This window comes from Flavobacterium xylosi, assembly GCF_042787345.1.
Classification (GTDB): domain Bacteria; phylum Bacteroidota; class Bacteroidia; order Flavobacteriales; family Flavobacteriaceae; genus Flavobacterium; species Flavobacterium xylosi.
The window spans coordinates 1-57,671 of sequence record NZ_JBHZPZ010000018.1 but is presented as its reverse complement, the minus strand read 5'-3'; the positions used below and the strand labels follow the sequence as shown (position 1 = coordinate 57,671).

48 protein-coding genes and 1 pseudogene are annotated in these 57,671 nt (G+C 33.7%); 28 read left to right on the top strand and 21 right to left on the bottom strand.

All coding sequences use genetic code 11. The features are described from left to right. Positions 1-147 precede the first annotated feature (147 nt). Together ACFX5E_RS13805 and ACFX5E_RS13800 are read left to right on the top strand one after the other, a co-directional pair. Positions 148-504, top strand: coding sequence for a hypothetical protein (locus tag ACFX5E_RS13805; protein WP_379855746.1), 357 nt, complete (start codon positions 148-150; stop codon positions 502-504). Positions 505-679: 175 nt separating this feature from the next. Next, positions 680-1,081 (top strand): excinuclease ABC subunit B, encoded by a 402-nt coding sequence (locus tag ACFX5E_RS13800; protein WP_379855745.1) that lies wholly within the window; start codon positions 680-682, stop codon positions 1,079-1,081. On the opposite strand, the gene uvrB is transcribed toward ACFX5E_RS13800, so the two are convergent. The 5 genes from uvrB to ACFX5E_RS13775 form a co-directional block, all read right to left on the bottom strand. Beyond that, a complete protein-coding gene (gene uvrB, locus ACFX5E_RS13795; RefSeq protein ID WP_379855744.1) occupies positions 1,078-3,069 on the bottom strand; it encodes an excinuclease ABC subunit UvrB in 1,992 nt (663 codons plus the stop codon). The two genes, ACFX5E_RS13800 and uvrB, sit on opposite strands and share 4 nt — an antisense overlap. A 127-nt stretch (positions 3,070-3,196) precedes the next feature. Further along, positions 3,197-6,595, bottom strand: coding sequence for a TonB-dependent receptor domain-containing protein (locus tag ACFX5E_RS13790; protein WP_379855743.1), 3,399 nt, complete (start codon positions 6,593-6,595; stop codon positions 3,197-3,199). Positions 6,596-6,798: 203 nt separating this feature from the next. Beyond that, positions 6,799-7,908, bottom strand: a complete 1,110-nt coding sequence (locus tag ACFX5E_RS13785) for a FecR family protein (protein WP_379855742.1) — start codon at positions 7,906-7,908, stop codon at positions 6,799-6,801. Between the two features lie 87 nt (positions 7,909-7,995). Further along, entirely contained in the window at positions 7,996-8,607 is a 612-nt protein-coding gene (locus tag ACFX5E_RS13780) for an RNA polymerase sigma factor (RefSeq protein WP_379855741.1), read from the bottom strand. Between the two features lie 314 nt (positions 8,608-8,921). Continuing rightward, the gene (locus ACFX5E_RS13775; protein ID WP_379855756.1) at positions 8,922-9,206 is read right to left on the bottom strand and encodes a GNAT family N-acetyltransferase; all 285 of its coding nucleotides are present in this window, start codon (positions 9,204-9,206) and stop codon (positions 8,922-8,924) included. Between the two features lie 541 nt (positions 9,207-9,747). Here ACFX5E_RS13775 and ACFX5E_RS13770 point away from each other — a divergent pair. Then, positions 9,748-10,410: an alpha/beta hydrolase gene (locus ACFX5E_RS13770; protein WP_379855740.1), complete on the top strand. Its 663-nt coding sequence runs from the start codon at positions 9,748-9,750 to the stop codon at positions 10,408-10,410. Between the two features lie 47 nt (positions 10,411-10,457). After that, a complete protein-coding gene (locus ACFX5E_RS13765) occupies positions 10,458-11,351 on the top strand; it encodes a lytic transglycosylase domain-containing protein (RefSeq protein ID WP_379855739.1) in 894 nt (297 codons plus the stop codon). Between the two features lie 201 nt (positions 11,352-11,552). On the opposite strand, the gene ACFX5E_RS13760 is transcribed toward ACFX5E_RS13765, so the two are convergent. After that, complete coding sequence (locus ACFX5E_RS13760; protein WP_379855738.1) at positions 11,553-12,269, bottom strand: 3-ketoacyl-ACP reductase; 717 nt, start codon at positions 12,267-12,269, stop codon at positions 11,553-11,555. Positions 12,270-12,398: 129 nt separating this feature from the next. Continuing rightward, positions 12,399-13,235, bottom strand: a complete 837-nt coding sequence (locus tag ACFX5E_RS13755; RefSeq protein WP_379855737.1) for a DUF6929 family protein — start codon at positions 13,233-13,235, stop codon at positions 12,399-12,401. Between the two features lie 147 nt (positions 13,236-13,382). On the opposite strand from ACFX5E_RS13755, the gene ACFX5E_RS13750 reads away from it, so the two are divergent. Continuing rightward, on the top strand, positions 13,383-14,264 hold the full coding sequence (locus tag ACFX5E_RS13750; RefSeq protein ID WP_379855736.1) for a PPK2 family polyphosphate kinase: 882 nt from the start codon (positions 13,383-13,385) through the stop codon (positions 14,262-14,264). A gap of 112 nt (positions 14,265-14,376) precedes the next feature. Here ACFX5E_RS13750 and ACFX5E_RS13745 read toward each other — a convergent pair whose 3' ends face one another. Continuing rightward, positions 14,377-14,958 carry a hypothetical protein gene (locus ACFX5E_RS13745; RefSeq protein ID WP_379855735.1) on the bottom strand — a complete coding sequence of 194 codons (582 nt, stop codon included), beginning with the start codon at positions 14,956-14,958 and terminating at the stop codon, positions 14,377-14,379. Between the two features lie 232 nt (positions 14,959-15,190). On the opposite strand from ACFX5E_RS13745, the gene ACFX5E_RS13740 reads away from it, so the two are divergent. The 3 genes from ACFX5E_RS13740 (at position 15,191) to ACFX5E_RS13730 (ending at position 17,860) form a co-directional block, all read left to right on the top strand. After that, a complete protein-coding gene (locus ACFX5E_RS13740; RefSeq protein WP_379855734.1) occupies positions 15,191-16,570 on the top strand; it encodes an MATE family efflux transporter in 1,380 nt (459 codons plus the stop codon). Positions 16,571-16,644: 74 nt separating this feature from the next. Then, the gene (locus tag ACFX5E_RS13735) at positions 16,645-17,553 is read left to right on the top strand and encodes a prohibitin family protein (protein ID WP_379855733.1); all 909 of its coding nucleotides are present in this window, start codon (positions 16,645-16,647) and stop codon (positions 17,551-17,553) included. 76 nt (positions 17,554-17,629) lie between these two features. Continuing rightward, positions 17,630-17,860, top strand: a complete 231-nt coding sequence (locus ACFX5E_RS13730) for a hypothetical protein (protein WP_379855732.1) — start codon at positions 17,630-17,632, stop codon at positions 17,858-17,860. 2 nt (positions 17,861-17,862) lie between these two features. On the opposite strand, the gene meaB is transcribed toward ACFX5E_RS13730, so the two are convergent. Beyond that, positions 17,863-18,951 (bottom strand): methylmalonyl Co-A mutase-associated GTPase MeaB, encoded by a 1,089-nt coding sequence (gene meaB / locus ACFX5E_RS13725; protein ID WP_379855731.1) that lies wholly within the window; start codon positions 18,949-18,951, stop codon positions 17,863-17,865. A 204-nt stretch (positions 18,952-19,155) separates the two neighbouring features. Here meaB and ACFX5E_RS13720 point away from each other — a divergent pair, with 204 nt between their 5' ends. From ACFX5E_RS13720 to ACFX5E_RS13710, 3 genes are all read left to right on the top strand, one after another. After that, positions 19,156-20,067 carry an AEC family transporter gene (locus tag ACFX5E_RS13720; protein ID WP_379855730.1) on the top strand — a complete coding sequence of 304 codons (912 nt, stop codon included), beginning with the start codon at positions 19,156-19,158 and terminating at the stop codon, positions 20,065-20,067. A gap of 53 nt (positions 20,068-20,120) precedes the next feature. Continuing rightward, positions 20,121-21,338 carry an MFS transporter gene (locus ACFX5E_RS13715; protein WP_379855729.1) on the top strand — a complete coding sequence of 406 codons (1,218 nt, stop codon included), beginning with the start codon at positions 20,121-20,123 and terminating at the stop codon, positions 21,336-21,338. A gap of 254 nt (positions 21,339-21,592) precedes the next feature. After that, complete coding sequence (locus tag ACFX5E_RS13710; protein ID WP_379855728.1) at positions 21,593-22,231, top strand: peroxiredoxin; 639 nt, start codon at positions 21,593-21,595, stop codon at positions 22,229-22,231. A gap of 71 nt (positions 22,232-22,302) precedes the next feature. On the opposite strand, the gene ACFX5E_RS13705 is transcribed toward ACFX5E_RS13710, so the two are convergent. From ACFX5E_RS13705 to ACFX5E_RS13675, 7 genes are all read right to left on the bottom strand, one after another. Next, positions 22,303-23,184, bottom strand: a complete 882-nt coding sequence (locus ACFX5E_RS13705) for a DMT family transporter (protein ID WP_379855727.1) — start codon at positions 23,182-23,184, stop codon at positions 22,303-22,305. 3 nt (positions 23,185-23,187) lie between these two features. After that, positions 23,188-23,769: a GDP-mannose pyrophosphatase NudK gene (nudK, locus tag ACFX5E_RS13700; RefSeq protein ID WP_379855726.1), complete on the bottom strand. Its 582-nt coding sequence runs from the start codon at positions 23,767-23,769 to the stop codon at positions 23,188-23,190. 64 nt (positions 23,770-23,833) lie between these two features. Next, positions 23,834-25,105 (bottom strand): adenylosuccinate synthase, encoded by a 1,272-nt coding sequence (locus ACFX5E_RS13695; protein WP_379855725.1) that lies wholly within the window; start codon positions 25,103-25,105, stop codon positions 23,834-23,836. Between the two features lie 45 nt (positions 25,106-25,150). Continuing rightward, positions 25,151-25,621, bottom strand: a complete 471-nt coding sequence (locus ACFX5E_RS13690; protein WP_379855724.1) for a Fur family transcriptional regulator — start codon at positions 25,619-25,621, stop codon at positions 25,151-25,153. Between the two features lie 80 nt (positions 25,622-25,701). Continuing rightward, positions 25,702-27,927, bottom strand: coding sequence for a RelA/SpoT family protein (locus ACFX5E_RS13685; RefSeq protein WP_379855723.1), 2,226 nt, complete (start codon positions 27,925-27,927; stop codon positions 25,702-25,704). 112 nt (positions 27,928-28,039) lie between these two features. Then, the gene (locus tag ACFX5E_RS13680) at positions 28,040-29,584 is read right to left on the bottom strand and encodes a serine hydrolase (RefSeq protein ID WP_379855722.1); all 1,545 of its coding nucleotides are present in this window, start codon (positions 29,582-29,584) and stop codon (positions 28,040-28,042) included. Positions 29,585-29,628: 44 nt separating this feature from the next. Next, a complete protein-coding gene (locus ACFX5E_RS13675) occupies positions 29,629-30,414 on the bottom strand; it encodes a TrmH family RNA methyltransferase (RefSeq protein ID WP_379855721.1) in 786 nt (261 codons plus the stop codon). Positions 30,415-30,745: 331 nt separating this feature from the next. On the opposite strand from ACFX5E_RS13675, the gene ACFX5E_RS13670 reads away from it, so the two are divergent. Genes ACFX5E_RS13670 through ACFX5E_RS13645 form a run of 6 tightly spaced genes read left to right on the top strand, consistent with a single transcriptional unit; the run spans position 30,746 to position 35,453 of the window. Beyond that, positions 30,746-31,348, top strand: a complete 603-nt coding sequence (locus ACFX5E_RS13670; protein ID WP_379855720.1) for a trimeric intracellular cation channel family protein — start codon at positions 30,746-30,748, stop codon at positions 31,346-31,348. 37 nt (positions 31,349-31,385) lie between these two features. Then, positions 31,386-32,336 (top strand): FemAB family protein, encoded by a 951-nt coding sequence (locus tag ACFX5E_RS13665; RefSeq protein ID WP_379855719.1) that lies wholly within the window; start codon positions 31,386-31,388, stop codon positions 32,334-32,336. Continuing rightward, entirely contained in the window at positions 32,333-33,463 is a 1,131-nt protein-coding gene (locus ACFX5E_RS13660) for a DegT/DnrJ/EryC1/StrS family aminotransferase (RefSeq protein WP_379855718.1), read from the top strand. The genes ACFX5E_RS13665 and ACFX5E_RS13660 overlap by 4 nt, the downstream gene beginning before the upstream one ends. 52 nt (positions 33,464-33,515) lie before the next feature. Continuing rightward, positions 33,516-34,739 (top strand): O-antigen translocase, encoded by a 1,224-nt coding sequence (locus ACFX5E_RS13655; protein WP_379855717.1) that lies wholly within the window; start codon positions 33,516-33,518, stop codon positions 34,737-34,739. A 53-nt stretch (positions 34,740-34,792) separates the two neighbouring features. Beyond that, complete coding sequence (locus ACFX5E_RS13650) at positions 34,793-34,975, top strand: hypothetical protein (RefSeq protein WP_379855716.1); 183 nt, start codon at positions 34,793-34,795, stop codon at positions 34,973-34,975. Between the two features lies 1 nt (position 34,976). Continuing rightward, positions 34,977-35,453 (top strand): nucleotidyl transferase AbiEii/AbiGii toxin family protein, encoded by a 477-nt coding sequence (locus ACFX5E_RS13645; RefSeq protein WP_379855715.1) that lies wholly within the window; start codon positions 34,977-34,979, stop codon positions 35,451-35,453. On the opposite strand, the gene ACFX5E_RS13640 is transcribed toward ACFX5E_RS13645, so the two are convergent. Further along, on the bottom strand, positions 35,440-36,588 hold the full coding sequence (locus ACFX5E_RS13640) for a glycosyltransferase (RefSeq protein WP_379855714.1): 1,149 nt from the start codon (positions 36,586-36,588) through the stop codon (positions 35,440-35,442). The two genes, ACFX5E_RS13645 and ACFX5E_RS13640, sit on opposite strands and share 14 nt — an antisense overlap. A 41-nt stretch (positions 36,589-36,629) precedes the next feature. Between ACFX5E_RS13640 and ACFX5E_RS13635 the strand changes: the two genes are divergently transcribed. Next, complete coding sequence (locus tag ACFX5E_RS13635) at positions 36,630-37,706, top strand: glycosyltransferase (RefSeq protein WP_379855713.1); 1,077 nt, start codon at positions 36,630-36,632, stop codon at positions 37,704-37,706. Positions 37,707-37,711: 5 nt separating this feature from the next. After that, on the top strand, positions 37,712-38,116 hold the full coding sequence (locus tag ACFX5E_RS13630) for a sugar 3,4-ketoisomerase (protein WP_379855712.1): 405 nt from the start codon (positions 37,712-37,714) through the stop codon (positions 38,114-38,116). Here ACFX5E_RS13630 and ACFX5E_RS13625 read toward each other — a convergent pair. From ACFX5E_RS13625 to ACFX5E_RS13615, 3 genes are read right to left on the bottom strand one after another with little or no spacing between them, the layout of a single operon-like run. Beyond that, positions 38,102-39,028 (bottom strand): glycosyltransferase family 2 protein, encoded by a 927-nt coding sequence (locus ACFX5E_RS13625; protein WP_379855711.1) that lies wholly within the window; start codon positions 39,026-39,028, stop codon positions 38,102-38,104. The genes ACFX5E_RS13630 and ACFX5E_RS13625 overlap by 15 nt on opposite strands. Further along, positions 39,029-39,919, bottom strand: a complete 891-nt coding sequence (locus ACFX5E_RS13620) for a glycosyltransferase family 2 protein (RefSeq protein WP_379855710.1) — start codon at positions 39,917-39,919, stop codon at positions 39,029-39,031. It abuts the gene before it with no gap. Further along, positions 39,919-40,602 (bottom strand): cell division ATP-binding protein FtsE, encoded by a 684-nt coding sequence (locus tag ACFX5E_RS13615; protein ID WP_379855709.1) that lies wholly within the window; start codon positions 40,600-40,602, stop codon positions 39,919-39,921. The genes ACFX5E_RS13620 and ACFX5E_RS13615 overlap by 1 nt, the downstream gene beginning before the upstream one ends. 239 nt (positions 40,603-40,841) lie before the next feature. Here ACFX5E_RS13615 and ACFX5E_RS13610 point away from each other — a divergent pair, with 239 nt between their 5' ends. From ACFX5E_RS13610 to secDF, 9 genes are all read left to right on the top strand, one after another. Continuing rightward, positions 40,842-43,856 (top strand): tetratricopeptide repeat protein, encoded by a 3,015-nt coding sequence (locus ACFX5E_RS13610; protein ID WP_379855708.1) that lies wholly within the window; start codon positions 40,842-40,844, stop codon positions 43,854-43,856. Positions 43,857-43,941: 85 nt separating this feature from the next. Next, positions 43,942-44,805, top strand: a complete 864-nt coding sequence (locus tag ACFX5E_RS13605; protein ID WP_379855707.1) for a PhzF family phenazine biosynthesis protein — start codon at positions 43,942-43,944, stop codon at positions 44,803-44,805. A gap of 51 nt (positions 44,806-44,856) precedes the next feature. Continuing rightward, positions 44,857-46,677 (top strand): TonB-dependent receptor, encoded by a 1,821-nt coding sequence (locus tag ACFX5E_RS13600; RefSeq protein WP_379855706.1) that lies wholly within the window; start codon positions 44,857-44,859, stop codon positions 46,675-46,677. A gap of 168 nt (positions 46,678-46,845) precedes the next feature. After that, positions 46,846-47,295 carry a hypothetical protein gene (locus ACFX5E_RS13595; protein ID WP_379855705.1) on the top strand — a complete coding sequence of 150 codons (450 nt, stop codon included), beginning with the start codon at positions 46,846-46,848 and terminating at the stop codon, positions 47,293-47,295. An 85-nt stretch (positions 47,296-47,380) separates the two neighbouring features. Then, positions 47,381-49,006: an amidohydrolase gene (locus ACFX5E_RS13590; protein WP_379855703.1), complete on the top strand. Its 1,626-nt coding sequence runs from the start codon at positions 47,381-47,383 to the stop codon at positions 49,004-49,006. A 195-nt stretch (positions 49,007-49,201) separates the two neighbouring features. Further along, the gene (gene asnB / locus ACFX5E_RS13585) at positions 49,202-50,818 is read left to right on the top strand and encodes an asparagine synthase B (RefSeq protein WP_379855702.1); all 1,617 of its coding nucleotides are present in this window, start codon (positions 49,202-49,204) and stop codon (positions 50,816-50,818) included. 180 nt (positions 50,819-50,998) lie between these two features. Continuing rightward, the gene (gene gyrB / locus ACFX5E_RS13580) at positions 50,999-52,942 is read left to right on the top strand and encodes a DNA topoisomerase (ATP-hydrolyzing) subunit B (RefSeq protein WP_379855701.1); all 1,944 of its coding nucleotides are present in this window, start codon (positions 50,999-51,001) and stop codon (positions 52,940-52,942) included. Positions 52,943-53,003: 61 nt separating this feature from the next. Continuing rightward, positions 53,004-53,939: a malate dehydrogenase gene (gene mdh / locus ACFX5E_RS13575; RefSeq protein ID WP_379855700.1), complete on the top strand. Its 936-nt coding sequence runs from the start codon at positions 53,004-53,006 to the stop codon at positions 53,937-53,939. A 223-nt stretch (positions 53,940-54,162) separates the two neighbouring features. Then, the gene (secDF, locus tag ACFX5E_RS13570; RefSeq protein ID WP_379855699.1) at positions 54,163-57,135 is read left to right on the top strand and encodes a protein translocase subunit SecDF; all 2,973 of its coding nucleotides are present in this window, start codon (positions 54,163-54,165) and stop codon (positions 57,133-57,135) included. A 431-nt stretch (positions 57,136-57,566) separates the two neighbouring features. On the opposite strand, the pseudogene ACFX5E_RS16265 reads toward secDF, so the two are convergent. Next, positions 57,567-57,671, bottom strand: a pseudogene (locus ACFX5E_RS16265) (IS30 family transposase); the annotation flags it as partial.

The window sequence follows — 57,671 nt, the reverse complement described above, 5'->3', positions numbered from 1 at the left end:
TTTAGTTTAAATATTTGATAATCTGAGTGATAGTTTTTTTTATTTCGATTTTTCTTATATTCGGTTAATTCGTGCCAATATTGAAATTATTTACTGGCACAGTTGTTGGATTTCGCAATCGTAGTTACTAATTAATATTTTGAAAAGATGAAAAAAATAAAGTTACTCGCATTATTAGGTATAGCCTTTTTTGCCACAAGCGCAATAAATGCACAGGTATCGTTTGGTTTAAATGTTGGACTTCCTACAGTAGTAGTATCAGGTCATTATGAGAGAGGGTATGCCCCTCAAAGAGTTTACAAAGAATATCACGATAATGATAGAGTCTACGGTAATTCTGGACGATATGAGAACCGGAGAGATTATGATAGGAGAAGATACGAAGCGCAAAGAAGGTATGAAGCGCAAAGAAGATATGAAGCGCAACAAAGATACGAAGCACAAAGAAGATATGAAGAAATAGATAATCATGGACATTGCGATAACGATGAGTACGATGATTAATTCCTATTAAATTTAAATAGAAAAGAGAGAGAGAATCAAAATTGATTTTCTCTCTCTCTTTTTGTATTTTCTATAGTTGTTCAAAAACAATATCAAAATCTATAAAAGATGTCTAATTAGTGACCAATTTTTTGTATTTTAATTTAAAAGAGATATTTTAGCAAAAAATAATTTGATGGATACTTACGAGGAAAAAAGAAGTTTACTTTTAGAGATGATTGCGTTTTCTACTGTTGATGGACAATTACATAAGAGGGAATATGAATTTTTGTTTATTGTTGCCAATGAATTAAATATAGAAAAAGGAGGATTCAATGATTTGTTTCACCAAGAACTACCAAAATTACCAATCAGAACGGAGTTTCAACGGATTCAACAATTTTACAGATTGGCTTTATTAATGCACAGTGATGGTGTTTTACATAAAAAAGAAGCTGTCGCTATACAACAAATAGCAATTGACATGGGACTCAATCCACAGGCAACTAAACGAATTCTTAAGTTAATGAAGGAAGCACCAAATGCAATTATTAATGCCGAAGTCTTATTGAATGTTTTTCAGGAACAGAGGAATTAAGTTAATTGTCCTTGCAACGCTTTTATTTCATCGCGTAATTTTGCGGCCTGCATAAAGTCTAATTCTTTAGCAGCTTTTTCCATGTTTTTTCGTTTTTCACGAATGCGTTTCTCAATATCAGGTTTTGATAAATATTCTGTAATAGCTTCCGCTGCGCTGTTCAAAGTGTAGCCTAACTCATAGTCTACCAAAGGATTTTTGGTAAAGGCACTTTCAATTTTTTTATTTAAAGCTTGAGGCACTAAGTTATTTTCAGTATTGTAATTAATTTGTTTGCTTCTGCGATAATTGGTTTCGTCAATGGTTTTTTGCATGCTTGCCGTAATTTTATCAGCATACATAATTGCTTTTCCATTCAAATTTCTAGCAGCGCGGCCAATGGTTTGTGTAAGCGAACGATGACTTCTTAAAAATCCTTCTTTATCCGCATCTAAAATTGCTACCAAAGAAACCTCAGGCAAATCCAGGCCTTCACGAAGTAAATTTACACCAATCAACACATCAAAAATTCCTTTTCGTAAATCTTGCATAATTTCTATTCGTTCTAAAGTATCTACTTCAGAGTGAATGTAACGGCAACGAATATTGACTTTAGTTAAATATTTTGCTAGTTCTTCGGCCATTCTTTTGGTTAATGTGGTTACTAAAACACGTTCGTCAATTTCGGCTCGAACCTGAATTTCTTCAATTAAATCATCTATTTGGTTTAAGCTTGGTCGGATTTCAATTATGGGATCTAATAAACCTGTCGGACGAATGACTTGTTCTACAACAACACCTTCGGTTTTTTGTAATTCATAATCAGCTGGTGTAGCGGATACGTATATGACTTGATTTTGCATGGCCTCGAACTCTTCAAACTTCAACGGACGATTGTCCATCGCAGCAGGAAGTCGGAAACCATATTCCACTAAATTTTCTTTTCGACTTCTGTCTCCGCCATACATGGCGCTAACTTGGGAAAGTGTGACGTGACTTTCGTCTACCACCATTAAGTAATCTTTTGGGAAATAATCCAGTAAACAAAAAGGTCTTGTTCCTGGTAAACGACCGTCAAGGTAACGGGAATAATTTTCAATTCCGGAGCAATAACCCAGTTCGCGAATCATCTCCAAATCAAAATTGGTTCGTTCCTCTAATCGTTTTGCTTCTAGATGTTTTCCAATTTCCTTGAAATAATCGACTTGCTTAACCAAATCTTGTTGGATTTCCCAGATTGCACCCTGCAAAACATCTGGAGAGGTCACAAACATATTGGCCGGATAAATCGTCAGTTTTTCAAATTTTTCAAGAACCTGAGAATTCTTTGTGTCGAAACTTTCAATTTCCTCGATTTCATCACCAAAGAAATGAACTCGGTACGCTTCATCTGCATAACTAGGATACACATCTACAGTGTCGCCTTTTATTCTGAAACTTCCGGGATTAAAATCGGCTTCCGTTCTGGAATATAAACTTTGTACCAGTTGATGCAATAATTTGGTTCGGGAGATGATTTGTCCTTTTTCAATTGGAATTAAGTTTTTCTGAAATTCTACAGGATTTCCTATACCATACAAACACGAAACCGATGCCACTACTAAAATATCTCTACGTCCGGAAAGTAACGAAGCAGTGGTTGACATTCGCATTTTCTCCAGTTCTTCATTGATGGATAAATCTTTTTCAATGAAAACACCAGTTACGGGCATGAAAGCTTCGGGCTGGTAATAATCGTAATAGGAAACGAAATATTCCACAGCATTATTCGGGAAGAATTGCTTGAATTCCGAGTATAATTGTGCTGCCAAAGTTTTGTTATGTGCCAAAACTAATGTTGGTCTTTGTACTTCTTGGATCACATTGGCCACCGTAAATGTTTTTCCGGATCCGGTAACTCCTAATAAAGTTTGGAATTTTTCACCGTCAATAATGCATTGAGTCAATTTTTCAATCGCTTGAGGTTGGTCGCCTTTCGGCTGGTAATCGGATACTACTTGAAAATTCATTTGTATTAAGGGGCAAAGATTTAGAGTTGCAAAGGTACAACGTTTGGATTCTTTTTTTTCCAAAGTTTAAGCCAAAAAAAAACCATCCCGATGTGACAGGATGGTTTCATTTTAAAAATAATAATTCTTAGAAACTCAAGCTTAACCTAGCGAAAATAAATCTTCCGTTTTGACCAAATTGAGAGGTGTTCCTTGAATATGCAAATTGATTTGCATTAGATAAATCGATTGTAGTAGCTGGATTATAGGCAATATTACCATTTGAATCCAAACCAGTTAAATTAGGATTTGCAATGTTTGTAGGTCTTTTTGCTGAAATTGGACCTAAATTCATATCGGGATAAATATCCAAAATATTATTGGCACCAATAACAATTTTCGCTGCCTCAGTTATTTTGAAGCCTACAGATAAATCAGTAATGATTTTTGCTGCCCAAATAGGATGCTCGTTTTCTACTGCTCTTCCATTTACCACTATAGCTCCAACGGATCCGTCACCATTGACATCAACAGTATTTGGGTCTGTCACTTTACCAAAATAAACGTTTCTCAAAAAGAAATCGAATTTTTTATAAGTAAATGAGTTCGTTAAATTTCCTTTAACTCTTGGAATGGCTTCTTCTAAATAGACTCTGCTCATTTCAGAAAAATAGCGGTTTATTTGACCATTAGCAACTAAAGTAGGTGAGCCTTTAATCGCACCCACTTGTCTTGTTTGAGAAAAAGTAGTAGCTAAATCAGATTTTATTACTATTGCTCCTAAATTTAGCTTATGTGTTATAATGATATCAATTCCTTTAGACTCTGTACTAATAGCATTGGCAAAAAAGGTAGCCGCATTTGCTCCAGCTAGATCAAATTGTAATTGAAGCTCTCTCTGTGGTGTTCCTTCAGCAAACGTTCCCGATGGACGAGAAAATTGATCCGTCAAAGTTACTCTGTCATCTATTCTTACAATATAAGCATCGGCAGTCAAAGTAATGTTTCCTTCTGGAATTTTAGCGGTAAAACCAATACTGGCACTTTTAGATTCTTCTTGTTTCAATTGCGGAATTCCAAGGGCTTTTGCTGCCCGGGAATCATTACTAAATGTACTTACTTCAAATGGTACACCACCAACAAATTGAGTCGCTGTAGCGTTAAAATTGATTTGATGTAAAGAAGGAGCGCGAAAACCTGTGGAAACGGCACCACGCAAATTAATGTTGTCTGTTAGTTTATAACGACTGGCAACTTTAAAATTAGTAGTGTTTCCAAAATCAGAATATTTTTCAAAACGAACGGCTCCGTTCAATAACCATTTTTCTGTAACATCATATTCAAGATCTCCATAAATAGCGGTACTGTTACGACCTTTGTCAACAGCATTTGCTGGCCTGAAACCTGGAAATACTTGGGAGCCATTTCCTCTAATAGATCCAAAGAAATCAGTTACGATCTGATTAGCAGGGGTTACTCCTGGTAAAGCTACATTACCGTTTATATCATATAAATTATATGATTCTGGTTGTCCTGCACTAATACTATAGTTTTCATTGCGGTATTCAGCTCCAAAAGCAACGTTCAAATCACCAAATTTTTGATTCATGTCAAAATTAGTTGTGTTTTGGCTAAAGGCTAATCCACCTGCATCAAAAGTAGTTGGAGAGTTTTCTCTCATGGAAGAATTGACGGTATTTTCAACGCCATAATCAAAACTGTTTCTACCAAAAGTATTACTTAAGTCAAAATTCCAATTACCAAAAATAGTACCTCTCAACCCTGCTGCTGCTGAAATGTCGTTAATTGTCGAATGGATTTCAGGTAAAAAACCATTTGGATACAAACCGGTATACGATCTAGATTGATTTGGTCTTCTGTAAAATCCAGCAGCTTCACCAGTTCTATAGCTACTACCACCAAAAGCGTATAGCTCTAGCTTGTCATTTATTGGATAAGCAGCATTAACAAAGAATTGTGAGCTTTGCAGTGCTGATTGACCAACTCTCATATTAAAATCATTTCGTACTAAACCTCTAAAGGCTAGTTCGTCAGTTGTGGCGTCAATTCCTAATAAAGTTCTCATTCCCGGTAAATTCCCTGATGTAGCTGCATTTTGGATTGCAGTTTTTGTTGTTGCATCAAAATAACTTACTTGTTGCGCATACGTATTAATTGTGTTCAGCAAACCGTTATAAAAACCTGGGGTAGTGTTTAACGTATTCGCATACAAACTATTAATGTTAATACCTGCTATTCTAGCTCTTTCTTCAACAGCATTGTATCGGTTAAATAAATTTCCTGTAACTTCTTTAGCACGACTTGTTTGACCTCTCAACTGAGCACTTGCCGTAACATTAATGAAACTTTTTTCCTTTCCTAAATTTGTTCCGTAGTTCAAGTCAATTTGAATGTTGTTTCCATCATTTCCACCGGTATGGTCGTTAGCATTTTTAGAAAAATGACTTCCTCCAAAAAGGTTTACTTCTAATTTTTTAGTGTCTTTTTTCATGTTGATGTTGATTACACCAGCAATAGCATCTGAGCCATATTGAGCTGAAGCTCCATCTCTTAATACCTCAATTTTTTCGATAGCAAAAGCGGGAATGGAATTCAAGTCGGTACCTACAGCTCCTCTACCAGGTGATCCATTGATGTTTACTAAAGAGGACGTATGACGTCGTTTTCCATTTAATAAAACTAAAACTTGGTCTGGTCCTAAACCTCTTAATTGTGCAGGGTCAATGTGATCTGTTCCATCAGCTACAGTGGTTGTATTTGATGTAAATGATGGCGCAACCATATTTAAAATCTGATTCAAATTCGTTTGAGCACCTTGTGAAGTGATCTCTTTCATAGAAATCACATCAATAGGCACTGCAGATTCTGTTACTGTTCTGGTTGGATTACGCGAACCGATCACGACAACATCTTGTAGCGTTTCTCCACTTTCTGTTAAAGTAACATTTAATGTTGTTCCGGTTACAGTTACGGATTTCGTTTCTAATCCCACATAAGAAAATTGCAAAACGTCTCCAATTTCAGCATTGATGGTATAACTTCCATCGATATCTGTTGTTGTTCCTTTTTTAGTTCCTTTTACAAGAATCGTTACGCCAGGTAAAGACTGTCCTTTTTCATCTACAACTCGGCCTTTAATGATTTCAGCCACTGCGTTTTGATTTAAAGTTGAGAAAAATTCTCCATCAATTCCTGTTTTAGCAATTTCTTCCTTTTGTAAAATAATTTGATTGCTAACTTCAGTATAATTAATTTTTAATGGTTTTAAAATGCGAGTCAGTACACTTGATAATGCTTCATTATTAGCATAAACACTCACTTTTTGGTTCAATTGTGACATTCTCGAATTATACGAAAATTTCACATGTGCCAATTTTTCAAGTTTTGACAAAGCAGTATCTAAGTTCAAATCGGTCACGGTAATAGTTACCTTTGTGTCCAGTTTTTTTTGACCTCTGATATTGTTCGCTATTGTTACACTTGAAAAGACAAGGGCTAAAACAAATTGAAATAAGGTTATTTTCATAATTCGAATTAGTAGTCGTTGTTTAAGGACGGTTTTTTTCATAGTTTTGGTCTGTTTTTATTAATATTCGTTAGTTAGGGTATTGGTAGAACACTGCAATTACTCTTTACAGAGAGCGAATTGATTTTATTCAAGGCGTCGAGAATGTTACAGCATTTTCGGCGCTTTTTTATTGTATATTTTAATTCATAGGCGAGTTACTGTTAGTTACATCCATCAGATATAATTATAATTTGGTTTCCATTCATTTCATAACTCGTATTGTTACCAAGGCTTTTGCAAATAATTTTTAATTTTTCCGGTAAAGGCTGATCGCTTAAAGAAGTAGTGAGGTAGCAATTTTTTAATTTTGTTTGAGGAAAATCAATTTTCACTAAATACGCCTGCTCAATAGTTTTGAAAATTTGTGACACAGGAATATCTGTAAATTCAAATCCCAATTGCTCTATATTGCTCGCGGAACGACTCAATGATTCATCCTGTGTAATATCAGTAATCTTATTAAAGCTTAAGTTTTTTCGAACGAATCGCAAAGCTTGATTCGGTAATAAAACAATCAGTTGGTCTTTTGGATTTGCGATTAATTCATTAGATCTTACTTTTACTTTTCCAGTCCGAACCACCACTTCTACATTTGGCTGATTAGCGTATGCTTTTATTTTAAAACTGGTTCCTACTACTTTAGTAACAATTTCATTCGCAAAGACAAAAAACGGTTTTTTAGGATCTTTACTGATTTCGAAAAAGCCTTCACCTGAGAGGTACACTTTTCTTTCATTACCCACAAATATTTTAGGATAACTTAATTTACTGCTGGGTTGCAGTAAAACAGAACTTCCATCGGATAATGTTATGATTTGTGGTTTGTCTGAATTGTTAGTTTGTTCAACCAAGCCTTCTTCATTTTCATTGATAAGTTCACTATAAGTTAGTGCCGAGTTTTGAGAAGTGTTACTTTGATTGTACAACCAGCCAGATAAAAGACTTATAATCAAAACCGCAGCAACTCCGTTAAACCATCTTTTTCTCAAAAGTTTAAGAACTGGTTTCTCCTTTTTATTTTCTTCTGTTCTTTCAATTTTTCCCCAAGTAGCTTCCAAAGCATGTTGAACTTCGTCCGTAGCTAAATCATCACTAGGAACTTTCATCGCTAAAAGCCATAATCTGGTTTCTTCAACTAATTTAGCACGACTGGAATTTTCTACAGTCCATTCTTCCCATTCTTGTTGGTCGTCTTTAAAACACACCCATAATCGGAATGATTCATCAGCTAAAAAGTGTTCTATCTCGGTATAATTATTACGGTGTTGCATCAAAAAAAGGGTTACAATTATATAGAGGACAATTTTTTTAATTGATACTCACTAAATGATATTTTTTTTGGATTTATTTTTGGAAGGCTACAACGTAAATGAAAACAACATTAAAATAAGGAAGATATTACCTTTCCAATCTTTGCGTAAGCTTAACAAAGCGCGGTGCAAAAGATTGTTTGCTGATTGATAATTAATATCCAGTGTATCGGCGATCTGGTCTACGGTAAGTTCTTGGGTATATCGAAGATATAAAGCTTCTTTTTGTCGAGAAGGCAAATCATTAATCAGATGATTGAGATGTGATACTTTAGAAGCTATCGTTTCATCAGAGATAAGGTCATGCTCAATTGAAAAATCAAATAAAAATTCAACCATATCTATTGAACTGCTCAGCCGAAAAATACGATCCCGTTCTTGTGATCTGGTAATTCTCTTTCGAACACAGGCTAATAAATAGGCTTTTACAACCACTTTATCACTCAATTTGTTTCTGTAAATCCATAGATCTGTAAAAACGTCCTGAACGCAATCTTGCACTTTTTCAGGAAAAGGAAGAAATGAATTTCCATAACGTACTAAATGAGAATAATGTCTTTTAAAAAGTGTTGAAAAAGCATTTTCATTTCCTTCTTTCAGGCTGTTCCAAAGTTCGGAATCATCAAGTATTTCGGTATGTAACAGTTGCTTTTCTACCATTTAGTTTGAATTAGATCATTGATTTTAAACACAAAAAATAATCTGAAAAAGAATAATTAATTTGGCTTTTTTTGTTTTAAATAGTACAATTTTCAGTTGTCTTTTTGATGTATAGTAAAAAGAAATTTCTTTATAATTATTTAAAGATTTCTTTACCAAATTTACGTAAAATTATATTAAAATTTATTTTTACTTTTAAAAGTAAGGAGAAATACAACTATTTATGAATAACAGTATTTTTTTTTCGTTAAAATAAATTTTTAGAAGTTCAATTATAAAAAAGCGGCTGTATTCTAAAATACAGCCGCTTTTTGTTAAAGTCTAATTCCCGGAGGAAGTAACTCTTTGTAAACAGGATTTTTTTTGAAAAAAACCACTATTTTAGGAAGAATGGGAACGACTTTAAATTTTCGTTCTATCGCAATTTCCATGATGTTTTTAAGGAAATTAGAAATGAATTCCTCGTCATCGAATGATTCAGGTGTATTTATTTTTGTTAAAAATATTTTTTTCTCCTGAAAGGAATATTCTACTGAAACTAATCCTTCGTCTGCTGTAGTTTCAAATTGTCTTGCAAAAGTATTGTCTTTAATCTCCATCGTCATATTCGCTTCCATATATTAATTTTGATTTATTGGTATTTCTACCAAAAGTATTTTTGATTTGGTGTTGATTTTGATTTGAAATGCATCAAAATCAATAATTCCCATGGCATCTCTTGCCTTCAATCAAGAAAGATAAATTCCGTTTTTAGGAATGCGTATCTTGTAAGTAGTATTGGAGTTAATTTCGAAAAAATACTAAGAAAAAAATGTTTTCTGTTAGGACCAAAGTGCATTTTTGTAATTATTGTCTTCTACCGAAATATTATTTACAAAGGTAATGATTTGATATTCTATATCAAATGATTTCGGTGCGTATCTTGTTGTAACTCCTTATTTGTCAGTAAATATACATAGTTGGGGTCTTAAGACAACTGAAATCAGCTATATCTTTGAATTCGATTCAAAATGGTTTTGTAGTCATAAATTATTGATAATATAAAGTCGTAAATCAGCTTGATTTCAATTAAAATTTTAATTTTATAAAAAATTAGAGATAATAAATTCGGACGTTATTATAAAATCGTTAATAGGAATTATGAATAAAATACCTGTTTATCTAATGCCTGGGCTAGCAGCAAGTACTGCTATTTTTGAGCGAATTGTTCTTCCGTCAGCTACCTTTGAAATTCATCTCTTGGAATGGGAAATTCCTCTTGACAAAGAATCTTTGGCGGATTATGCCAAAAGAATTGCGGATAAAATTAAACATCCGAATCCAGTTTTGATAGGAGTTTCGTTTGGAGGTATTTTAGTTCAGGAAATGGCGAAATGCATTAAAGCCAGAAAAGTAATTATCATTTCGAGTGTGAAAAGCAATTTAGAATTTCCCAGAAGATTGAAAATTGCCAAAACGACCAAAGCCTATAAACTGATTCCTATGAGTCTGATTGCAAATATCGAAAGTCTGGCTAAATTCTCTTTTGGAGAAAAAGTGAATCAAAGATTGAAACTCTATGAAAAGTTTCTTTCGGTTCGGGATATTGGCTATTTGAATTGGGCAGTAGAACAGGTGGTTTTATGGGACAGAACGGTGGTTGATGAAGATGTGATTCATATTCATGGAGATATGGATGATGTTTTTCCGATGAAATATATTAAGAATTGCACCGTTGTAAAAGGGGGAACTCATGTCATGATTTTGAATAAATACAAGTGGTTGAATGAAAATTTACCAGCTATTATTTTAGATTCAAAGTAGAATTCGGATTGATTATTGTGACTGTGCATAAAATAAAAAAGGAAAATATGGAATTGATAAAAAAAGTTGGAATAATTACTACCGTTATTTTTGTAAGTGGACTGTTTGTTTTTGCAACCACCTATGATTCAAAAAATGAAATTGTCAAAGAAGGTGTTGGTTATTATTTACCCGTAAAACTTGATTTTGCAGGAGAAGAAACGCCTTTGAAAATAGCAGATGTCAAAGAACGTTTAGACAGAGAGTTACTGATAAATATCAATTCACATGCGTCAACTATTTTGAATATAAAAAGAGCGAATCGTGCTTTTCCTATCATTGAACCTATTTTGAAAAAGAATGGCATTCCGGATGATTTTAAATATCTGGCAGTTATAGAAAGCGGTTTGGTGAATGCAGTTTCTCCGGCAGGAGCGAGGGGTGTTTGGCAATTCATGCCTGATACGGCAAAAGAGCGCGGAATGGAAGTCAATGATAATGTGGATGAGCGCTATCATCTTGAGAAATCAACGGAAGCGGCTTGTCGTTATTTTTTGAGTGCCAAAGCAAAGTTTGGAAGTTGGACATTGGCTGCAGCTTCTTATAACGGAGGAATGACGGGCGTGAACAAGCAAATTGATATTCAAAAAGTATCTAACTATTATGATTTGCTGCTTACCGAAGAGACTTCTCGCTATGTTTTTAGGATTTTAGCGTTGAAAGAGATCATGAAAAATCCGGCAAAATATGAATTTAATATACTTCCTGGTGATATGTATGAAATTTTGCCGACCAAGAAAATCGAAATTGACAGTTCGATTACCGATTTGGCAAAATTTGCAAAAGGGCAGGGGATTAATTATAAGATTTTGAAAATACACAATCCTTGGCTCCGAGAAACTAAATTAATTAACGTTACGGGTAAAAAATATCAAATCGAAATTCCTTTGAAAGGGTATTAATTGATTTTTCGAACCGCATAAGGCATTTAAGTTTTTAAAACTAACACGAATTACGCCTATTTTCACAAATATAAGGCTCAACCATATAAGTCATTTAAACCATTAAGAAATGAAGAAGATTAAGCGCAAAACTTAATGAAAATTAATCTCTTAATGGTTTTTTTTGATCTTTTGCTTACATGACTTTTATGTTAAAAAGGTTTACGGATTGGTAGACCAAATACTACTGTTTTTGATGAATACGCGTCTGTTTAATTTAAGCTGCACGATGATTAATTCGGCCATGTCTTCGGCTTGCATTACTTTTTCCGGATTGCCGTCGGTCAAATTTAATTCTTTGGCCATATCAGTAGCAACAGTACTTGGCGTTAATGCCGTCACACGAATATTATGCTTGCGAACTTCCTGCATCAACGATTCAGTCAATCCTAAAACTGCAAATTTTGAAGCACTGTAGGCACTGGTTAAAGCATTTCCGCTTAATCCGGCTGTTGAAGAAATGTTGATGATGTCACCGGTTTGTCTTTCAATCATATTTGGCAATACAGCACGAGTCACATAATAGGTTCCCATTAAGTTTACCTGAATGATACGTTCCCAATCCGTTGGTTCTAATTCTAAGAATTTTCCAAAAGCAGCAATTCCGGCATTGTTGATTAAGATATCAATAGTTCCAAATTCAGCCAAAGCTTTGGCAACTGCAGCATTTACAGAATTGATATCAGCAACATCAGCGGTTATCGCCAGTGCTTTTACTCTTAATGAACGTACTTTTGCCGATACACTGTCTATTTCGTCCTGTGTTCTGGCAACCAAAATTACATTTACGCCTTCTTTGGCCAATGCCAAAGCAATTGCTTTTCCGATTCCTTTTCCTGCGCCGGTGATTAGGGCGTTTTTATTTTTTAAATCTGTCATTTTGTATATTATTTTAGGCCAATAAAAGGCTAAGTTTAATGTAAAATTAGTACGTTTTATATTTGAAATCTATTTTGATTTTCTATTTAATCTAAATTTAACGTTCTGTTATTTTGACTGAAATGAACATCATTTTTTGTCCAAAGTCAATTTGTAAATAGCTGTTTCCAGAACTTCGATGTCTTTGTCTTCACAAAGCAGGAACTCGATTTTTTCTTTTGAATTGGTGTATAAAGTCAATCCTTCGAATTTATGCGTACTGCTAATTTTTTGAGTGAAATCGATTTTCATGGTTTTCAGGTTGATTCTCCCAATAAGACTTCCTAAAACTTCGCCATCATCATAAGTTGATTCGGTATCTTCGGCTGTGGCCAAAAAATAAATGCTGTCATCGACTAAAATTCCATCGGTAAAACTGCTGCGTACTCCTTTTATTTTAGGGAGTTTGTAGTCGTTAGAAAGTATAGTAAAATCATTGTTCAGGTTTTTTCCTTCGATTGTGAAAAGGACATTTTTATTGGAACTTCCGTTACCACGATTCAATAAAAACCAGCTTTCGCCATTGTAAATAGCGCCTTCAATATTGAAATCTTCGGGTTTTATACCTCCAAAATTTTGCATGACGGCATATAAATCGGCGATGTCATTTGTCGCAATCACCTTTTTATCGCTGGAATTGACTTGTATCATTTTGTTTCTTTTTTCGGTGGAACCGGAGCCAAAAACATACAAACTATCACCGAAATGGGTTATGGCTTCAAAATCAGCTTTGTCTTTTTTTAGCGTGTTTTCGGTGGGGTTTTCTAGTAACGGATGGCGTATAAAACCCTGGGAATCCATATGGTATTCGTAAAGGTAACCGCTGTTGTCACCAATAATCAGTAGCGAATTGTCTTTGTAAATGAGTCCTGAGGCAGAACCAATTCCGATGATTTGAAATAGTAATTCGAGGGTAAATTTTTCCATTGTATTTGTTTTGAAAACGAGTGCCTAGCCCTGATGGAAGCGGTATCCTTTTCCTTTTTTTTTTAGAAAGGAAAAGATACAAGTGTACAGCAGGAAAATGCTCCTTATAATTTCTTATATTTGAGTTGTAAAGATAAAATATTTCTTATGAAGTCAATAAATCCCGACGATTTTAAAGTGATTGGCAAAATTGATTTGTCCAACACTCCTACGAACTTGTTCAGCAAAGCCGATGATGATGATATAGAGGAGAAACTGGAGAAAGTGCAAGTAAAATTGAGTGAAATACAAGATGTGATGTATGCGCACAATCGCTATGGCGTTTTGGTTTGTCTGCAAGGTATGGACACTTCGGGTAAGGATAGTATGATTCGGGAAGTTTTCAAGGAATTTAATTCCCGTGGTGTTGTGGTGCATAGTTTTAAAACACCCAATTCAAGTGAGTTAGAACACGATTATTTGTGGAGACATTATTTGGTTTTACCTGAAAAAGGAAAGTTTACGGTTTTTAACAGGTCACATTATGAAAATGTTTTGGTCACCAGAGTGCATCCTGAATACATTATGAATGAAAATTTACCAGGTATTGAAACGGTCGAGGATATTACGCCGCAGTTTTGGGAAAATAGAATGGAGCAAATCAATAATTTTGAGAAGCACATTACCCAAAATGGAACTATTATGCTGAAATTCTATTTGCACATGAGCAAAGAGGAGCAAAGACAGAGATTGTTACGCCGATTAGAGGAGCAAAAACACAACTGGAAATTCTCTATAGGTGATTTGAAAGAAAGAGAACATTGGGGCGATTATATGTATTATTACCAAGAGGCCATAAATAATACATCTACAGAAAACGCACCGTGGTATGTAATTCCAGCTGATGATAAGGAAATGGCCAGATATATTGTTACCAAAATTATTTGGGAAGAAATGCAAAAACATATGGATATTAAGGAACCTGAAATGGATGAAAAAATTAAGGAGAATATCGAAATGTATAAAGAAATCTTGAAGAAGGAAAAGTAGTATGGTGATATGTTTTAATACGAATTTATTTTAAGCTTAAGATATTTAAAATACAAAAACAAAAAAAATGCGCTGAATTTCAGCGCATTTTTTTAACTAATTTAAAGCAGTTTTATAGTTCAAAACCATAAGCTAAACGAACACCTACTTGTCCAACTCCTCTACCAAGTGAACCGTTGTTGTTCAAACGATCAAAATGATTGTACTGTGTATAGTTCAAAGAAATATCTATGTATTTAGTAGCGTAACCTATACTTGGAGATAACAATAAAGAAGTTTGGTCTCTGGTATTGTCTACATTACTTACTGCAAATGCTGCACCAGCTTCTCCCATAACGTAAAATTGGTCATTCCATACGAAAGCTTTAAAACCTGCTTTAGCTGGGATGATACCTAAATCTTTTCCTTCTGTTTGGCCAGGAAACCCATCAGCTTTGCTTACAAATAAATTAGTGTAACCTGTAGTCAACGTCAATGAGTATCTTTTTGATAAATCATATTGTCCTCTTACATCTGCACCAAGTGATAATTTGTAAGGATCATTAACTGAATATCCTGCATTTGCACCTACACCTAAACGAAATCCTTGATCGTAATTTGTAACTTCTTTTGTTTCTTGAGCTTCAACATTGCTTGCGAACATTGCTGAGATTGCTAATACTAATACTGTTTTGATTTTTCCTGAAATTTTCATAATTGTAATATTTTGTTTAATAATTGGTTTTGTCATTTTGTTTCTTAATCGTTACAAAACGACTCTGCAAATGTAGTAGTAGAGTAAGTATGCAATGTTATATAATTAGCGGGTTTTGTTATAGAATTCCTTGTTTTGTATAAATAATGACTTCAATTAGTACTATATATTGCTAATAGTATTGATAAAATTGAAACCTTCTATTTATCTTTACCAACAAAAAAAACAAAAAGTGAATTTATCTCAATATACTAAAGAGTTTTCTTATAATATCAAATTAGCTTATCCTGTAATTTTAGGAATGCTGGGACATACATTAATAGGTATCGTAGATAATTTTATGGTAGGAAAACTAGGTTCGACTGAGCTAGCTGCGGTTTCCTTGGGTAACAGTTTCATTTTTATAGCTTTATCTCTAGGGATAGGATTTTCTACCGCTATTACCCCATTGGTTTCTGAGGCTAATGCGGAACAAAACGAAAAAAAAATTCGCACCACTTTTCATCATGGTTTGTTGTTATGTTCCGTTTTAGGAGTTGTTTTATTTATTTTGACCGTATTGTCTAAACAACTAATGTACCTGATGCACCAGCCGAAAGAAGTGGCTGACATGGCTGCTCCTTATATTGATTGGGTGGCATTTTCTTTGATTCCCGTTATTATTTACCAAGGATACAAACAATTTGCCGATGGTTTAGCGGAAACTAAATATTCTATGTATGCCATATTTATGGCTAATGTGGTCCACATATTTTTTAATTATATGTTGATTTATGGAATTTGGATTTTCCCAAAACTAGGAATTCTTGGAGCCGCATTAGGAACTGTCATTTCCAGGATTATGATGGTAGTTTTCATGGATTTACTGATGAGACATAATAAAGCATTCAAAAGCTATTTCAAAAACTTTAGTTTTAAAGAAATCCGAAAATCAATTCTAAAAAAAATCATCAATTTGGGTTTGCCTTCAGCGATGCAAATGTTATTTGAAGTAACCCTGTTTACAGCTGCCATTTGGCTTTCCGGCTCATTAGGTAAAAATAATCAGGCAGCCAATCAAATTGCACTTATTCTGGCATCATCAACTTTCATGGTTGCTATGGGTTTGAGCGTAACCGCTATGATTAGAGTGAGTCACACTAAAGGAATGAACGATTATAAAGCTCTAATTGTTGTAGCCCGATCTATCTTTTTATTGGCCATTATTCTAGAAACTTTTTTTGCGGTAATTTTTGTAGTATTTCATAATTTTCTGCCTCATTTATTTTTGAATATGAATGATTCTGCTCAAATTATTGATAACACAGAAATAATACTAATAACTTCCAAGTTGCTTTTAGTTGCCGCTGTTTTTCAAATTTCAGATGGAATTCAGGTAGTGGTTCTGGGAGCTTTAAGAGGTCTACAAGACGTGAAAATTCCAATGTATATTACTTTTGTGGCGTATTGGGTGATTGGTTTTCCCATTTCATATTATTTAGGAAAATACACTTCATTACAAGCGGTAGGAATTTGGATTGGGCTTTTGGCAGGATTGTCTGCTGCAGCTTTGTTCTTGTATATTCGTTTTGCAAGATTAACGAGAAAATTAGTTTTAGAAAATCATAAATAATAATAATGTTCTTACAATGTAACTTCTAATTTCTTTTCTCGTATAATAAGCATACAAACCAAACCAATCAAAAAATGATACTATTTATTATTCTTGGAATAATTTTGTTAATTGTAAGTTTTACATTAAAAAGCAATGTAAATCCATTTTCGAAATTCGCAAATACTCTTAAGTTTTTTGGAATTTTGTTAATTGTTTTAGGAATTTTTTCTTCCACATTCAAACAGATTGATGCAGGAAAAGTAGGGGTTAAGTCTCTTTACGGAAGTGTACAACCGGATGTTCTGGAAAGTGGATTGCATTTGATTAATCCGCTTTTGGATGTAACCGAATTTGATATTCAAACTCAAAATTACACCATGTCAGCCGTTCATGGCGAAGGAGCTCAAGAAGGCGATGATGCTATTCGTGTTTTGTCAAATGACGGACTGGAAGTTGTAATTGACCTGACGGTTTTATTTCGTGTTTCGCCAGAATCTGCTCCAAAAATTTTCAAACAAATTGGGGTGAATTATTCAGATAAAATTGTGCGTCCCGTAACCAGAACCCGTATTCGTGATAACGCCGTTTATTATGATGCAGTAGCCTTATATTCTACCAAAAGGAATGAATTTCAACAGCGAATTTTCAAAACTATCGAAGCTGATTTCAAGTTAAGAGGATTAGTTTTAGAACAATTGCTAATTAGAAATATAAATCTTCCAACATCGGTAAAAGCATCGATCGAAAGTAAAATTAATGCCGAACAAGATGCTCAAAAAATGACTTTCATTTTGCAAAAAGAAAAACAGGAAGCCGAACGTAAAAGAGTGGAAGCGCAAGGTATTGCGGATTATCAACGCATTATTTCAACGGGTTTGTCTGATAAGCAATTACAGTACGAACAAATAAAAGCGCAAAAAGAATTGGCGGCTTCTCCTAACACTAAAATCATTTTTATGAATGGCAGAGGGAATGCACCGGTAATTCTTTCTGATAAATAGATTTTTAAAAAGTTTATTCGGTTATTTGTTTAATCGAATAAACAAAAACAACGATTAACCGATTAAACATTAAAAAATGGAATTACCAAAATTTTTACTAGGCGACAACACTGATTTTCCGGAAGATATTTTTATCATTCATTTGGACTACCCTCGATTTATCATCAATCTAAAAGATGATGAGGTAGAGTTTATGGAAGAAGCAGAAGATCTTGATGAAGGGGAATTAAATGTAGAAATGGAAGGTTTAATCGTCCTGGCGAATGATTTTTATGACAGAGAAATGGAGCGTTACGAAAAAGAATAATTTTATTTTTTAAAATACGTTTTCAATAGCAAATTGGCGGCTGCAAATGGTGAGATTTCATCATTGTGCACCGCTTTTTTAGTTGAATCCAATAATTTTTGAATTTCAGGATGGGTGTAAAAATTAAGTTTTATTTGCTCATTTATGGTTTCCAGCATCCAATATTGATTTTGTTCTTTTCGTTTTTCAAATAAGGAATTGTTACCTTTTGTAAGTTCAAGAAATTTTTTAATTGTTTCCCAAACTTCTGGAATACCCTCAAGTGTGATGGCGCTACAGGTAGAAGTCGTGGGTGTCCATCCGGATTTTTTGGCCGGAAAAAGATGTAGAGCTCTATTGAATTCCACTTTAGCAAACTGGGCTTTTTTGATGTTGTCGCCATCGGCTTTGTTGATGACAATCGCATCGGCCATTTCCATAATCCCGCGCTTGATACCTTGCAATTCATCGCCTGCACCAGAAATTTTTAAAAGTAAAAAGAAATCTACCATACTGTGAACGGCAGTCTCACTTTGACCAACCCCTACAGTTTCAATAATAATTGTGTCAAAACCGCAAGCTTCACAAAGCGTAATAGTTTCCCGTGTTTTTCGTGCCACACCGCCCAACGTTTCCCCCGAAGCCGAAGGTCGGATGTAAGCATTTTTATCTTTTACCAATTCCTCCATTCGGGTTTTATCTCCCAGAATACTTCCGTGCGAAATCGTACTGCTGGGATCAACAGCGAGAACAGCGACTTTTTTTCCTAAACCAGTTAAATGTTTTCCGAAAGCTTCAATAAACGTACTTTTTCCAACGCCGGGAACACCGGTAATTCCTATTCGGACCGATTTATTGGCGTGAGGCAAACAGGCATTGATTACTTCATTGGCTTTTGCCAAATGGTTGACATTAGTGCTTTCCACCAAAGTAATGGCACGACTTAAGGCCGTTATATTTGCTTCTAAAATTCCTTCAACTAATTCTGTTGATGAAGGCTGTACTTTTCTAAATTGCTGAATATTTTTCACGGAGGCAGAACTGATCATTTCCGGTCGAGAAATTCCAGCTTTTTCGTGTAAAGCACTCGGATGGGATTTTTTATTTGGCAAAACGTAGTATTTGAAAAGTAAAAGTAATGAAAATTACTTATTTCTGCGGTATTATTACTTTCGCAATACTATAAACCGAGTTTAAAAAGCAACTGAGAAATAAAAACAACTTGCAATTCTGTATTATTTTTTTATTGAAACTTAAATTAATTTCTTTCTTTCTTAAAACAATTTTATTGGTATTTTTGCGGTCAATTCAATGCTATGTTTAACTTCATTATAATCTTCGTTTTTTTACTGCTTGGAATTGTATTGCAAAAGGTAAAATGGGTACCCTTCAATAGTCATAAGGTCATAAATAATATTGTGATTTACATCTGTCTACCTTCTTTAGCCTTATATTACATACCTAAAATCGAATGGAGCAGCGAATTGTTATTTCCTATAAGTGTGGCATGGATTGGGTTTATTGTTTCCTACTTATTTTTTAGTTTTCTGGGGAATAGATTGGGATGGTCTAAAAAACTAACTGGATGTTTGATTATAACCGCCGGTTTAGGAAACACTTCTTTTCTGGGTTTTCCCATTATTCAAGCTTTGTATGGAGAAGAAGGTTTGAAGACTGCAATTTTAGTGGATCAGCCAGGCTCTTTTGTAGTACTCTCTACTTTGGGGATTCTTGTGGCTACTTTATATTCTACAGGAAGTCCAAACGGTTTTCATATTGCAAAGAAAATTGCTTTCTTTCCTCCATTTATTACTTTTTTGGTGGCCTGCTTAATGAATATCTACGATTTTGATTTCCATCAATATATTCAATTTGGCTTGCAAAAAGGAGGTAGTCTGATGACACCTTTGGCAATGCTTTCCGTTGGATTGCAATTGCGGTTTGATAAGCGAAGCCAACACTGGAAATTTTTAGGATTGGGACTTTTGTATAAATTAATATTGACTCCGGCCCTGATATATTTATTGTATGTCGTAATTTTGGACCAGCATTCAAAAACCATTCAAGTCGCCATCTTGGAGTCGGCAATGGCTCCCATGATAACAGCAAGTATCCTAGCGTCTTCCCATGGTTTAAAACCCAGATTGAGTAGCATGATGATTGGTTTTGGAATACCATTATCATTTGTCACGTTGGTATTTTGGTATTTTGTGGTACAACTTATTTAATTTCATGAATCTTTTTTTTTACGATTTATTGTTAATATTATTTTAATTAGAATATGAATATTTCCTCAGCGACAGCTTCACAAACTATCCAAACTCCTTTAGTCCAAAAAACAGTTTATTCTGTACTTTTTTCTATAGCTTTTGCCCATTTGTTGAATGATTTGATGCAATCCGTTATTCCTTCGACGTATCCAATATTAAAAGAAAATTTCAATCTGAGTTTCACTCAAATCGGACTGATAACATTCGTTTTCCAACTTACAGCTTCTATTTTGCAGCCTTTTATAGGTTTTTATACAGATAAATATCCAAAACCCTATTCTTTAATAATTGCGATGTTATTTACCATTACTGGATTGGGATTTTTATCGATTTCAACTTCTTTCTGGATGTTGCTGGTCTCTGTTGGATTTGTAGGAGTTGGTTCTTCCATATTTCATCCGGAGGCTTCTCGTGTTGCTTATTTGGGTTCAGGAGGAAAGCGCGGCTTGGCACAATCTATTTTCCAGTTGGGAGGAAATTCAGGCAGCGCAATTGGTCCTTTGTTGGTTGCATTAATTGTAGCTCCTTTTGGACAATCAAATATAATATGGTTTGTGATTGCAGGGATTTTGGGAATTATTATTTTGTCTCGAATTGCACTTTGGTACCAAAATCATTTGAGTCTTCGAGCTGCAAAAAAAATAGTTGCGGAAGATCTCGCTGTTCCATTGTCCAAAAGAAAAATCAATTTATCAATCGCAGTTTTATTGCTGTTAATATTTTCCAAGTTTTTCTATATGGCCAGTATGTCCAGCTATTTCACGTTTTACCTCATGCATAAATTTGGATTAACCATACAGGAATCCCAGTTTCATTTGTTTATTTTCCTGGCTTCTGTAGCTGCAGGAACATTAATAGGAGGACCTTTAGGAGACCGTTTTGGAAGAAAATATATCATTTGGATTTCCATACTTGGCGCAGCACCATTTACCCTGCTATTGCCTTACGCTAATTTATTTTGGACCGGAGCATTATCGGTTATTATAGGAATCGTTATTGCCTCGGCATTTTCAGCAATTTTAGTTTTTGCACAAGAATTAATGCCTGGAAAAGTAGGAATGATTTCGGGATTATTTTTTGGTTTTGCTTTTGGTATGGGCGGTTTAGGGTCCGCGATTCTTGGTTATGTAGCAGATCAAACCAGCATCGAATACGTTTATAAATTGAGTTCTTTTCTGCCATTAATCGGTGTTTTTACTTATTTTTTACCCAATATAAAGAAGAAATAATCCTTTTTTTAGGAGCTTTTTCCCGCTATCCGTTGCAATCTTTATAGCAGTAAACCTTTCAGGATTTACTCCTATAAAGGATTTCCACTTTTATCGGGGCTAGGGATTTGTTCTTAAAAATATTTTTTGTAACTCCTAATAATAGCCTGCTACCTCTTGTTAATTTTTTAGTACAACTTTAAGATTTGTTTTAATTTTTAATGCTCGTAATTATATAAATTAGATAGTTAATAATCAATAAAAAAGAAATTATTATGGCATCATTACGATTAGGCGATATTGCTCCAGATTTCGAAGCAGAAACTACTCAAGGAAAAATAAAATTTCACGATTGGCTGGGTGATTCTTGGGGCATTTTATTTTCGCATCCTGCAGATTTCACACCGGTTTGTACCACTGAATTAGGAACAGTGGCAAATTATTATCCTGAATTTGAAAAAAGAAATGTAAAAGTTATTGCATTAAGCGTTGATGGATTAGATTCTCACATGGAGTGGATTAAAGACATTAATGAAACGCAAAATACAACTGTCAATTTTCCTATTATCGCTGACGAAAATAAGCATATAGCAGAATTGTACGATATGATTCATCCCAATGCGAATGAAAGTTTTACAGTTCGTTCGGTTTTTATAATAGGGCCTGACAAAAAAATAAAATTAATGTTGACTTACCCAGCATCAACCGGAAGAAATTTTGATGAATTACTTCGTGTAATTGATAGCTTACAGTTGACGGCTAACTATAACGTAGCAACACCGGCAAACTGGAAAGATGGAGAGCGAGTGGTGATTTCAACAGCGGTAAAAGACGAAGATATTGCGGCTAAATTTCCAAAAGGGTACGAAAGAGTGAAACCTTATTTAAGAATGACACCACAACCCAATAAATAGTCTTAATAAAGTAAAATTTGGAATAAAAAGTACAATGAAAATTTTCATTGTACTTTTTTTATAAGTGGTAATTACGTTCGATTAGTAATCAATAAACCAGTAATAATGATTCCCATACTGACAATCTGAGTGATTACAATAGCTTGTCCCAGAAAAAAATAGGCCAAAATCCCACTGAACACTGGAATTAAATAATAGATTAATGCCGTTTTTGAGGTGCCAATTAATCTGATTGCTTCATTCCATAAATAATAGGAAACCAACGAAGCAAAAATGCCGACATAGCTGGTGATGAGAACGGTTTTCGTATCAAATAGTAGTTTTTTGTAAAATATATGTTCCCAAAGATAAAAAGGAAATAGGAAAATTGTGCCAATAACAAAGACAGTAAATAAAAATACTTTTGGAGTTAATTCAGCTGGTTTTTGTCGCACTAATATCGTGTAGTAGGCAAAAAAGAAACAAGTTACAAGCATCAATAAATCTCCAATTGTAAAATTGATATGTAGCAATGCGGCTAGAGAACCTTTGGTAATAAGTACAAGAACACCAGTGATTATCGTTACAATACCAATTATTTTTATATTGGAAACTTTCTCTTTGAAAATAATTCTGGAGAGAACTACAATAAACAACGGAATCGAAATGGCAATTAACGATAAATTGACTGCAGTTGTTGTTTTTCCTGCAAAGTAAATGAGCGTATTAAAAATAGTGATACCCAGCAATGCGGTAAGCATAAGATACCGAATGTGTTTCTTTACAATTTTGAAATTTTCAATAGTACTTTTTGTGGCAAATAGAGCCAAAACGATGCAAGCGATTGTCCAGCGCCAAAAAGCCAGTCCAATAGGAGGAATGTGACCTTTAATGCCGCTGGCGATTACCATATTAACGGACCAAAGTAGAGTTGCTAATAAAGCAAATAGTGCTCCTTTAGTTTGATTACTCATTTATTAAACGAGATTTTTTATTTTTGCATATTGCAATAACATAATGGTCTTGGCATCTGTTATTTGCCCAGATTCTATCATTGCGTAGGCTTCGTCATAAGACATTTCTAAAACATCTATATTCTCCTCTTCATCTGCAACTCCGCCACCATCATTGACTTTCATCGATTCATCGTATTCTCCAACAAATAAATATAAAATCTCGGTTACGGCACCGGGTGACATATACGTTTGCATGATTTTAGTGACTTTCGTAAGTCGGTATCCAGTTTCTTCTTCAGTTTCTCGGATAATGCATTGTTCTGGATTATCCTCATCCAAAAGTCCTGCGCAAACCTCAATCATCATTCCGTTTTCATTCCCGTTGAGATAAGTTGGTAAGCGAAACTGACGAGTCAAAATCACCGTTTTTTGCTTTGTATTGTAAAGTAAAATAGCAGCTCCATTTCCTCGGTCATAAACTTCTCTTTTTTGGGTAATCCAAGATTCGTCTTTTTTTTGATAATCAAAAGTTACCTTGTTTAAAACGTACCAATTATCAGAAAGTAATTCGGTTTTTTGAATTTTTATTTTTGGGTTGTTCATACGTATGTTTTTAATTTATAAACTAAAAAAAAAACGCTCTGAATTTTCAGAGCGTTAAGTATTTTTATTTAAGAATAGTTTGCTTTCTGTCTGGTCCTACAGAAACTATTTTTATAGGAACTTCCACTTCTTTTTCTATGAACTCAATATATGCTTTCAATTCAGTTGGTAATTCATCGTAAGTTGTCATACCGGTCAAATCAGCTTTCCACCCTTTGAATTCTTGGTAAATAGGAGTTACATTTTCCGGCTCGATGTTGTATGGAAAATGAGAAATATTTACTCCTTTATAATTGTATTCCGTACATACTTTTAAAGTTTCAAATCCAGAAAGTACATCACCTTTCATCATCATTAATTGTGTAACACCATTAACTTGAACCGCATATTTAAGGGCTACTAAGTCTAACCAGCCACAACGTCTTTGTCTTCCTGTAACGGAACCAAATTCATTTCCTACGCGTGCCATAGTTGCACCATCCTCATCAAAAAGTTCCGTTGGAAATGGACCACTACCTACACGTGTTACGTAAGCTTTGAAAATTCCGTATACTTCTTTGATTTTATTAGGAGCAATTCCTAAACCAGTACAAGCACCTGCAGCGGTAGTATTTGATGAAGTTACAAAAGGATATGTTCCAAAATCAACATCCAGTAATGAACCTTGAGCTCCTTCACATAATATTGATTTACCCGCTTTTTGAGCTTGGTTTAAATATTCTTCACTATCAATAAAATCCAATTTTTTTAATTCTTCGATAGCTTCAAAAAATTCTTTTTCTAATTCTTCTAAGTTGTATTGGATAGCAACGTCATAGAATTTAATCATCGCTTCATGCTTATCAGCCAATGCTCTGTAACGTTCTTTGAAATCTTCTAATTCAATATCCCCTACACGAATTCCGTTTCTTCCGGTTTTGTCCATGTAAGTTGGACCAATTCCTTTTAAAGTAGAACCAATTTTTGCTTTTCCTTTAGACGCTTCAGAAGCTGCATCTAATAAGCGGTGTGTAGGTAAAATTAAATGGGCTTTTCTTGAAATAATTAATTTGCTTTTTATATCTAAATTAAATTTCTCCAGACCTTCAATTTCTTTTTGAAAAACAACAGGATCTATTACAACTCCGTTTCCAATAATATTAATGGCAGTTTTATGAAAAATACCTGATGGAATGGTTCTAAGAACATGTTTTATTCCGTCAAATTCCAAAGTGTGTCCTGCGTTAGGTCCACCTTGAAAACGAGCAATAATATCGTAATTTGAAGTAAGAACATCAACAATTTTTCCTTTTCCTTCATCTCCCCATTGTAATCCTAGTAATAAATCTACCGTCATTCTATATGTTATTTGTAGTTAATTTTTTAAATCGAAGACAACTAATTAGTCATCTAAATTGTCCTTTTGTTTCTTTATTCCATATAAATATAAGGAATGATTGGTAATCTCTATATCGAATATTTCTTCGATTGTTTTTTTAATACTTTGAATTCTTGGATCACAAAACTCGATAACCTCACCAGTATCAGTCATTATTATGTGATCGTGTTGTTTATCAAAATATGATTTTTCATAATGTGCCTGATTTTGACCAAATTGGTGTTTACGCACTAAAGCACAATCTAATAATAATTCGATTGTATTATAAAGCGTAGCCCTACTCACCCGATAGTTTTTGTTTTTCATTTTGATATACAGATTCTCTACATCAAAATGTTCTTCGCTATCGTAAATTTCCTGAAGGATAGCGTAACGTTCTGGGGTTTTGCGATGTCCTTTTTTTTCAAGATACATTGTAAAAACATTTTTTACAATTTCTTGGTTTTTGTTATTATCAGTGGAAATGAGTGTCATATCTTGCAAAGATAAATTTTTATTTTTTAAAGTTTAGTGTTTGAAGTTGAAAAATCAAATACTTTAAATCTTAAACTCGCTTATGTTTTATACTCCCTTGTTACTTTATCGATTCCGTCAATCTTTTTGATATTGTTAATCATCTTTTTCAAAATAGTATTGTTTTGAACGATAACAGTCACTTGCCCATGAAAGATTCCGGCATCAGTACTCAAAGAAATGCTCTGGATATTTACATGCATATTATTTGAAATCACCTTCGTTAACTGGTTTGTCAGTCCTAATATATCCATTCCGGTAATGTTTATTATTGCTTTGAATTCTTCTTGAGAAGAGTCAATCCATTTGGCGGTCAATATTCGATACGCATAATTAGACTGCATCCCAATCGCATTTGGACAATCTTTTTTGTGTATTTTAATTCCTTCGTTTATAGTTACAAAACCAAAAACGTCATCACCCGGAATCGGATTACAGCAAGGAGATAATTTATAATCTAATTTGTCATGGTCTTTACCAAAAACAAGCATATCATAGTTGCTGTTTATAATTGGTTTATGAATATCCTCATCGGCTGTGCTACTTGTTGAACGTTTTATTTTACTTTTGAAAAAATTTATAAAAGTGTTGCTTTTTTGCGCAGCATAATCTTTAAGCTGTTGGTTTTCTATAGCACCAATTCCCACTCTGTAAAATAAATCTAAACTCGTTTTTAATTTAAAAAAATTAACTAATTCATTGACAACGGATTCGCTTAAAGTTATTTTTAGATGTTTTAATTTTCGAGTCAACAGTTCTTTTCCTTCTTCGCCAATTTTCTTGGTATTTTCGTTTAAAACGTTTTTTATTTTTGTTTTGGCTCTTGAAGTAGTCACATAATCGAGCCAGTTGACTGTTGGTTTTTGATGTTGGGAAGTAATTACTTCAACTTGATCACCGCTTTTTAACTCATGGTTTAAAGGAACTAACTTTCCATTTACGCGAGTTCCCCGAGTGCGAATTCCTATTTCAGAGTGAATACTGAAAGCAAAATCGAGTGATGTCGCACCTTTCGGCAATGATTTAATTTCTCCTTTTGGGGTAAATACAAAGATTTCCTTAGAATATAAATTCATTTTAAAATCTTCCACAAAATCAACAGCATTAGTCTCCGAATTTTCTAAGGCTTCTTTTAGTAAATTAAGCCATACATCCAGACCACTTTCTTCAGTAGCGCCATTTTTATATTTGTAATGCGCTGCATACCCTTTTTCGGCAATTTCATCCATGCGCTCGCTTCGCACCTGCACTTCTACCCAGCGTCCTTTTGGTCCCATTACCGTGATGTGTAAGGCTTCATATCCAGTAGATTTTGGGGATGAAATCCAATCACGTAATCGACTGGGGCTCGGTCTGTAATGGTCTGTTACGATAGAATATATTTTCCAGGCCAGAAACTTTTCATCATGTGGATTACTTGATTTGTACACAATACGAAGTGCAAATTTATCATAGACTTCATCGAAGCTTACGTTTTGAGCCTGCATTTTTCTACGGATCGAATAGATGGATTTAGGGCGTCCTTTTATGACATAATCAATTTCTTCAGCATCCAACGATTCTTTAAGTACGTCCGAAATGTCTTTGATATAGGCATCCTGTTCTTCTTTGGTTTCTTTTATTTTACTTACAATTTCATTGTATATCTTTGGTTCCGTATATTTTAAACCTAAATCTTCCAGTTTTGTTTTAATGTTGTATAAACCCAAACGGTGGGCCAGCGGAGCATATATGTATAAGGTTTCAGATGCGATTTTAGTTTGTTTATCTTCCTGCATCGAATCCATCGTCTGCATATTATGCAAACGATCGGCTAATTTTATAAGAATTACGCGCACATCATCATTAAGTGTCAATATCATTTTACGGAAATTCTCGGCTTGCAATGACGCATTCAAATCTTTCTGAACCAAGGATATTTTGGTTAACCCTTCAACAAGTTGTGCAATTTTAGGATTAAACAAACGTTCAATATCTTGCACTGTCATTAGCGTGTCTTCGACAACATCGTGTAACAATGCGGCTGCAATAGAGGTAGCTCCCAACCCAATTTCTTGCGCAACAATTTTTGCAACAGCAATAGGATGAAAGATATAGGCTTCACCGGATTTTCTTCGTTGGTCTTTATGGGCATCTACTGAAACATCAAAAGCCTTACGGATCAGTTTTTTATCTTCATCACTTAAGGTTTGATAACTAATCCGAAGCAACTCTTTATATTCTTGAGCAATCGCTTTATTTTCTTTTTCTAAATCTATTTCTATCATAACGGCATGGTTCAATCTCTAAAAATAAATATAACTTAGGAGATATACAAGGATTATTTCGTTTTTGATTTAATGTTTAATTACCGGAAACAGTATTTTTAGGCATACTATTTTATACTCTTTTGAAATCCAAATCCTGAAAATCATAACTAAAATCGGTCAACTCGGAAATGGGTTTCATTTTTATACCAATTGCTTTTCCAGTTGGATCAAATTCGAAAAATAAATGCGCGTCTGCATGAAAGTAGGCATTGTCCCATTTTACCACATAATTATCTTTTTTATAGTAAAAAACTTCTCCTGTAAGTTGCGGGGAACGTTTTGAAGCAAAATATAATTTGCCTTTTTTTTCTGAAATGACGATATCACCAAACCAATTGTCCTTGAAAGTACCAACGAGACTTTTAAAATTAATTTTGACTCTCTCTTTTTTATTTTTTGCGACTGCTGTCCAAACTTCATCGGTAACTTCATCCGCAATTTCTTCATTTGCTTTCAATTTATTGCTGTAAATGGTAACATAATCCTCGGACTTAATTCCCAAATAACTATCTTTTATTGTATTGGTAATCGCATTAAATGCTGCTCCGGATTGCTGGTTTGTCAATACGATAATGCCTAATTGTAATTCGGGTATCAAGGTCACCTGAGTAACAATTCCTTCTAATCCACCAGTGTGTGTTACTTGTTTGTATCCTTTCACATCACTCAAAAACCAGCCTAATCCGTAACCGCTAAAATGAGTATTATAAGGTGCCTTTGTAGTTACAGGAATTATAGTTTGCAATTGCCACATTTGATTGTGTTCTTTCTCAGAGAATAATTGTTTGTTTTCAGCGCCATATTTTCCGTTATTCATTTGCATGATGGTCCATTTGCTTAAATCATTAACACTGGAATAAATTCCGGCAGCCGCATCAAATAATTGATTTTGATAACGTTTGATTACTTTTAGTTTTCCAGCAATTGGAACATGAGGAGCAATAATATTGGTGCTGTCTTTCAGTCGTAAAAAGGAAGCCGCGCTATTATTCATTTCTAATGGTTTCATAATGCGCTTTTCAATAAAGTCGCACCAGCTTTGACCACTTACTTTGGCAACAACTTCTCCGGCAACAATATATAATAAGTTATCGTAATCATACTTAGTTCTAAAAGCAGAAACCGGTTTCAAATACTGCAAATTTTGAATAATATCCTGTGCGGTAAAATTACTTCCGTCAGGCCAAATCATTAAATCGCCTGCTCCAAGACCGAGTCCGCTTCTATGCGTCAATAAATCCCGAATGGTAAATTCCTGGGTTACATAATCATTGTACATTCTGAAATTTGGAAGGTATTGGATGACTTTATCATCCCATTTTATTTTGCCCTCATCCACTAACATCGCTAATGCCGCACTTGTAAAAGCTTTGCTGTTTGATGCAATTCCAAAAAGGGTATTTGCATCGACTTTTTCTTTTGTCTGAATAGATTTTACTCCGTAGCCTTGGGCATGAATTATCTTTCCGTCTTTTACAATGGCAACCGCAATTCCTGGAACATTGAATGCTGTTAAGGTACGATTCACTAACTCATCAACTTGGGTTGAACTGATTTGGGCAAAAGAAAGAGTGGTTGAAACTAATGCTATCGCAATGAATAATTTATTTTTCATATTATTTATGTTTTTTTTTAAATCTGCAATCAAAAATCGTTAATCTAAAACCCCCGCTGTCTTTTGGCTTCAAAAATCAAAATCGCTGCCGCAACTGAAACATTCATAGAATCGATTTCGCCTTGCATTGGGATGATAATATTTTGGGTCGCTTCTTTTCGCCATTCCTCTGTCAATCCAGTTGCTTCTGTCCCCACGACTAAAGCAGTTGGCGTAGTGTAATCTTGCGTGTGATACGAAGTCGAATTTTGTAAAGTCGCACAATAAAAATTGATTTTTCTTTCTTTCAAAAAAGCAATAATTTCCGCTGTCGTACCGGTAGCGATTTGATTGGTAAACAAACAACCCACGCTGGAACGCACAATATTTGGATTGTATAAATCGCTTTTTGGATTGGCAATAATTACAGCATCAAGATTTGCAGCATCTGCCGTTCGCAATAAAGCGCCTATGTTCCCAGGTTTTTCCGGAGCTTCGGCAACAAGAATCAGAGGATTCTCGGATAGTTTTAAATCGGATAATTGCAACGATTTGGTTTTGGCCACAGCTAAAATACCTTCTGTAGTATCCCGATAAGCTAATTTTTGAAAGACCTCTTTGTTAATCTCAATTAACTCGGTATTTGATGATAATTTTCGGGCTTCGGTTTCGGAACAAATTTCAGGCAAAAACAATAGCGTTTCTATTTCATAACCACCCTTTAGGGCAATTGAAATTTCACGTTTTCCTTCTATTAAAAATGTTCCGGATTGTTTGCGTGCTTTTGCTTTTTCCTGCAATAAAACTAAAGATTTGATGTATGGATTTTGTATCGAAGTGATTTGTTTCAATGGAAATGATGCTAAGTTATTATGGTGCTAAGTTACCACCTTTTTTTAAATTCTAAAATTCAATATGTAGTGTATTAAAAAATGCGATTAGTAAGCTCCCGTGTGGATAAAAAATCGGATGGGATCTTAAACACGAATTTCACGAATTTGCACAAATTCATTCGTGAAAATTCGTGAAATTCGTGTTTAACTTTCTATTAGCAGCGTAAAAATTACTGTAAATCTGTTTAATCAGTGTTGTCTGTTTCCTATTTTAAACTTGTGTCCAGACGGTAGGTTATTAAGGAGTATTTTCTTTAAATTTGTATAAATCCAAAATCTTATATTTTAAATGTTTCATCTATTAGATATCATCGGTACGATGGCTTTTGCCATGTCAGGCGCATTGACGGCCATGAATAAAAAGCTGGATCCTTTTGGTGTTTTTATCATTGCTTTTGTAACCGCTGTAGGCGGAGGAACTTTACGCGACATCATGATTGGCAGAACGCCTGTTGGATGGATGCGGGATTTAAATTATGTTTATGTAATTGTGATTGGATTTATTCTGGCCATACTTTTTAGAAAAAAATTCGACAAATTACGAACTTCCTTATTTTTATTTGACACCATTGGATTAGGTGTTTTTACATTGATAGGTCTCGAGAAAGGTATAAGTGTTGGACTTCATCCTGTAATATGTATTGCATTAGGAACCATGACGGCCTGTTTTGGAGGTGTGATTCGTGATATTTTATGTACTGAAATCCCGGTTATTTTTAGGAGAGAGATTTATGCCACAATTTGTATTTTGGGTGGAATTGTATTTTTTCTGCTTCGAAAATTGGATTTAGACAATGATGTTTTATACCTGACAACCTCTTTGGTTATTATTTCAGTTCGTCTGATGGCCGTGAAATTCAAATGGTATTTGCCAGCTTTAGAACAAAAATAAAAAAAATGATTACTTTCACGAAGTCTAAAATTAAATAGTGAAAAATTTCTACGTCAAACAATATCAGAAAAGCGATTATGAAAATTGGAATGCCTTTATTGGTCAAGCCAAAAATGCTACTTTTTTGTTCCATCGTGATTTTATGGAATACCATAAGGATCGATATTTGGATTTCTCGCTAATGATTTTTGATGGTAAAAAGTTAGTTGCCATTTTGCCGGCGAATAGAGTTGGAGAAGTTGCCTATTCCCATCAAGGTTTGACGTATGGTGGATTAGTATATTCCATTAAAATAACAGGAAAAGAAGTTGAAGATGTTTTGGATTCGCTATTGTCTTTTTTTAAAGGAAATGGGATACAATCTTTTTATTTTAAACCAATTCCTTTTTTTTATTCTTCAAAGGGTAACGCTGAAATGGATTTTTTCTTGCTTAAAAAAGGAGCTTTTTTGGAAAAAAAGGAAATGAATTTAGCCATCAATTTAGCGGTGCCTTTAACGATTTCAAAAAGTAAATTAAAGCATTTCAGGAAAATTGAAGAACTCGATTTAGAATTGGTGGAAGAAAATCAATTCGAATCTTTTTGGGAATTAGTATTAACGCCAAGACTATTAGAAAAATATGCTGCTAAACCCGTTCACACACTGCAAGAAATAACAAAGTTAAAGGAAAATTTCCCCAATAATATAAAACAGTTTTCAGTTTATTATGGGGATGTTATTGTTGCGGGAGTTACACTATTTGAAACTGAAATTGTTGTAAAATCGCAATATGGAGCTACCACTAAAAAAGGGGAGGAGCTGCGTGCATTGGATTTTTTATTCATCAGTTTAATACAAAAATACAAGAGAGAAGGTAAGCTTTTTTTTGATATGGGTATTGTTAATGATGATAATGAAAATGGATATCACGCAGGGCTTTTGAAACAAAAAGAAGAATTAGGTTGCTCTGTTTATAGCCAGGATTTTTATAAAATGAATACTATATGATACCATTTCTTGATTTAAAAAAAATAAACGAACCGTATGAAACCGCTTTTCAAGAAAAATTGAAAGCAGTTTTAGCTAATGGCTGGTATATTTTAGGGAATGAAGTCAAGGAATTTGAAACTAATTTTGCCAAGTACTGCGGAAACAAATATTGCATCGGAACAGGGAATGGTTTTGACGCTTTGGTTTTGATTTTCAAAGGATATATTCAACTTGGAAAATTGCAAAAAGGCGATGAGGTTATCGTTCCTGCGAACACTTATATTGCCAGTATCCTAGCTATTTCACAAGCGGATTTGATTCCTGTTTTGGTCGAGCCAAAGTTGGAAACCTACAACATCAATCCCGATTTAATTCAAGAAAAAATTACTTCAAAAACCAAAGCCATTTTAGTTGTTCATCTTTACGGTCAACTGGCTGAGATGGATGCGATAAATGAAATTGCTGTAGCAAATGATTTACTTATAATTGAAGATGCCGCTCAGTCTCACGGAGCAATTAGCCCCCTAACCCCCGAAGGGGGAACGAAAGAGCGAGAAAAAGCTCCCCCTTCGTTGGCGGGGGGGGCTGCCGCCTATAGTTTTTATCCCGGGAAAAATCTGGGTTCTTTAGGAGATGCAGGTGCTGTTACTACAAACGATTTGGAGTTAGCCAAAACGATTCAATCGCTTCGGAATTATGGTTCGGAAACGAAGTATTACAATGATCATATCGGTATAAATTCAAGGTTGGATGAATTGCAGGCTGCGTTTTTAAATGTAAAGTTGCCGAATTTAGATCTTGAAAATGAAAAGCGTAGAACAATCGCTAAACGTTATTTATCTGAAATAAAAAATGAAAAAATAACACTTCCGTTTTGGGATTTGTCAAATAATCATGTTTTTCATTTGTTTGTCATTCGAACACAAAACAGACTTGAGTTACAAGAATTTTTGTACCAAAATGGTATTCAAACCGTAATACATTATCCGGTTCCTCCGCACAATCAGAAGGCTTTATCATTATGGAATCATTTGTCTTTTCCAATTACTCAAAAAATTCATGATGAAGTTCTGAGTTTGCCCATAAGTCCCGTTTTGACAATAGATGAGGTTAGTTATGTTGTAGGTGTTTTAAACAAGTATTAAGTTGGAATTCGTTAAAAAGATAACCCAAACACAGCTGTTTAAGATCTCATCTTTGAATAGTTTAAGCGTCATTCTGAAAATTGGAATCGGATTAGTAACTTCAAAATTATTAGCTGTATTTGTAGGACCAAGCGGAATGGCTTTGGTAGGAAATCTTAGGAATTTTTTAACTTCATTAGAAAGCATTTCGACTTTAGGATTTCAAAACGGAATTATAAAATACACGGCCGAAAACGGAAAAAACGAAAATCAGCTTAAAAAGATAATTGCAACAGTTTTTATCTGTTTGTTGTGTATTGCTATTATTTTAAGTTGCGTGCTGTATTTTTTTGCCACTTTTTGGAGCAAAGAAATATTTGGAAATAATTTTGATTACGCGATTGTTTTCAAAGCGCTGGCATTGGGTTTGCCATGGTATGCTATTTCTGTCTTTATGCTCTCCGTAATTAATGGTTTAGGGCAATTCAAAAAAGTGATCTGGATTAATATAATAGGAAATGCAATTGGCTTATTAGTGTCAATCGGCATGATTTTACAGTATAAAACTTTAGGGGCCTTGCTTTCTTTAGTGATTTCACCCGGATTGATGTTTTGTGTAACGTTCTATTTTATAAACAAAGAAATCAATTTTTTCAAGACGATTCGGCTGCATCAATTTGATTTTCAAATTATAAAGAATTTATCATCTTATTCTTTAATGGCTTTGGTTTCATCCGTTTTGGGACCTTTGGTTTTTTTGGCCATCAGAAAAAATGTAATTGAGATTGTTGGCTTGGAGGAAGCTGGTTTTTGGGAAACAATAACCCGAATTTCAACCTATTATATGCTGTTTGTCACCACAATTTTGAGCGTTTATTTTTTGCCGAAATTGGCAGTGGCCAAGAACAATCTAGAGACTAAAAAAGTGTTTTGGAGTTTTTATAAAACGATTTTGCCCGTTTTTATAATTGGATTAACGGTAATTTATTTCCTGCGCTTTTTTATTGTCAATTTGCTTTTTACCAATTTGTTTCTTCCTGTTACAACTTTATTTTTTTGGCAGCTGACAGGAGATGTTTTAAAAGTGGCTTCTTTGATTTTAGGATATCAATTTTTCGCAAAAAAGTTAACCATAGCCTTTATAATCTCGGAGTTGTTTTCACTTGCCGTTTTGTATTTTTCAAGTCTTTATTTTATTAATGAATTTGGAATCCAAGGAATAGTAATGGCACAAGCTTTTGATAATTTCATCTATTTATTGGTACTGTGTGTTTATTTTAGAAAAAGTTTGTTTTGATCTTTATATTAGCTGGACAAAAAGTGTTAATTTTGATATTTAATAGTTGTACCATGGAAATGCATTTTCAAACCAAAGAAGAAAGCAACAAAAAGCAACAAGAAGCTTTCCTGAAACTATCAGGAATTGAACGTATTTATAGCTTTCTGAATTTGGTGTATCAAGTAAATCAGTATCCGACGAAAAATAAAGTGGATAAAACCAAGAACTTTATAATTACCATAAAATCTAAATAATATGTTGCAGCCCTGGGAAGAAAATATTAATAGTTTCGTTTCTTTAGCCAATAAACATAAGGTTAGAATGCTAATGGTAGGCGGTGGCGCAGTAAATTTTCATGGGTATCAACGTCATTCTGCGGATATCGATTTTTGGATAGAAACTACCGAAGAAAATTTTAGAAAATTAGTTATAGTTTTTAATGAAATGGGATTTGAAATAGATGATTTTCCTTTGGTAGTAAAAGAACAAAAACAAAATATTTCTATCAAATTCTCTCCTTTAGATTTAGATTTAGAATTGATTACGAAATTCTCTGTTAATAAAACTTTTGATGAAGCTTATAGAGACAGTGTAGTTTCAGAGGTTAATACTAAAGCCTTTTTTAGATGGAATGTGCTTTCTTTAGAAGATTTGATTATCAGTAAAGTGAAAGCCAATAGACCAAAGGATTTATTAGATATTCAGCAACTTAGGGAAATTAATAAGAAGTAGTTTTGGAATTCCAAACCTGCAAATACTTCTCAGCAATCTTGATGTAATCGTGTTCTTTCTCAATAAAGGTTCGGGCTCGTTTTCCAATTGCTATCATTTCATTAGGATTCTCAATCAAATATGACAATTCATTCACTAAATATTCAACGTCAGGCAAAGCATTAATACAAACTCTTTCATTCAAATTATAATAGGCGATAAATTCATCTTCGGCTCCTGTAAAAACTACTTTTCCTTTAGCCATCGCTTCTAGTGCATTATAACCTTGGTCATTTGCATAGGTTTGGTCTAATACAATATGTGCTTTATTGTATAAATTAATGTAGGTTGAATAAGGAATATCACGGGTTGTAATTATTTCAACTGTACTTTCATACTTTTTCTCAATAATATGCAACGCTTTTTCAAAATAATCATTTCCTTTTTTATAATAATTAGCTTCATTAATTCCGTGAAAAATAATAATGGTATCAGAAATTGTCAAAGGTTGAAAACCAATTTTAACCGTGTTTATTGCATTTGGAATTAATCCCGAATATTTGGAATTAATCAGCAACGGAATATGATAATCGATATCCGATGCTATAATTCCTTGAATGTTCGAATAAATAAATTGATGTAATTTTTTAAAGGATGAAGTTCTAAACTTCAATACATTTCCAAAACTTTTTGGATTAATTCTGCCTGCTAAATACCTTTGAATACCTGATTTGTAATTTGGATTTTCAAAACAATATTTCACATTCAGATAGTCATAGCCTGAAGATAATAGATAAGTCTTTAAGTTATTTTTAAAGAGAAAATCTAGAATTTTTTTTTCGTAATAATATTGGCAATAAAAGCTGTTTTCATTGACAAGTTGTACAACATCAAAGCCTGTAAATTTTGATTTGTTTTTTTTAAACTGAAGATAGGTGAGATAAGAACTTATGTCTAACCCAAAAATGGCATTTACAGTTACTTTTATTTTTTTCAAAAATCCGTTGTCCCATATTTTTTCAATAGGGAAATCGACAGGATAATTTTTAAAACCATCCTGATGACCCAAAATATAAACTTCATGACCTAATTCCTGTAAACCTTCTTTAAGAGAGTTATGTAATCGGCTGAATTCACCAACAAGTAAAACTTTCATTTATGTGTATATTTGACAAATATATTTACTTTTAGATAAGAATGACACAAAACAAAAACAAAGTAGCCATAATTTCGACCTCTTTAGGAAGTGGTGGAGCAGAGCGATTTGCTTCCTTGTTAAGTTTTATGATGGAAAAATTGAATATAGAAGTGCACAACATAATTATAAACGATGTTGTTGATTATGAATATGCCGGAAAATTGATGAATTTAGGAATAGGGACTTCAGGTTCTTTTTTTAAAAAAATCAAAAAAGGATTTCTTTTGAATAACTATTTAAAGGAAAATGAAATAAATCTTATAATAGACAATAGGCCCAGGAATAATTTGACCAGAGAAATTATTACAAAATGGATATATGGTAAAAGAAAGAAATGGTACATGGTTCATAGTTATAATACAGATACTTATTTTCCTAAATCTATTTTTGTTTCTAAATTGTTATATCAAAACGCAGAAAAGATTATATGTGTTTCTCAAGCGATCGAAGAAATGATAAAGTACAAGTTTGATTTAAAAAATACGCTAACGATTCATAACCCGTATGATTTTTCTAAAATTGAAATAAAAAAAGAAATGCCTATTTCAGAACAATTTATCATGTATTTTGGGAGGTTTGATGAAAAAGTAAAGAATTTTAGTTTAATGCTGGAAGCCTTTTATCTTTCAAAAATTTACCTTCAAGGGTATAAATTACTTTTGATGGGAGATGGACCTGATTTAGGGATTATACAGGAAAATATTAAACGATTGCAAATGGATGACTTTGTCATAATTTATCCATTTAATAAGAATCCATTTCAATATGTTCAACAAGCTGATTTTACGATTCTTACCAGTCATCATGAAGGTTTTCCTTTGTCAATCGTCGAATCATTAGCTTTAGGAACGCCCGTCATTTCTGTAGATTGTAAATCGGGTCCCAATGAGCTGATCAAAGATGGCTTCAATGGTTTATTGGTTGAAAATAATAACCCACATAGTTTCGCATCAGCAATGAAGCAATTTGTTGAAGATACTAATTTGTATGATTTTTGTAAAAAAAATGCGTCCAAAAGTGTAGAACATTTATCTTTAGAAACTATTACAAAACAGTGGAAATCCATTTTATGCTAAAACAAATGACAACGAATAGTGATGTTCAATTAATCGAAATTCCTAAAATTTGTGATTCAAGAGGGAATCTTTCTGTTATTGAGGGAGATACAATACCCTTTGTATCCAAAAGGGTTTATTATTTATATGATGTTCCAAGCGGTGGCGAACGGGGTGGACATGCGCATAAAGAGCAGCAAGAATTATTAATTGCTTTAAGCGGAAGTTTTGATGTGGTTTTGAAAGATGGTGATGCAACAAGAAAAGTAACGTTAAATAAACCTAATATAGGTCTTATGATTCCTAGGGGGATTTGGAGAGAATTAGAGAATTTTTCTTCGGGTTCCGTTTGTCTGGTATTGGCTTCGGATGAGTTTGATGAAGAAGATTATATCAGAGATTATCAAAATTTTAAATCATTTAAACACTGAATTTCCAAATCCATTATTGACTAAAATTAATTTCAAATTGATCAATGGTTTTAAAATAACCGAAGGCATTATAAGTAGAATTCTCTTTTTTAACGATATGTTTTTTTGATCAATAGCTTTAGAATAGGTATTGAAATTGTCATCGTCAGCAATTAATTTAGATTTTATTGCCAATGAAAACCGATTCAAATCGAGGAATTTTTTTAAGCTTAAATTTGTCTTTTCTTGCTCCTCGAATTTTGAAAAATTAATTTTTTGGTTCAAATAGTTTTTGTTTTTCGAAAGGCTTTTTTCATCGTAAATATATCGTGCCAAGATTTTCCAAGAAAAGACAACAGGATAATTCATCCCGATTCGAATCCACATATCAGTGTCTTGACCGCTTTTTATTTTAAGGTCAAAAGTTCCTGTTTCACTGAAAATGCTTTTGTGAAAAACCGCACAGGAAGTGCAAATAACGGTTTCCTTGGAACTGGCATTAAAGTAATTTACAATCTCGCAATGATTAGTTTTTAAAATCGAATAGCTAGCAGGAATTACTTTTTTTGATGTTTCAATTTCGATGGCCGCAGAAAATACTTTTTCCTGAGGATAGCTTTGAATGTTTTTAAACATTTCTTCTAAAAAGTCCGGATACCAATAATCATCGGCGTCTAAAAAAGCGATAAATTTTGCTTTGGCATTTTTTATTCCAGTATTTCTTGCCGAGGAAACTCCTTCATTTTCTTTATAAAAATATCGAATTCTTGGGTCATCGAACCCTTTTATAATTTCAGCACTATTATCCGTTGAACCATCATTGATGATGAGTATTTCAAAATCAATAAACGTTTGTATAAGAACACTTTTTAAAGTGGCTTCAATGAATTTTTCTTTATTAAAAAGTGGAATTATTACAGAAAAAAAAGGCATCTATTTACTGTTTAAATAACAAAAATAGCCAATTTTATAGCAGTCAAATGCTAATAGAGAAGGTTTTTTTGAAGTTAGATGGCGTTCGAGCCTTGATTGCAGTTTCTGAAACAACTTTGAGATTAATAAATTAATTTTCAAATCGTATAGCATTTTATGAGTCTTAATTATTTTACTGTCAATTTCAGTTTTCGAATTGGTTTTTGAAATAATTAGAAGTGTCTCAAGCGCAGTTTTAGTTTTAGATAAAAAAAGCGATGAAGTTTCTAAATTCAAATGAAATACAGAATTTTCAATATGTTCAATGTCAATATTTTCTAGCTTTATATTTTGAATGAAAGCGAAGTCTTCGTAACCATAGTTGGTTATTTTTTCATCAAATAAAATGGCGTCGAAAACTGTTTTTTTTATTAAAATATTGGAGACAAATGTGCTTCTATATGGACTTTTTTTTCGTTCAAAAAGGGGTATAGCTTCTCTTTTTTGGCCAAAGATCCAGCGTAATAATTTGTCATTAGCCGGTTTTTCTTTGGTGTAAACGATTCCTCCAAAAAAAACTTTTTCTGCCGATAAGTTAATTTGCTTAATATAATTTGAAATGAAATCAGAATTTTCGGGGAAAGTATCGCAATCTAAATAAAGCATCCAATCATAATTTGCCTTTGAGGCCAATAAATTTCGGATTTTGCTTCTTCCAATATTTTCTGATAATTCAATAAAGGAACAATTTGTTAAAAATTGAATCGCATTATTTTCTGATTGATGTTGCGTCGATGCATCATCAATGACTAAAATCTCAAAATTTATTCCGCAATTCGTGCATTGCTTAAGTAATTCCAAAACAAGAGGATAAGCGTTGTAATTGTATATCGGAATAAGAATGGAAAGCATTATGCCGTTCTCTGAACTACTTCAAAAATTCTTTCATCTTCACATTTCAATGTTTTAGATGGGAATTTCATAAGTAGTGCGTAATCGTGAGTTGCCATGATTACCGTTTTTCCGTTAGCATTGATGTTTTTTAATACTTCCAATACTTCGGCACTGGTTTGTGGATCAAGATTTCCAGTTGGTTCATCAGCAAGAATCAGTTCAGGATCGTTTAGCAAAGCTCGTGCAATGGCTACACGTTGTTGCTCACCACCAGAAAGTTGATGTGGCATTTTATTTCCAAATTCGATCATTCCAACTTTATCCAGTACTTCATCAATTTTTCGTTGTATTTCTTGATTGTCAATCCAACCGGTTGCTTTAAGAACAAATAACATATTGTCTTTTACAGTACGATCCGGTAATAATTTGAAATCTTGAAAAACGATTCCAATCTTTCTTCTTAAAAAAGGAATGTCACTTTCTTTTAAAGTGGCTAAATCAAAATCTACAATATGGCCTTCTCCTTCGGTCAATGCGAGATCTCCATATAAGGTTTTCATCAAGGTACTTTTTCCAGAACCTGTTTTTCCAATTATATATAGAAACTCTCCGTGATTTACCTCCAAGTTTACTTCAGATAAAATAGTTTTTCCTTCTTGGTAAATGGTTACATTTTTTAAAGACAGTACAGGTTGAGACATAGGAGATTTTGTTTATTTGGGTAAAAGTAATAAGATAACGGTTGTATTCAAAATAAATTTTATTCAATTAAGAAGAATTACTCAAATAATAAGTACTTGAATGAGAATGAATATTCATTGAAGACTGCTCTTGAGTCTGAAAATCTGAATTGTTTAAAAAGATTTTCATAATAAAAACGAATAACGATTCGTTATAGACTACAGAATATGATACATTTGAATTATTAAACAAAAATACAATGCGTAAAATTTCTTGGCTCTACTTATTTCTCCTTTTTATTATATCTGCTGCGAGTTCAGCGCAACAATCAACTATTTACACACATGATTTAAAAGATTATAATAAAGCGCTCTCTTTATTTAATGATAAGCAATACGCATCAGCTCAAATTATTTTCAGCAAAGTAAAAGAAACGGCTGCCACCGAAGAACTACAATCGGATTGTGCTTATTATATTGCAAATTGTGCTATTCGTACCAATCAATCTAATGCTGATGAATTGATGGAACAATTTGTTGCGGATTATCCTACCAGCACAAAACAAAACCAAGCTTATATTGAAGTAGCTCATTATTATTTTGACCAAGGGAATTATCCACAAGCGTTGCAATGGTTTGATAAAGTAGACGAAAATCAGTTGAGCAGCAGTGATCGTGATAAATTTAATTTCCAAAAAGGATATAGTTTTTTTAATGCAAAAAAGAAAAAGGAAGCAACAGTCTATTTGAATAAAGTGGTGAACTCCGCTGAATATGGTTCTCAGGCTAAGTATTATCTTGGCTTTATGGCTTATGAAGGAGATGATTACAAGCAAGCCACAAAATATTTTGACGAAGTTTCGGGTGAAGAAAAATACAAAGAAAAGCTTTCGTATTACCAAGCTGATATGAACTTTAAGCTAGGAAATTTTGAAAAAGCAATTGATTTAGGAGGAAAAGCGATGGCCAAATCAAATCCTTCTGAAAAATCAGAATTGAATAAAATTATTGGCGAAAGCTATTTTAATTTAAAACAATATGACAAAGCCATTCCTTATTTGGTCGCTTATAAAGGTAAAAAAGGAAGATGGAATAATACGGATTTTTATCAATTGGGTTATGCGTATTACAAACAAAAAGATTACGAAAACGCCATTTCTCAATTCAATAAAATCATTGGAGGAAAAGATTTCGTAGCTCAAAATGCCTATTATCATTTGGGGGAAAGTTACATGAATACCGATAAAAAACAACAGGCTTTGAATGCTTTCAAAAATGCATCCGAAATGAATTTTGATGCAGCAATTCAAGAAGATGCGAGTTTGAATTATGCCAAATTGAGTTATGAAATAGGGAATTCGTATCAAAGTGTTCCTTCTGTTTTGCAAGCTTTTTTGAAAAAATATCCGGATAATTCGAGCCGTTCAGAAATTGAAAAATTGTTGATAGATTCTTATATTTCCTCTAAAAACTACAAAGAAGCCTTAGTTTTATTGGAAATAAATAAGGCTCCCGAAAATAAATTAGCGTATCAAAAAGTCCTTTTCTACAGAGGTTTAGAATTGTACACCGATGGGAATTATGAAGAAGCATCGAAAATGTTTACTAAATCTATTAGCGAACAAAGAGATGCAACTTTTACTGCAAGAGCTACTTTCTGGAAAGGAGAATCGGAATATGTTCAGAATGATTTCAAAGAGGCGTTAATCAGTTTTAAACAATTTATGGGTTTGGCTCAAGCCAAAGAAACACCGGAATTTAAAAACATTAATTATAACATTGCCTATGCGTATTTCAAATTGAAAGAATACGACCAGGCAGGGAATTATTTCCAAAGCCAAATAGCAACTTCAAAAGAGGATAAAGTAAGATTGAACGATTCGTACTTGCGTTTAGCGGATTGTCGTTTTGTTACTTCAAAATATGGAGCGGCGATGGAAGCTTACACCAAAGTGATTGAATCGAAAAGTGTTGATGCTGATTATGCTTACTTCCAAAAAGCAATTTCTTATGGATTTATTTCTAAAAACGAAAAGAAAATAGAAGAGTTAAATGCTTTTTTACAATTGTATCCAAAATCAGATTATAGAGATGATGCTATGTTCGAATTAGGAAACACCTATGTTGCCGAGAATAAAAATGACCTTGCAATAAAAACATATGATCGATTAAATACGGAATTTAAAAAAGGTTCTTTTACTTCAAGATCTATTTTGCGTCAGGGATTAATTTATTATAATTCTGATAAAGACGAGCAGGCTTTGGTTAAATTTAAAAAAGTTGCCGCTGAATTTCCTAGAAGTCCTGAGGCATTAGAAGCAGTTGCCACTGCCAGACTTATTTATGTGGATGGTGGCAGAGTGGATGAATATGCGAACTGGGTGCGAACTTTAGATTTTGTTGCCGTTACAGATGCTGAACTTGACAACGATACGTATGAAGCTGCTGAAAAACAATATCAACAAAATAACACAAAACAAGCAATCGCAGGATTTAGTGGTTATGTAGCTAAGTTTCCAACAGGAATTCATGCTTTAAATGCTAATTATTATCTGGCTCAACTGTATTATGCAGAAGGTTCAGTAGACAAATCAATTCCGAATTATGAGTTTGTAATTTCGCAACCCAGAAGTGAATTTACAGATCAATCGTTGTCTCGATTAGCTCAAATTTTCCTAAAAAATAAAGAGTACGACAAAGCAATTCCGGTATTGTCTCGATTAGAAAATGAAGCTGATTTATCTCAAAACAGAACATTTGCACAATCTAATTTGATGAAAAGTTATTACGACATCAAGGATTATTCGAATTCAGTGATTTATGCAGAGAAAGTTTTGATGAATCCTAAAACGGATGATAATGTAAAAAGTGATGCTCAAATTATAATAGCACGCGCAGCAATACAAACAGGTGATGAGGCAAAAGCGCGAACTGCTTATGCGAAATTATTGTCCATTGCCAAAGGAGAATTAGCTGCCGAAGCTTTGTATTATGACGCTTATTTTAAAAATAAAGACGCGAAGTTTGAAGCCTCCAATACGGCGGTTCAAAAATTAGCGAAGAATTATTCCAGTTATAAATATTTTGGAGCAAAAGGATTGGTATTGATGGCGAAAAATTTTTACGGATTGAAAGACAGCTATCAGGCGACTTATATTTTGGAGAATGTAATACAAAATTTTACTGATTTTCCAGATGTTGTTTCAGAAGCACAAACTGAATTGGATACCATTAAAGCCGAAGAATCCAAAACAAATTCATCAGTAACGAAGTAATTTGAAGATAAAGAGCGGGGTCTTATTTCAGGATTTATGGAATAAATAAATTTTGAATAATCCAAAAGCTTAAAAATAAAAAAAAATGAAAATACCGTTTTATATAGTAGATGTTTTTGCCGAGAAGAAATATGCAGGCAATCAATTAGCTGTTTTTTTAGATGCAGAAAATTTAAGCGATACTGAGATGCAAAAAATTGCCCGCGAAATCAATTTTGCGGAAAGCACTTTTATTACCAAACTTAGTCCAGAAAATAATGCTGCAGAAATCAGAATCTTCACTCCGGAATATGAAATGAAGTTTGCGGGACATCCTATAATAGGTACTTCTTGGGTTTTGATGAATAAAATATTTGAAAATCAGTCCCAGAAAATAACTTTGACGGTTCCAATTGGTGAAATTCCCGTTAATCAGTCGGGAGATTTAGTTTGGTTGCAAGCGGCTCAACCGGAGTTTTTGGATACTTTTTTAGCAGAAGATTTTTTAACCTTCAGTAATTTAAAAAGTACTGATTTTGATGGCAAATTTCCAATTCAGGAAGTGACCACAGGGAGCGCTTTTGTGATTGTTCCTTTGCAAAATATTAAGGCATTAGAAAATTTAATTCTGGACCAGGGTAAAATGAACGAATGGTTACATACTCATTGCAAAACCAGTCATCGAGCCTTGTATTTTTATTGTTTAGAAGATGGAAAACTCATTAGTAGAATGTTGTGCATAGAGGACAACCAACTTAAAGAGGATGCGGCTACTGGAAGCGCCAGTACTTGTTTACAGGCTTTTCTTTTGAAATATTATGCACCGCAAATAGAAGTCATAAATCATCAAGGCGATTTTATTAATAGACCTTCTCAAATTTATTTTAAGGGTAAATTATCAGAAAATCATTTTGACATAAGAATTGGCGGAAAAACGCAGTTCGTAGCAAAAGGAGAATGGGAAGTTTAAATTACCAGGTAAGAAGGGAATAGTTATAAATAAGAAGTAAAAAAATAAAACATGACATATAAAGATTTAAACATAAAATCATTCACAAATAATGTAGCAACGTTTTCGGTTCCCTTCCCTTCGGGGAGGGTTGGGGTGGGGATTTTATTTCTTTTAGTTTCACAATTTTCGTTTGCTCAAAAAAAGGAACAAATTGGTACAGAGACTGTAAATGTTGTGAAACCTTATACGCCAACAATTTCAGATGCTTTCAAAGTTAAAGAAACTCCTTCGCTGGAAGAGGAAGGAAATGCTAAAAAGGAAACAATAAAATATACTATTTTTTCTTTTCCGGTTGCTTCGACTTTTACTCCGTCTAAAGGAAAGGCTGAGGGAGTAGAAAAAGAAAAACAAGAACATTTGTTTAAAAACTATGCGACTTTTGGCATCGGGAATTATGGAAGGTTTATTGGCGAATTATTCGTTAATCATGATCTTAATGAGACTAATTATGTTGGCGGAATGTTTAAACATCATTCTTCGCAAGGAGGTATAAAAGGTGTTGAGCTTGAAGACCGGTTTTATGATACATCGATTGATTTGACTTACGGAGCCCATGAAAAAGAGTTGTCTTGGAATTTTGATTTGGGTTATCAGAATCAAGTGTACAATTGGTATGGTCTGCCTACTGATTTTGGAAGCGCAATGACTCCATCTGACAGAAGGACTTTAATCAATGGAATAAAACCACAACAGGATTACAATACAATTACGGCTGGCGGGAAAATAGATTTTAATGAAGGTGTTTTTGATGAAGCGATTGTTAAGTTTAATCACTTTTCGGATATGTATGGATCTTCTGAGAATCGGTTTTATGTAAAGCCATCTTTCAAAGTTGATATAATGGACACGGCTATAAAAACAAATGTAATTGTTGATTATGTGGGTGGAAGTTTCAAGAAAAACTATTCAAATACAAATATAGAACCTTTAAAATATGGTTTTACTAATTTTGGGATTGCACCAAGTTTTGTAGTGCTAAAAGACGATTGGACGTTGAATATCGGAGCTGGTATATTTTATAGTTTGGACAATGAAAAAAGCAATAACAAATTTTTGATTTATCCGCAAATTAGCGCTTCGTACAAAGTGGTTGGCGATTTAATGATTTTCTATGCTGGAGCCGAAGGAAATTTAGAACAGAACTCGTACCAAGATTTCGTTAAGGAAAACCCATTCCTTTCTCCAACATTAAACATTGCGCCAACGGATAAACAATATGATATTTTTGCAGGGTTAAAAGGGAAACTGACTAATAATGTAAGTTATAATGTGAGAGGCTCTTATCTTAATGAAAGAAATAAAGCATTGTTTAGAAGCAATGATTACAATGAAAATAGCACCAATGAGAATTATGCTTTTGGGAATTCCCTGCAGATAGTTTATGATGATATGAGAACATTGAGTTTTTATGGAGAATTAAAAGCTGATTTTTCAAAAAATGTGACTTTTGGAGTCAATGGAACTTTTAGCAGTTATACTAATGACTTTCAAAGTGAAGCTTGGAATTTGCCAAAAGTAAAAGTCAATTCAAATATTGATTTTGCCATAACTAAAAAATGGTTTGCCGGTGTGAATGTATTTTATGTAGGAGAACGTAAAGATTACAAAACGAATACTGATTTGGTTTATATCGTTGCTCCAAGTCAAAATCCAATTGTACTGAAATCTTATTTTGATTTGAATGCTAACGTTGGATTCAAATACAATGAAAGATTTACTGCTTTTTTGAGAGCAAATAATATTACCAACAAAGCCTATGAAAAATGGTTGGATTATACGGTTCAGGGGTTTCAAATAGTGGCCGGAGTAAATTATAAATTTGATTTTTAATTTTTTGTTGCAAAGGCACAAGGTTTTTTTGCCAGTAAGGCGCAAAGACGCAAAGGTTTTATGTAGTATAAAACAAGAATAATAATAATAATTCTTTTTTTCTTCGTGACTTAGTGTCTTCGTGGCAAAAAAAATTCCCTGACTTAGTGCCTTTGTGGCTAAATAATTATGACTTTCAAACAAAAAATACATCAATATTACCTGCAATTAGTTCAAGACCGTATCGACGTTTTCAAAGATATGATTGTGGCACTTACTGAAGATTCTAAAAACGACGCCAAAGGTTCTGCCGGAGACAAGCATGAAACGGCTTTGTCTATGATGCATATCGAGCAGGAGAAACTGAATACTAAATTAAGAGAAGTGTTGGCTCAAAAAGTAGTTTTGGATAAAATAGATGCTGCTAATGTCTCTAAAAGCATTATTGTTGGAAGTTTGATTCGAGCCAATGGAATTTATCTGTATTTAAGCGTCGCACTTCCTAAAATTAGTGTAGATGAAGTAAGTATTATTGCCTTGTCACCCCAATCTCCTTTGGGGAATAAATTATTGGGGAATGAAGTGGGATTTACTTTTGAAATTAATTCGACCAAATATTTGATTCAAGAAATTTCATAATTATTTTTTTGACTTCTAAATAATTAGGTGCAGTTTATATATTTTGGGCTTCTTTCTTTATATTAGCCCAACTAAACTGCGTATTATGAAACGAATTACACTACTTTTTGCTTTGTTTTTATTGATTTCATGTAATCAAAAAAATAAGATTTCCGTTGATACCATTATCACGGATGCCACTATTTACACAATCAATAATACTTTTGATAAGGCTTCGGCTATGGCGATCAATGAGGGAAAAATTGTGGCAATTGGTACCAATCGTGAAATTGCAAAAAATTATAAATCCAAAAATACGATTGAAGCCAAAGGAAAATTCATTTATCCGGGCTTGATTGATGCACATTGTCATTTTTATAGCTATGGACTTTCTTTACAGGAAGTTGATTTGAGAGGGACGAAGAGCATGAAGGAAATAATTGCCCGTATAAAGACTTTTCAAAAAGAAAAAAATCCGGAGTTTATTGTTGGTAATGGCTGGGACCAAAATGATTGGGACGTGAATCAATACCCAACAAAGGCAGATTTAGATGCTGAATTTCCAAATATTCCTGTCGTGTTAAATAGAGTTGATGGTCATGCGATTATTGTGAATAGTAAAGCGTTGAAATTAGCGGGAATTACAAAAGATACGAAAGCAATTGGTGGTCAGATTGAAATTGCAAATGGAGAACCAACCGGTATTTTAGTGGATAACCCGATGGAATTAGTGTTTAAAATAATTCCAAAACCGACTCGTAAAATTCAAATAGCCGCTTTATTGGATGCTGAAAAAGTGATGTTTGATTATGGATTAACAACGGTGAATGATGCGGGATTAGATCCGGACATTATTCATTTGATGGATAGTTTGCAAAAAGCAAAATTGATGAAGCTTAATGTATATGCTATGGTCACTGCAAATCAAAAAAATATAGATTTATATCAAAAAAAAGGAATTTATAAAACGGATAATCTAAATGTGCGTTCCTTTAAGATGTATGGCGATGGTGCTTTGGGCTCTCGTGGTGCTTGCATGCACAAACCATATTCTGATAAACCAGGCCAATATGGAGCTTTGTTGGCACCAGTTACAGAATTAAAATCGGTTGCCAGACAAATTGCAACTTCAAATTTTCAATTGAATACGCATGCTATTGGTGATTCGGCAAATACGGTGATTCTAAAAATATATGGAGAAGTTTTAGCGGGCACAAAAGACCGAAGATGGAAAATTGAGCACGCACAAGTTTTGCGTGAACAAGATTTCGATTATTTCAAATTTGGGATTATTCCTTCGGTTCAACCGACACATGCGACATCCGATATGTATTGGGCGGGCGAAAGATTGGGAAAAGAAAGACTTAAAAATGCGTATGCCTATAAAAAATTACTTCAAAAAGCAGGAATGGTGGCTTTAGGAACGGATTTTCCCGTTGAGGAAGTCAATCCTATGTTGACCTTTCATGCTGCCTTTGCCAGAAAAGACAGCAAAAATTATCCTAATGGCGGTTTTCAAATGGAAAATGCCTTAACCAGAGCAGAAACTTTAAGAGGAATGACAATCTGGGCTGCCTATTCTAATTTCGAAGAAAAAGAAAAAGGAAGTCTGGAAGTGGGTAAATGGGCTGATTTTGTAATGTATGATCAGGATTTGATGAAAATGGAGGAAAACAAAATCGTAAAAATGAAACCAGCAAATACGTATTTAAAAGGAGGTAAAGTAAAATAAACAAATCTTTGAAACCGATAGTTTATAGTTTACAATGCAATCCTTTCCTATTTTGAGTTTTAAATTACATTTTTAATGTAAATTTAATTTTTAGGTTTCATATTATAACTAAATAGTGTATTTGTGTTTTATAATCATAACTGTTATTACATCTTTGCCTTATAAAAATAAACAAAATATTAAAAATATATAGTTATGTGCGGAATATTAGCCATTATCGGAAAAGGAAAAGATGAAAAATTAGTACAAGAACTTTCTAAAAGAATGTCACATCGTGGGCCGGATGAAAGTGATTTACATGTTACAGAAAACGGACATATATTAAGTCATGAACGTTTGTCTATCATCGATTTGCATTCAGGAAAACAACCAATAAAAGGTACTAAAACCGCTTATATGGTTCATAATGGTGAAATTTACAATCATCAGGAATTAAGAGAAGGTGTTTTGAAACACCATACTTTTAAAACTAAATCAGATTCAGAAGTAATTGTTCATTTGTATGAAGAATTTGGATATGATTTTTGCAATATGCTAGATGGAGACTGGGCTTTTGTTGTAATAGATGGCGATGATTTTATAGCTGGAAGAGATCCTATGGGAGTAAAACCGTTATATTATGGTTTAGATCAAAGAGGAAGAATTTATTTTTCATCGGAGATGAAACCTATTGCAGACCAATGCAAAACATTTTCTACTTTTCCTCCGGGACACTATTACACACAAAAAACGGGTTTTGTAAAATACTATCAACCTGAATATGAAGATTATCTAAAAGCAGATCAGGATCTAGATTTAGAATTAATCAGAGAAACTTTGACCGAAGCTACGCGCAAGCGATTAATGAGTGATGTGCCAATTGGGGTTTTGCTTTCAGGAGGTTTGGATTCTTCATTAACATCTGCAATTGCTTCCAGATTATTGGCGGAAAGCGGCAAAAAACTGCATTCTTTTTCTATTGGATTAGATGCGGCTGCGCCAGATGCTGCTGCAGCAAGAAAAGTAGCGGAATTTTTAGGGACAGAACACCATGAAATTCACTTTACAATCGAAGAAGGAATTAAAATCCTGGATAAATTAATCTGGCATCTTGAAACGTATGATGTGACATCGATAAGAGCGAGTACACCAATGTATTTCTTGTCGAAAGCAATTACGGATTTGGGAATAAAAGTAGTGCTTTCAGGAGAAGGTGCAGATGAGATTTTTGGAGGGTATTTGTATTTTAGAAATGCACCTTCGGTAGAAGATTTTCAAAAAGAAACTATCGAAAGAGTTCAGAAATTATTTACTGCTGATTTATTAAGAGCCGATAAATCAACAATGGCACACGGATTAGAGGCTAGAGTGCCGTTTTTAGATAAATCATTCTTAGATATGGCAGTTCGTATCAAAGCAGAAGAGAAAATGCCTAAAACATACGAAGGTAAAGAAAAGTATATTTTAAGGAAAGCTTTCGATACTCCAAACGATCCATACTTGCCGGCTGAAGTTTTATGGAGACAAAAAGAGCAGTTTTCTGATGGAGTAGGATACAACTGGATTGATCAATTAATCGAGTATTGTTCTTCAAAAGTTACGGATGAAGAATTAGCAGGTGCAGCAGTTGAATTTCCTTACAACTCACCAACCACTAAAGAAGCGTATTTTTACAGATCGATATTCAACAAATATTACCCACAGGTAAGTGCGGCTCAAACCGTTAGAAAATGGATTCCGAAATGGCAGGAAAACCAAGATCCAAGCGGAAGAGCAAATGCTGCTCACGTTAAGGCGGATATTGAAATTGCAAAAGCAGGGATTACAGCATAAAAAAAATCGAATTTCACATAAATAAGAACGTTCTCCATTTTGAGAGCGTTTTTTTATGTTTAAAAGTCAACAATATGTTAATAACTTAACAGCTTAAAATTGGATTTTAACGGTTATATAAATTGTGTTTTTATATATTTGCGTGTTAGACAAAAATTACATTTTTTTAGATTAAAATATATGAGCGAAGAAATCAAGAAGGACAATTATTCAGCAGATAGTATTCAAGCATTAGAAGGAATGGAGCACGTAAGAATGCGTCCCTCGATGTATATTGGAGATGTGGGTGTTCGAGGACTGCATCATTTAGTTTATGAAGTTGTAGATAACTCGATCGATGAGGCAATGGGAGGCCATTGTGATACGATAATAGTTGATATTAATGAAGACGGATCTGTTTCTGTTGAAGATAACGGACGTGGAATTCCAGTTGGCATTCATAAAAAAGAAGGAGTTTCGGCTCTGGAGGTTGTAATGACTAAAATTGGTGCCGGAGGAAAATTTGATAAGGATTCTTACAAAGTTTCCGGAGGGCTTCACGGTGTTGGGGTTTCGGTGGTAAATGCATTGTCAAATCACCTAATAGCAACAGTTCATAGTAGTGATGGTAAGGTATACCAACAAGAATATGAAAAAGGTAAAGCGCTTTATCCTGTTAAACAAATAGGGGAAACTACAAAAAGAGGAACAATAGTTACTTTTTATCCTGATGAAACTATATTCACTCAAACTACGGAGTTTTCGTATGATACATTAGCAGCGCGTATGCGTGAATTGTCATACCTGAATAAGGGAATAACAATTACTTTTACAGATAAAAGAGAAAAAGATAAAGGTGGAAATTTCGTTTCAGAAGTATTTCATTCTGATGAAGGTTTAAAAGAGTACATCCGTTATTTAGATGGAAATCGTGAGCCGATAATTTCTCACGTTATTTCTATGGACAGTGAAAAAGGGGAGATTCCGGTTGAGGTTGCCTTAATTTATAATACCAGTTACACAGAGAATATTTTTTCTTACGTAAACAACATCAACACGCACGAAGGAGGAACGCACCTGCAAGGTTTCAGAACTGGTCTTACCAGATCGCTGAAGAAATATGCGGATGCCTCTGGAATGTTAGATAAATTGAAATTTGATATTTCAGGAGATGACTTCCGTGAAGGATTGACGGCAATTATTTCTGTAAAAGTTGCTGAACCACAATTTGAGGGTCAAACTAAAACCAAACTTGGAAACAGAGAAGTTGTTTCTCCTGTAAGTCAAGCTGTTGGTGATATGATTGAAGCATATTTGGAAGAAAATCCAAATGATGCTCGTATTATTGTTCAGAAAGTTATCCTTGCAGCTCAAGCGCGTCACGCAGCCAAAAAAGCGCGTGAAATGGTACAGCGCAAAACCGTAATGGGTGGCGGTGGATTGCCAGGAAAGCTTTCAGATTGTTCAGAACAAGATCCTGCAAAATGTGAAGTTTATCTAGTCGAGGGAGATTCGGCAGGTGGAACGGCTAAACAAGGTCGTGACCGTGCTTTTCAGGCCATTTTGCCATTGCGTGGTAAGATTTTGAATGTAGAAAAAGCAATGCATCACAAAGTTTTTGAAAACGAAGAGATCAGAAATATATTTACAGCACTTGGTGTAACGATTGGTACAGAAGAAGATAGTAAAGCTTTAAATATTTCAAAACTGCGCTACCATAAAGTAATTATTATGTGTGATGCCGATGTCGATGGTAGTCACATTTCTACTTTGATTTTGACGTTCTTCTTCCGTTTTATGAAAGAATTAATCGAAGAAGGTCACGTATATATTGCAGCACCACCTTTATATTTAGTTAAAAAAGGAAACAAGAAAGAATACGCTTGGAATGATTTACAGCGTGATCAGGCAAATGAAAGAATGGGCGGAAGCGCAGGAATTCAACGTTATAAAGGTCTTGGGGAGATGAACGCGGAACAATTATGGGAAACCACAATGGATCCAAGTTTCAGAACGTTGCGTCAGGTAACCATAGACAGTTTGGCGGAAGCCGACAGAGTTTTCTCAATGTTAATGGGTGATGAAGTGCCGCCAAGAAGAGAATTTATTGAGAAAAATGCAGTTTATGCCAAAATTGACGCTTAAACTTTAGTTAAAAAAAATTACAAATAATCGATTGACCAAATAACCGAATAAATTTTATAATATGAAAGTTACCATTGTAGGAGCAGGAAATGTAGGTGCAACCTGTGCAGACGTAATTTCTTATAGAGGGATTGCAAGTGAAGTAGTATTATTGGATATCAAAGAAGGTTTTGCCGAAGGGAAAGCTTTGGATATCATGCAATGTGCGACTAGTACCGGTTTCAATACGAAAGTGTCGGGAGTAACTAATGATTATTCAAAAACAGCTGGAAGTGATGTAGTGGTAATTACATCTGGAATTCCTAGAAAGCCAGGTATGACACGTGAGGAATTAATAGGTATCAATGCAGGAATTGTAAAAACGGTTGCCGAAAATGTACTGAAACATTCGCCTGATACGTTCATAGTAGTAGTTTCTAATCCTATGGATACAATGACTTATTTAGCATTGAAATCTACCGGATTGCCAAAAAACAGAATTATTGGGATGGGTGGAGCGTTAGACAGTTCTCGTTTCAGAACGTATTTGTCTTTGGCTTTAGACAAACCGGCAAATGATATTTCAGCAATGGTGATTGGTGGACATGGAGATACAACCATGATTCCTTTGACAAGATTAGCTTCTTACAATGGAATTCCGGTATCTCAATTTCTTTCAGAAGAAGCATTGCAAAAAGTAGCTGCTGATACAATGGTTGGTGGAGCTACACTTACAGGTCTTTTAGGAACTTCCGCTTGGTATGCTCCTGGAGCTTCTGTTGCTTTTTTAGTAGACAGTATCTTGAATGACCAAAAGAAAATGATTGCTTGTTCTGTTTTTGTTGAAGGGGAATATGGTCAAAATGATATTTGCATAGGTGTTCCTTGTATCATTGGTAAAAATGGAGTGGAAGAAATTCTTGAAATTAAACTAAATGAGCAAGAAAAAGCATTATTTACTAAAAGTGCTGATGCCGTTAGACAAATGAATGATGCATTAAAATCGATATTAGAATAATATTTTAATTATAAAATAGGGAAGACTGCATTATTGCAGTCTTTTTCTTGAGATTAATCCATAAATAATTTGTTAATCTTAACCTAAATTATATATTTGCTCGGTTTAAAAAAATGATGTAATTCGAAATGTTGTTTTTTAGTATTAAAAATCGATGTCAGGGCTATGTTTTATTGTGATAAAACAAAAATAAATAAATAAAAATAATTAATTTTTAGTAATAATGCAGAATAAAGGACTTATTAAATTTTTCGCAATTCTATTTGCATTGGTAAGTATTTACCAACTTTCTTTCACTTTTGTTTCAAGTAAAGTAAAAAATGATGCAAAATCTTTTGCTGGTGGAAATCCTGAAAAAGAAGTTAAATATTTAGATTCCATTGGAAAAGAAAAAGTATTTAATCTTGGGTTTACTGATTTTACTTTCAATGAAGTAATTGACAAACAAATCAATAAAGGTCTTGACTTAGAAGGTGGTATTAATGTAATACTTCAAATATCAGTAAAAGACATTTTAAAAGGATTATCTAATAATTCTAAAAACCCAGTTTTCAATAAGTCTTTGGCTGATGCTACTGCAGATTTACAAGGGAATAAATCGTATTTAGATAAGTTTTTTGATGCTTTCGAAGCAAATTCAAAAGGAACTGTAAAATTAGCTTCTCCTGATATTTTCGCAAACAGAAGTTTGCAAGGTGAGGGTGGAGTAGATTTTCAAATGACAGATGCACAAGTAAAAAAGGTTATCTCTAGAAAAGTTGATGAATCTGTAGAAAGTGCTTTTGGTGTTTTAAGAAAACGTATCGATAAATTTGGAGTTACACAGCCTAATATTCAAAAATTAGGAGAATCGGGACAAATTCTTGTAGAACTTCCGGGTGCTAAAGATGTAGACAGGATTAAAAAATTATTGCAAAGTACTGCTCAGTTAGAGTTTTGGGAGACATACAAGATTGACGAAATTGGGAACTTTTTGATGACTGCAAATGAGTCATTGAAAAATACTGAAATTAATAAAGTTGAAACTAAAACGGTTGTTAAAGACTCTTTAAGTGCGTTATTAACAGACGGTAAAGATTCTGCAGCGACAAAAAAAGGAAATAATCCTTTATTGGATAAAATGATAGGTCAAGGTGGTGGACCAGTTTTAGGTCTTTTCTCACCAAAAGATACTGCTGTTGTAAATGGATATTTAAAAAGAGCAGATATCAAAATTTTATTAACAGGAGATCAACGTTATGCTAAATTTGTTTGGGGTATTCCTTCCGTTATTAAAGATGAAAAAGGGAAAGATATTGATGCAGTTGAATTATATGCTTTAAGAGGAAACAGAGACAATATTCCTGCAATGGCAGGTGGCGTAGTTACTGATGCATCAGATACTTTTGATCAATCAGGAAAACCAGCTGTTTCTATGCAAATGAATGGGCAAGGAGCAAAAGTATGGGAAGAATTGACAGGTAGAGCTTACACACAAAAAAGCAATATCGCTATTGTTTTGGATGATATTGTATATTCTGCACCAGGAGTTTCCAGTGGTCCAATTGCTGGGGGTAGATCTGAAATTTCAGGAACTTTTGATGTAACTCAAACTAAAGATTTAGCAAATGTTTTAAGAGCTGGTAAATTACCGGCAGCAGCAGATATCGTTCAATCAGAAGTGGTAGGTCCATCCTTAGGTCAGGAAGCAATTGATAATGGTACAAATTCGGCACTTATTGGATTGCTTTTAGTATCACTTTGGATGATAGTTTATTATGGAAAAGCAGGTTGGTATGCTAATATTGCATTGGCAGTTAACTTATTATTCTTGTTCGGAATTTTAGCAAGTTTAGGAGCTGTACTTACATTGCCTGGTATTGCTGGTATCGTTTTAACGATGGGTACTGCTGTAGATGCGAATATCATTATCTATGAAAGAGCAAAAGAAGAATTGCGAGCAGGAAAAACATTGAGTGAAGCAGTTGTTGCTTCTTACAGTTGGAAAGGTGCTATGCGTTCTATTGTGGATGCAAACGTTACGCATATTTTGATTGGTGCGGTATTGTTTATTTTTGGTTCAGGACCAATAAAAGGTTTTGCTACAACATTATTGATTGGTATTGTTACCTCTTTATTTACTTCTATATTTATTGCAAGAATTTTTATAGACAAGAATATTGCTGGAAAGAATGATTTGACTTTTACTACTAATTTCTCTAAAAATTTCTTCACGAACTTCCATTTTGATTTCTTAAGAGTAAAAAAATGGACTTATGCTTTTTCTACAATTGTAGTTATTGTTAGTGTTATTTCCTTATTTACAAATGGTTTAGATCAAGGTGTAGATTTTGTTGGAGGAAGAACTTTTCAAGTTCGTTTTGAAAAACCAGTTAGTGCCGAAGTTGTTAAAGCTGAATTGTCTAAAGTATTTGATGGAAGTGCCGAAGTGAAAATATTTGGTAAGGATAACCAATTAAAAATTACAACAAAATATAAAGTAGAAGAACACGGGACACAAGCTGATGAAGAAGTGAATAAATTATTGTATAATAATTTAAAACAACATTTCTCTGCAAGTTTAACGTATGATAAATTTGTAAATGCTTACGAGGGTAAAAACTTAGGTATTTTACAAGCATCAAAAGTTGGACCAACTGTAGCAGAAGATATTAAAACGAATGCTTACTGGGCCGTTCTTGGAGCGATGCTAATTGTGTTTTTATATTTGTTCATCAGTTTTAGAAAATGGCAATATGGTTTAGGAGCTATTGCTGCTGTAGCGCATGATGTTGTTTTCGTATTGGGAATCTATTCTTTATGCTACAAATTCATGCCTTTCGGAATGGAAATTGACCAACATTTTATTGCTGCGATTCTTACTGTTATTGGATACTCTATGAATGATACTGTTATTGTATTTGACAGGGTTCGTGAATTTTTAGACGGAAAAACAAAAGGTAACTTTGGAGAAATTGTAAACAAATCAATTAATTCAACGATGTCAAGAACTATCAATACGTCATTAACAATGATTGGTGTATTGTTTATCATGTTTATTTTTGGTGGAGCATCTATCAGAGGATTTATTTTCGCAATGTTAGTAGGTATTGTTGTAGGAACTTATTCATCATTGTTTATCGCAACGCCGGTATTAGTTGATACGATATCTAAAGCTGACAAAAAGGCAATAGAACAGCATCATCAGGAAGCTTAATATTTTTTAAGCTTATTATATTTGAGAAAAAGATCCAATGAGAGTTGGGTCTTTTTTTTGTTTTTATCAAACGTCATTTCAATTAAAAAATGACTAAATTTAATAGAGATATTTAATAAAGGTTACCAGTATTAATATTGTTGGTTAAATGTTCAAAAAGTTATATTTTACTTTAGTTTTTATTTTTATTTCTAATGCTTTTTATAGTCAAATAAGTAAGCATGATTTATCAGTGGGTTTTTATTCTGGTTTTGGAAACGATTTTAAGAATCGTGATTACACGTTTTCCAATCAGTATTATAAATTTGAGTTTAATTATTTAAAAAAGTGAATTAAAATATAATATTTTTACGCCAATTTTTTTAGGTGTATTTTGATGTTAATCAAATGGTTAGTTTTGAAAAAACGAATAATATTATTAAAAGCAGGATTCAAGTTATAAATGCAACTTTTTGATTAAACATATAATTAGGTGTTTCAAAATTAAATCTTTTTCTTGGTCTATTGTTTAATTTCTCTTGTATTTCTATAATTTT

Bases quoted from the DNA above. Each gene is read 5' to 3' on its own strand.
- ACFX5E_RS13715 (WP_379855729.1), top strand. From the start codon at position 20,121: ATGAATATTTCCTCAGCGACAGCTTCACAAACTATCCAAACTCCTTTA.
- ACFX5E_RS13745 (WP_379855735.1), bottom strand. From the start codon at position 14,958: ATGAAAATTTCAGGAAAAATCAAAACAGTATTAGTATTAGCAATCTCA.
- ACFX5E_RS13625 (WP_379855711.1), bottom strand. From the start codon at position 39,028: ATGCCTTTTTTTTCTGTAATAATTCCACTTTTTAATAAAGAAAAATTC.
- ACFX5E_RS13775 (WP_379855756.1), bottom strand. From the start codon at position 9,206: ATGGAGATTAAAGACAATACTTTTGCAAGACAATTTGAAACTACAGCA.
- ACFX5E_RS13805 (WP_379855746.1), top strand. From the start codon at position 148: ATGAAAAAAATAAAGTTACTCGCATTATTAGGTATAGCCTTTTTTGCC.
- ACFX5E_RS13705 (WP_379855727.1), bottom strand. From the start codon at position 23,184: ATGAGTAATCAAACTAAAGGAGCACTATTTGCTTTATTAGCAACTCTA.
- secDF (WP_379855699.1), top strand. From the start codon at position 54,163: ATGCAGAATAAAGGACTTATTAAATTTTTCGCAATTCTATTTGCATTG.
- ACFX5E_RS13670 (WP_379855720.1), top strand. From the start codon at position 30,746: ATGTTTCATCTATTAGATATCATCGGTACGATGGCTTTTGCCATGTCA.
- ACFX5E_RS13760 (WP_379855738.1), bottom strand. From the start codon at position 12,269: ATGACAGATTTAAAAAATAAAAACGCCCTAATCACCGGCGCAGGAAAA.
- mdh (WP_379855700.1), top strand. From the start codon at position 53,004: ATGAAAGTTACCATTGTAGGAGCAGGAAATGTAGGTGCAACCTGTGCA.
- ACFX5E_RS13790 (WP_379855743.1), bottom strand. From the start codon at position 6,595: ATGAAAATAACCTTATTTCAATTTGTTTTAGCCCTTGTCTTTTCAAGT.
- ACFX5E_RS13800 (WP_379855745.1), top strand. From the start codon at position 680: ATGGATACTTACGAGGAAAAAAGAAGTTTACTTTTAGAGATGATTGCG.
- ACFX5E_RS13710 (WP_379855728.1), top strand. From the start codon at position 21,593: ATGGCATCATTACGATTAGGCGATATTGCTCCAGATTTCGAAGCAGAA.
- ACFX5E_RS13730 (WP_379855732.1), top strand. From the start codon at position 17,630: ATGGAATTACCAAAATTTTTACTAGGCGACAACACTGATTTTCCGGAA.
- ACFX5E_RS13680 (WP_379855722.1), bottom strand. From the start codon at position 29,584: ATGAAAAATAAATTATTCATTGCGATAGCATTAGTTTCAACCACTCTT.
- ACFX5E_RS13650 (WP_379855716.1), top strand. From the start codon at position 34,793: ATGGAAATGCATTTTCAAACCAAAGAAGAAAGCAACAAAAAGCAACAA.
- ACFX5E_RS13755 (WP_379855737.1), bottom strand. From the start codon at position 13,235: ATGGAAAAATTTACCCTCGAATTACTATTTCAAATCATCGGAATTGGT.
- ACFX5E_RS13635 (WP_379855713.1), top strand. From the start codon at position 36,630: ATGACACAAAACAAAAACAAAGTAGCCATAATTTCGACCTCTTTAGGA.
- ACFX5E_RS13785 (WP_379855742.1), bottom strand. From the start codon at position 7,908: ATGCAACACCGTAATAATTATACCGAGATAGAACACTTTTTAGCTGAT.
- ACFX5E_RS13615 (WP_379855709.1), bottom strand. From the start codon at position 40,602: ATGTCTCAACCTGTACTGTCTTTAAAAAATGTAACCATTTACCAAGAA.
- nudK (WP_379855726.1), bottom strand. From the start codon at position 23,769: ATGAACAACCCAAAAATAAAAATTCAAAAAACCGAATTACTTTCTGAT.
- ACFX5E_RS13645 (WP_379855715.1), top strand. From the start codon at position 34,977: ATGTTGCAGCCCTGGGAAGAAAATATTAATAGTTTCGTTTCTTTAGCC.
- ACFX5E_RS13605 (WP_379855707.1), top strand. From the start codon at position 43,942: ATGAAAATACCGTTTTATATAGTAGATGTTTTTGCCGAGAAGAAATAT.
- ACFX5E_RS13595 (WP_379855705.1), top strand. From the start codon at position 46,846: ATGACTTTCAAACAAAAAATACATCAATATTACCTGCAATTAGTTCAA.
- ACFX5E_RS13620 (WP_379855710.1), bottom strand. From the start codon at position 39,919: ATGCTTTCCATTCTTATTCCGATATACAATTACAACGCTTATCCTCTT.
- ACFX5E_RS13780 (WP_379855741.1), bottom strand. From the start codon at position 8,607: ATGGTAGAAAAGCAACTGTTACATACCGAAATACTTGATGATTCCGAA.
- ACFX5E_RS13750 (WP_379855736.1), top strand. From the start codon at position 13,383: ATGAAGTCAATAAATCCCGACGATTTTAAAGTGATTGGCAAAATTGAT.
- ACFX5E_RS13765 (WP_379855739.1), top strand. From the start codon at position 10,458: ATGGAATTGATAAAAAAAGTTGGAATAATTACTACCGTTATTTTTGTA.
- uvrB (WP_379855744.1), bottom strand. From the start codon at position 3,069: ATGAATTTTCAAGTAGTATCCGATTACCAGCCGAAAGGCGACCAACCT.
- ACFX5E_RS13590 (WP_379855703.1), top strand. From the start codon at position 47,381: ATGAAACGAATTACACTACTTTTTGCTTTGTTTTTATTGATTTCATGT.
- asnB (WP_379855702.1), top strand. From the start codon at position 49,202: ATGTGCGGAATATTAGCCATTATCGGAAAAGGAAAAGATGAAAAATTA.
- ACFX5E_RS13660 (WP_379855718.1), top strand. From the start codon at position 32,333: ATGATACCATTTCTTGATTTAAAAAAAATAAACGAACCGTATGAAACC.
- ACFX5E_RS13690 (WP_379855724.1), bottom strand. From the start codon at position 25,621: ATGACACTCATTTCCACTGATAATAACAAAAACCAAGAAATTGTAAAA.
- ACFX5E_RS13770 (WP_379855740.1), top strand. From the start codon at position 9,748: ATGAATAAAATACCTGTTTATCTAATGCCTGGGCTAGCAGCAAGTACT.
- ACFX5E_RS13735 (WP_379855733.1), top strand. From the start codon at position 16,645: ATGATACTATTTATTATTCTTGGAATAATTTTGTTAATTGTAAGTTTT.
- ACFX5E_RS13640 (WP_379855714.1), bottom strand. From the start codon at position 36,588: ATGAAAGTTTTACTTGTTGGTGAATTCAGCCGATTACATAACTCTCTT.
- ACFX5E_RS13630 (WP_379855712.1), top strand. From the start codon at position 37,712: ATGACAACGAATAGTGATGTTCAATTAATCGAAATTCCTAAAATTTGT.
- gyrB (WP_379855701.1), top strand. From the start codon at position 50,999: ATGAGCGAAGAAATCAAGAAGGACAATTATTCAGCAGATAGTATTCAA.
- ACFX5E_RS13720 (WP_379855730.1), top strand. From the start codon at position 19,156: ATGTTTAACTTCATTATAATCTTCGTTTTTTTACTGCTTGGAATTGTA.
- ACFX5E_RS13600 (WP_379855706.1), top strand. From the start codon at position 44,857: ATGACATATAAAGATTTAAACATAAAATCATTCACAAATAATGTAGCA.
- ACFX5E_RS13685 (WP_379855723.1), bottom strand. From the start codon at position 27,927: ATGATAGAAATAGATTTAGAAAAAGAAAATAAAGCGATTGCTCAAGAA.
- ACFX5E_RS13695 (WP_379855725.1), bottom strand. From the start codon at position 25,105: ATGACGGTAGATTTATTACTAGGATTACAATGGGGAGATGAAGGAAAA.
- ACFX5E_RS13610 (WP_379855708.1), top strand. From the start codon at position 40,842: ATGCGTAAAATTTCTTGGCTCTACTTATTTCTCCTTTTTATTATATCT.